Source organism: Nocardia sp. CNS-044, from assembly GCF_059570515.1.
On record NZ_JCANSX010000012.1, the window covers coordinates 340,900 to 384,836 of the forward strand.

Annotated in this window: 35 protein-coding genes, 2 tRNA genes and 1 pseudogene (1 of these 38 running past the window's edge); 17 read left to right on the forward strand and 21 right to left on the reverse strand. The window is 66.8% G+C overall.

The window, feature by feature from the left end:
* Both leuD and leuC read right to left on the reverse strand, forming a co-directional pair.
* Positions 1-259, reverse strand: the beginning of a protein-coding gene (gene leuD, locus T333_RS32075; protein ID WP_354999261.1) for a 3-isopropylmalate dehydratase small subunit. It extends 350 nt beyond the left edge of the window; the window shows 259 of its 609 coding nt (coding positions 1-259); it begins with the start codon at positions 257-259; its stop codon lies beyond the left edge, outside the window.
* 37 nt (positions 260-296) lie between these two features.
* Positions 297-1,721 carry a 3-isopropylmalate dehydratase large subunit gene (leuC, locus tag T333_RS32080; protein ID WP_354999260.1) on the reverse strand — a complete coding sequence of 475 codons (1,425 nt, stop codon included), beginning with the start codon at positions 1,719-1,721 and terminating at the stop codon, positions 297-299.
* 191 nt (positions 1,722-1,912) lie between these two features.
* On the opposite strand from leuC, the gene T333_RS32085 reads away from it, so the two are divergent.
* From T333_RS32085 to T333_RS32100, 4 genes and pseudogenes are all read left to right on the forward strand, one after another.
* Positions 1,913-2,614 (forward strand): IclR family transcriptional regulator, encoded by a 702-nt coding sequence (locus T333_RS32085; RefSeq protein WP_067781941.1) that lies wholly within the window; start codon positions 1,913-1,915, stop codon positions 2,612-2,614.
* A 32-nt stretch (positions 2,615-2,646) separates the two neighbouring features.
* The gene (locus T333_RS32090; protein ID WP_496426818.1) at positions 2,647-3,147 is read left to right on the forward strand and encodes a pyridoxamine 5'-phosphate oxidase family protein; all 501 of its coding nucleotides are present in this window, start codon (positions 2,647-2,649) and stop codon (positions 3,145-3,147) included.
* 207 nt (positions 3,148-3,354) lie between these two features.
* Complete coding sequence (locus T333_RS32095; protein WP_354999258.1) at positions 3,355-3,537, forward strand: DUF5302 domain-containing protein; 183 nt, start codon at positions 3,355-3,357, stop codon at positions 3,535-3,537.
* Positions 3,538-4,321: 784 nt separating this feature from the next.
* A pseudogene (locus T333_RS32100) lies at positions 4,322-4,430 on the forward strand (4-hydroxy-tetrahydrodipicolinate reductase); the annotation flags it as partial.
* 326 nt (positions 4,431-4,756) lie between these two features.
* Here the strand turns inward: T333_RS32100 and T333_RS32105 are convergent.
* The 4 genes from T333_RS32105 to T333_RS32120 form a co-directional block, all read right to left on the reverse strand.
* Positions 4,757-4,829, reverse strand: a tRNA-Glu gene (locus T333_RS32105).
* Between the two features lie 148 nt (positions 4,830-4,977).
* Positions 4,978-5,049 (reverse strand) — tRNA-Gln (locus tag T333_RS32110).
* Between the two features lie 253 nt (positions 5,050-5,302).
* A complete protein-coding gene (gene gltX / locus T333_RS32115) occupies positions 5,303-6,778 on the reverse strand; it encodes a glutamate--tRNA ligase (RefSeq protein ID WP_496426819.1) in 1,476 nt (491 codons plus the stop codon).
* Positions 6,779-6,791: 13 nt separating this feature from the next.
* Positions 6,792-7,565: a fumarylacetoacetate hydrolase family protein gene (locus T333_RS32120; protein WP_357253825.1), complete on the reverse strand. Its 774-nt coding sequence runs from the start codon at positions 7,563-7,565 to the stop codon at positions 6,792-6,794.
* 185 nt (positions 7,566-7,750) lie between these two features.
* Between T333_RS32120 and T333_RS32125 the strand changes: the two genes are divergently transcribed.
* Positions 7,751-8,932, forward strand: a complete 1,182-nt coding sequence (locus T333_RS32125; protein ID WP_496426820.1) for an MFS transporter — start codon at positions 7,751-7,753, stop codon at positions 8,930-8,932.
* A gap of 356 nt (positions 8,933-9,288) precedes the next feature.
* Here T333_RS32125 and T333_RS32130 read toward each other — a convergent pair whose 3' ends face one another.
* The 3 genes from T333_RS32130 to serA all read right to left on the reverse strand — a co-directional run bounded on the left by T333_RS32130 (position 9,289) and on the right by serA (position 12,789).
* Entirely contained in the window at positions 9,289-9,885 is a 597-nt protein-coding gene (locus tag T333_RS32130; protein WP_496426821.1) for a Uma2 family endonuclease, read from the reverse strand.
* Between the two features lie 96 nt (positions 9,886-9,981).
* A complete protein-coding gene (locus T333_RS32135) occupies positions 9,982-10,989 on the reverse strand; it encodes a 3-isopropylmalate dehydrogenase (RefSeq protein WP_496426822.1) in 1,008 nt (335 codons plus the stop codon).
* A 201-nt stretch (positions 10,990-11,190) separates the two neighbouring features.
* Complete coding sequence (serA, locus tag T333_RS32140; protein WP_354999252.1) at positions 11,191-12,789, reverse strand: phosphoglycerate dehydrogenase; 1,599 nt, start codon at positions 12,787-12,789, stop codon at positions 11,191-11,193.
* Positions 12,790-13,580: 791 nt separating this feature from the next.
* Here serA and T333_RS32145 point away from each other — a divergent pair.
* Complete coding sequence (locus T333_RS32145) at positions 13,581-13,871, forward strand: hypothetical protein (RefSeq protein WP_496426823.1); 291 nt, start codon at positions 13,581-13,583, stop codon at positions 13,869-13,871.
* 365 nt (positions 13,872-14,236) lie between these two features.
* Positions 14,237-15,046 carry a nucleotidyltransferase domain-containing protein gene (locus T333_RS32150; RefSeq protein ID WP_496426824.1) on the forward strand — a complete coding sequence of 270 codons (810 nt, stop codon included), beginning with the start codon at positions 14,237-14,239 and terminating at the stop codon, positions 15,044-15,046.
* Between the two features lie 27 nt (positions 15,047-15,073).
* On the opposite strand, the gene T333_RS32155 is transcribed toward T333_RS32150, so the two are convergent.
* The 10 genes from T333_RS32155 to T333_RS32200 all read right to left on the reverse strand — a co-directional run bounded on the left by T333_RS32155 (position 15,074) and on the right by T333_RS32200 (position 24,176).
* Positions 15,074-15,280, reverse strand: coding sequence for a cold-shock protein (locus T333_RS32155; RefSeq protein WP_354999250.1), 207 nt, complete (start codon positions 15,278-15,280; stop codon positions 15,074-15,076).
* Positions 15,281-15,435: 155 nt separating this feature from the next.
* Entirely contained in the window at positions 15,436-15,642 is a 207-nt protein-coding gene (locus tag T333_RS32160; protein WP_011210759.1) for a cold-shock protein, read from the reverse strand.
* Positions 15,643-15,864: 222 nt separating this feature from the next.
* Entirely contained in the window at positions 15,865-17,709 is a 1,845-nt protein-coding gene (gene iolD / locus T333_RS32165; RefSeq protein ID WP_496426825.1) for a 3D-(3,5/4)-trihydroxycyclohexane-1,2-dione acylhydrolase (decyclizing), read from the reverse strand.
* Positions 17,700-18,587, reverse strand: coding sequence for a 5-deoxy-glucuronate isomerase (gene iolB / locus T333_RS32170; RefSeq protein WP_357253468.1), 888 nt, complete (start codon positions 18,585-18,587; stop codon positions 17,700-17,702). The genes iolD and iolB overlap by 10 nt, the downstream gene beginning before the upstream one ends.
* On the reverse strand, positions 18,584-19,483 hold the full coding sequence (locus T333_RS32175) for a Cgl0159 family (beta/alpha)8-fold protein (RefSeq protein WP_357253491.1): 900 nt from the start codon (positions 19,481-19,483) through the stop codon (positions 18,584-18,586). The genes iolB and T333_RS32175 overlap by 4 nt, the downstream gene beginning before the upstream one ends.
* On the reverse strand, positions 19,480-20,436 hold the full coding sequence (iolC, locus tag T333_RS32180; RefSeq protein WP_496426826.1) for a 5-dehydro-2-deoxygluconokinase: 957 nt from the start codon (positions 20,434-20,436) through the stop codon (positions 19,480-19,482). Before iolC ends, T333_RS32175 begins: the two co-directional genes overlap by 4 nt.
* Positions 20,433-21,212 carry an ATP-binding cassette domain-containing protein gene (locus tag T333_RS32185; protein ID WP_496426827.1) on the reverse strand — a complete coding sequence of 260 codons (780 nt, stop codon included), beginning with the start codon at positions 21,210-21,212 and terminating at the stop codon, positions 20,433-20,435. Before T333_RS32185 ends, iolC begins: the two co-directional genes overlap by 4 nt.
* Complete coding sequence (locus T333_RS32190) at positions 21,209-22,255, reverse strand: ABC transporter permease (RefSeq protein WP_496426828.1); 1,047 nt, start codon at positions 22,253-22,255, stop codon at positions 21,209-21,211. Before T333_RS32190 ends, T333_RS32185 begins: the two co-directional genes overlap by 4 nt.
* An 11-nt stretch (positions 22,256-22,266) precedes the next feature.
* A complete protein-coding gene (locus T333_RS32195; RefSeq protein WP_496426829.1) occupies positions 22,267-23,226 on the reverse strand; it encodes a sugar ABC transporter substrate-binding protein in 960 nt (319 codons plus the stop codon).
* Positions 23,227-23,276: 50 nt separating this feature from the next.
* The gene (locus T333_RS32200; RefSeq protein ID WP_496426830.1) at positions 23,277-24,176 is read right to left on the reverse strand and encodes a TIM barrel protein; all 900 of its coding nucleotides are present in this window, start codon (positions 24,174-24,176) and stop codon (positions 23,277-23,279) included.
* Between the two features lie 277 nt (positions 24,177-24,453).
* Here T333_RS32200 and T333_RS32205 point away from each other — a divergent pair, with 277 nt between their 5' ends.
* From T333_RS32205 to T333_RS32245, 9 genes are all read left to right on the forward strand, one after another.
* Positions 24,454-25,455 carry a LacI family DNA-binding transcriptional regulator gene (locus T333_RS32205; RefSeq protein WP_496426831.1) on the forward strand — a complete coding sequence of 334 codons (1,002 nt, stop codon included), beginning with the start codon at positions 24,454-24,456 and terminating at the stop codon, positions 25,453-25,455.
* Between the two features lie 40 nt (positions 25,456-25,495).
* Entirely contained in the window at positions 25,496-26,509 is a 1,014-nt protein-coding gene (locus T333_RS32210; protein ID WP_496426832.1) for a Gfo/Idh/MocA family protein, read from the forward strand.
* A 145-nt stretch (positions 26,510-26,654) separates the two neighbouring features.
* Positions 26,655-26,945, forward strand: a complete 291-nt coding sequence (locus tag T333_RS32215; protein WP_357253453.1) for a hypothetical protein — start codon at positions 26,655-26,657, stop codon at positions 26,943-26,945.
* 311 nt (positions 26,946-27,256) lie between these two features.
* Complete coding sequence (locus tag T333_RS32220; protein ID WP_496426833.1) at positions 27,257-27,562, forward strand: hypothetical protein; 306 nt, start codon at positions 27,257-27,259, stop codon at positions 27,560-27,562.
* An 82-nt stretch (positions 27,563-27,644) separates the two neighbouring features.
* Positions 27,645-32,435, forward strand: coding sequence for a DEAD/DEAH box helicase (locus T333_RS32225; RefSeq protein ID WP_496426834.1), 4,791 nt, complete (start codon positions 27,645-27,647; stop codon positions 32,433-32,435).
* Positions 32,436-32,440: 5 nt separating this feature from the next.
* The gene (locus T333_RS32230) at positions 32,441-34,381 is read left to right on the forward strand and encodes a UvrD-helicase domain-containing protein (RefSeq protein WP_496426835.1); all 1,941 of its coding nucleotides are present in this window, start codon (positions 32,441-32,443) and stop codon (positions 34,379-34,381) included.
* The gene (locus T333_RS32235) at positions 34,378-37,617 is read left to right on the forward strand and encodes a helicase-related protein (protein ID WP_496426836.1); all 3,240 of its coding nucleotides are present in this window, start codon (positions 34,378-34,380) and stop codon (positions 37,615-37,617) included. Before T333_RS32230 ends, T333_RS32235 begins: the two co-directional genes overlap by 4 nt.
* Positions 37,614-39,452, forward strand: a complete 1,839-nt coding sequence (gene drmB / locus T333_RS32240; protein WP_496426837.1) for a DrmB family protein — start codon at positions 37,614-37,616, stop codon at positions 39,450-39,452. The genes T333_RS32235 and drmB overlap by 4 nt, the downstream gene beginning before the upstream one ends.
* A 180-nt stretch (positions 39,453-39,632) precedes the next feature.
* Positions 39,633-40,744, forward strand: a protein-coding gene (locus T333_RS32245) for an IS3 family transposase (RefSeq protein ID WP_496426856.1) whose coding sequence is annotated in 2 segments (ribosomal slippage) — positions 39,633-39,900 and positions 39,900-40,744 — 1,113 coding nt in all. Because the reading frame shifts where the segments join, the coding sequence is not laid out codon by codon here.
* Positions 40,745-40,872: 128 nt separating this feature from the next.
* Here the strand turns inward: T333_RS32245 and T333_RS32250 are convergent.
* On the reverse strand, positions 40,873-42,042 hold the full coding sequence (locus tag T333_RS32250) for a DNA cytosine methyltransferase (protein WP_496426838.1): 1,170 nt from the start codon (positions 42,040-42,042) through the stop codon (positions 40,873-40,875).
* A gap of 65 nt (positions 42,043-42,107) precedes the next feature.
* Positions 42,108-43,610 carry a Z1 domain-containing protein gene (locus tag T333_RS32255; protein WP_496426839.1) on the reverse strand — a complete coding sequence of 501 codons (1,503 nt, stop codon included), beginning with the start codon at positions 43,608-43,610 and terminating at the stop codon, positions 42,108-42,110.
* A gap of 62 nt (positions 43,611-43,672) precedes the next feature.
* Here T333_RS32255 and T333_RS32260 point away from each other — a divergent pair.
* Positions 43,673-43,937 (forward strand): transposase (locus tag T333_RS32260; RefSeq protein WP_496423326.1); only part of this gene is annotated, 265 nt, incomplete at its 3' end.

Consider the following 43,937-nt stretch of genomic DNA (forward strand, 5'->3'; position numbering starts at 1 on the left):
AGTCCGACAGCGCCCATACGGCATGCTCGCGTGAGGAACCGGTACCGAAATCCGGGCCCGCAACCAGCACACTACCCCGGTTGTACGGCTCGGTGTTCAAAATGAAGTCGGGCTCTGTTCGCCAGCCCGCGAACAGGCCGTCCTCGAATCCGGTTCGAGTGACCCGCTTCAGATAGACCGCCGGGATGATCTGGTCAGTGTCGACGTTGGAGCGGCGCAGCGGCACGCCGATCCCCTTGTGCACGGTGAAGGCTTCCATCAGATTCTCCTGGATACGTAGGGGGTGTCGCGCGGCGTCAGTTCAGATCCGCGGGCGAGGACAGAGTTCCGCGGACCGCCGTCGCGGCGGCCACCAGCGGGGAAACCAGATGGGTACGCCCGCCTTTGCCCTGCCTGCCTTCGAAGTTGCGGTTCGAGGTGGAGGCGCAGCGCTGGCCCGGCGAAAGCTGATCCGGGTTCATTCCCAGGCACATCGAACAACCGGCCTGCCGCCATTCGGCGCCCGCCGCGGTGAAAATCTCGCCCAATCCTTCTTTTTCCGCCTGCGCGCGAACCCGCATCGAGCCCGGTACAACCAGCATTCGCACGCCGTCGGCGACGCGCCGTCCCTTCAAAATCCCGGCCACAGCGCGCAAATCCTCGATGCGTCCGTTGGTGCACGATCCGACGAATACGGTGTCGATCGGGATCTCCCGAAGCGGAGTTCCCGGCTCCAAATCCATGTACCGCAGCGCTTTCTCCGCGGCCTCGCGCACCGTCTCGTCGGCAATCTCGGCGGGGTTGGGCACGGTCTCGCCCAGCGGCAGACCCTGACCCGGGTTGGTGCCCCAGGTGACGAACGGCGTCAGCTTGCTCGCGTCGATGTGCACCTCGGCGTCGAAAACGGCGCCCTCGTCCGTCTTCAGCGCGTCCCAGGCAGCCACCGCGGCATCCCAGTCGGCGCCCTCGGGCGCGTGCGGGCGGCCCTTCAGGAACTCGTAGGTGACCTCGTCCGGCGCGATCATGCCGGCGCGGGCGCCCGCCTCGATGGACATGTTGCACATCGTCATCCGCGCCTCCATGGACATGGCGCGCACGGCCTCGCCGCGGTACTCCAGGACATAGCCCTGGCCGCCGCCGGTGCCGATCTGGGCGATGACCGCGAGGATCACGTCCTTGCTGGTGACCCCGTGCGGCAGCTGACCGTCGATGTTGATCGCCATCGTCTTGAACGGGCGCAGCGACAAAGTCTGTGTCGCCAGCACGTGTTCGACCTCGCTGGTGCCGATGCCCATCGCCAGCGCGCCGAACGCGCCGTGCGTGGAGGTGTGGCTGTCGCCGCACACCACGGTCGTGCCGGGCTGGGTCAGGCCGAGCTGCGGACCGACCACGTGCACGATGCCCTGATCCAGATCGCCCATCGGGTGCAGCCGGACACCGAATTCCGCGCAGTTGCGCCGCAGCGTCTCGACCTGGGTGCGGGAAATGGGGTCGGCGATCGGCTTATCGATATCGATGGTGGGGACGTTGTGGTCCTCGGTCGCGATGGTCAGGTCGGGGCGGCGCACCGGCCTGCCCGCGGCCCGCAGTCCGTCGAAGGCCTGCGGACTCGTCACTTCGTGCACCAGGTGCAGATCGATGTAGATCAGATCGGGCTCGCGCGAGGCGCCTTCACCCTCGCCGCGGGCTACGACGTGCTGATCCCACACCTTCTCGGCCAGGGTGCGTGGGCGGTCGGCCATTCTCGATCACCTTTCGGACGAGCAGCGGGGCCGCGCGATTCGGGCTGAGTGCGCGGCGCCTGCTGCACAGAGTTGTGGATTCGGGTCGGCGGACATCTCGACCGTGCCGCCCCGCCCTGGCCGCTCGCCTCGGCGGCGGCTTTCTCGGCGGAGTTTGACTATCTCAATATCCGAGACGCTAATATCGTTCTATGAGACAGCATAGCGGTATCGGCGTCCTCGACAAAGCAGTGGCAGTCCTCTATGCCGTCGCGGAGCACCCCTGCGGTCTCAACGAGCTGTGCACCCGTACCGGCCTGCCGAGGGCCACCGCGCACCGGTTGGCCGTCGGGCTCGAGGTGCACCGTCTGCTCGCTCGCGACAACAACGGGACCTGGCGACCGGGTCCGGCCCTCGCCGAGCTCGCGGCGGGCGCCACCGATCCGCTCCAGGAGGCCGCGGCGGCCATTCTGCCCCGGCTGCGCGAGATCACCGGCGAGAGCGTCCAGCTGTATTGCCGCGACGGCGGCGCCAGGGTCTGCATCGCCGCCATGGAACCGCCCGTCGGCCTGCGCGACACCGTGCCGATCGGCGCGCGGCTACCGCTGACCGCGGGCTCGGCCGCCAAGGTGTTGCTCGCCTGGGCGGATCCGGAGTTGCAGCGCACCATTCTCGCCGACGCGGTGTTCGGTGAGCGCGCACTCGCCGAGGTGCGCAAGCGCGGCTGGGCGCAGAGCGCGGCCGAGCGAGCCGCGGGCGTGGCCAGCGTCTCGGCGCCGGTGCGCGATACGGCGGGCAACGTGATCGCCGCGGTCTCGGTCTCCGGCCCGATCGACCGAATGGGCCGCAGGCCCGGCGCGCGCTGGGCAGCCGATCTCGTCGCCGCCGCGGACGCGCTGCACAAGCGCCTGTAACACGTTTCAGATTCGTTCTCTAGAGTTGGCCCATGGGAGTCAACCAACGGGCGCAGATCGTCATGTCGGACGCCGAGATCGCCGAGTTCCTGGAGCGCAGCCGCATCGCGACGCTGGCCACCCTCGGTCCGCAGGGCAGGCCGCACCTGACCGCCATGTGGTACGCGCTGATCGACGGCGAGATCTGGTTCGAGACCAAGGCCAAATCGCAGAAAGCGGTGAACCTGCGTCGCGATCCGCGCGTCACTTGCATGATCGAGGCCGGGCAGACCTACGACCAGCTGCGCGGGGTGTCCATCGAGGGCCGCGCCGAGATCATCGACGACCCGGAGCGGCTGTTCGCGGTCGGCGTGAGCGTCTGGGAGCGCTACACCGGCCCCTACAGCGAAGAGGTTCGGCCGCTGGTGGAGAACATGCTCAACAAGCGGGTCGCGGTGCGCGTGGTGCCCGAGCGGGTACGCAGCTGGGATCACCGCAAGCTCGGCCTGCCCGCGCTGCCGCTCGGCGGCACCACCGCCAACGCCTTGGACTAGGGCATACCTCCGCGTTCGCTCCGGCCACGCGCGGGCTACCGGCGGCGTTCGTCCGGCTGTGTCGCCCGGATCGCGCGCGGCGCATCGAAAATCGAGCTGACATCGGCGCTGTCGCGCGTTAGCGTCGAGTCGTTCGACACGATTCGGCCGGGCAGCGCCGCCCAGCGGGTGGCACTGCGCCGCGGCCGCGACGACGAGGAGCAGGCGATGACGGAATCGGGTAGTTCCAACGGCAGTGCCGAAGATGTGAAGCGCAAGTTCCGCGAGGCGCTGGAGAAGAAGAACGCCCAGCACGCCAAGTCGACCGACCACTTGGACGGCCACTCGAAGGCGACCGCCGCGCACGGCAACGCCAGCCACAAGCGGGAGTTCCGCCGCAAGAGCGGATAACCACCCATCCGGAACGGGGCGCCAGGGATCGCGAACGGCACATCATCCGCGACCCCCTCGAAGGCGCCCCGTCCTTTATTTCCTCGCTCCGAATCGTCTTCGAATACATCGCACGTAGTTCGGCGCGCCGACGAGTTACAGCGCCCACCCGCACCGCCGACTTCCCCCCACCGAGCTGATCGCCCAGCTCCGCGAATCGTCACCCTCCGCCCGCCGCGCCCCAGGCGCTGGCCCCTCGACCCACTGGTCGACATCATCGTGCACGGCCAAGACATCGCCCTGCCGCCTGAGGCACACCCCCACCGACCGCGTGACGACCTCCTTGGACCACGTCCTCCCGGCCGCTTCTACGACGCCCAGAAACGCCTCCGTGACGCACGCCTGCCCGCGACGGACACCGTTTGGACCCCCAAGCGAGGGCAAAGGGAAGTCGAGCCCACAGCGATCGGCCTACTGCTCCTCGCCACAGCCCGCCAAGCTGCGCGCACCTAATGCCGCGTCCAGAATGATCGGCACGGCAACCGACTGAAGGCCCTTTCCATCCGGCCAGACCGACTGCCTGTGACCTTCATCCACCCGACCTGCGCGCCCGGTGATCCGACCGGGGATGGCAGGTGGCCGACTGGGGTGGTAGGTGGGCCGACTGGGGTGGCAGGTGGGCCGACTGGCGGTGGCTAACGATCGAATCGCGTGGCCAACCTTCGTGACGGGACACCAGCAGCCCCCGCCTAGCCCGTGAACACACCGCAGGCTGCGAACGCCACCCAGGGGCCGCCCCATGCGCCGGCACGACTCGATCGACCGCTCCTCCTTCGCCCCGGGCGTGCTGCTCGGTGTCCGGGAGATCGGCGGTCGGCCCGGGCCTGACCGTCGGGCTCGATCCGTTCTTGGACACGCCGCGAACCGAGAAAGCCCCACGAACACACCAACCACTCGCCACAGACGACTCGCCGGGCCGCTTCCCACACCGCAGAGAGGACCGGCGAACGCCGAACAACCGAATCCGGCCACCCTCACCCAAAAGCCGCCCAAGCACAGAACACGTCCGAGAACCCAAGCAAAGACTCGAAGCGACGACCCACACCAAACGGGACCACCCACCAAGGGGGGTCCGGGGGGCAAAGCCCCTCCGGGCGGGGCGTGGGGGTCGCACCCCCACAAAACACCTGCGAAGCAAGAAAGGCCCATGCTCTCCATGAGCATGGGCCTTCCACTTGCGTAGCCCCGACGGGATTCGAACCCGCGCTACCGCCTTGAGAGGGCGGCGTCCTAGGCCGCTAGACGACGGGGCCAGGACTGATCATTCACTTTCGTGATGATCTCCGTTGATCTTTCGATCTTTGGAAGCTCGGTTAGCTTAGCTGACCGAAGCTCGGCGACCAAATCGCCGGATGCTGAACCACTTTCGGTCGCGAACCGAGAGACGAACAACATTCTCCGCTGGGGTACCAGGACTCGAACCTAGAATGGCTGAACCAGAATCAGCTGTGTTGCCAATTACACCATACCCCAGTGACCAGTCTTTCGACCCCGCCGTCTGGCTGACTTCGGGGCCGCGTTCCGGCCGAGAAAGAGATTACCAAACCCCTACCGGTAAACTACAAATCGGCTGGTCAGAGCCATGTTTTCGGCCGAAATCGCGGTCCGGGGGCCAGCCCGCGCACGTCGAGCGAACCGGTCCCGGCGACCCGCTCGGACCCGGGCGCACCGCCGGACGGTCATCCGTCCACGGCACGCCCGGGTCCGAGCGGGCGTGAGGTAGATCTCAGTCGGCGGGAGCGGTCCACTCCCGCGCGGCAGCCAGCCGAGCCATCGTCGTCTCGCGGCCGAGCAGTTCCAGCGACTCGTACAGCGGCGGGCTGATGTGCGATCCGGTCACCGCGACCCGCACCGGCGCGAAAGCCTTGCGCGGTTTGAGCCCCAAATCGTCGATCAGCGCGGTTTTCAGCGCCTCTTCGATAGCCGGGGTGGTCCAGGACGCCAAAGGCTCCAGCGCGGCGAGCGCGGCGTCGAGTACCGGCACGGCGTCCGCGCCCAGATTCTTCGCGCCCGCCGCGGGATCGATGGCGAACTCTTCGGCAGGCGCGAACAGGAATCGCAAGAGTTCCCAGGCGTCGGCCAGAACCACGATTCTGGTTTGCACCAATTCCGCCGCCGCGGCGAACACCTTCTCGTCCACCTCGGCGCCGATGTGGTTGTGTTCGGTGAGGAACTCGCGCAGCCTGCCGGCGAAATCACCGGGTTCCAGCAATCGGATGTGCTCGGCGTTCAGCGCGTCGGCCTTCTTCTGATCGAAACGCGCCGGATTCGAATTCACTTTCGATATGTCGAAGGCGGCAACCATCTCGGCCATCGAGAACACGTCGTGATCGTCGGCGATGCCCCAACCGAGTAATGCCAGGTAATTCAGCAAACCCTCGGGGATGAATCCGCGGTCGCGGTGGGCGAACAGATTCGACTCTGGATCACGCTTGGACAACTTCTTGTTGCCCTGCCCCATGACGAACGGCAGGTGGCCGAACTCCGGGGTGAACTCCGCCACCCCGATCCGGCGCAGCGCGGCGTACAGCGCCAGCTGGCGGGGCGTGGAGGAGAGCAGATCCTCGCCGCGCAGCACGTGGGTGATCCTCATCAGCGCGTCGTCGACCGGGTTGACCAGCGTGTAGAGCGGGTCGCCGTTGCCGCGGGTGAGCGCGAAGTCGGGCACGGAGCCCGCCTTGAAGGTGGTCTCGCCGCGTACCAGGTCGTGCCAGGTGAGGTCCTCGTCGGGCATACGAAGCCGGATCACGGGGGCCCTGCCGTCGGCGCGGAAGGCGGCGACGGCCTCGGCGCTCAGGTCCCGGTCGAAGTTGTCGTAGCCGAGCTTGGGATCCCGGCCCGCGGCGAGATGGCGCGCCTCGACTTCGTCTGGCGTGGAATAGGATTCGTAGGCCTCGCCCGCCTCGAGCAGCTTGCGAACAACGTCGAGGTGCAGTTCGCGGCGCTGCGACTGGCGGTAAGGGCCGTAGGGCCCGCCGACCTCGGGACCCTCGTCCCAGGTCAGGCCGAGCCAGCGCAGCGCGTCGAGGATGGCGCGGTAGGACTCCTCGGAATCGCGTGCCGCGTCGGTGTCCTCGATGCGGAAGACGAAGGTGCCGCCGGTGTGGCGGGCGTACGCCCAGTTGAACAGCGCCGTCCGGATCAGGCCGACGTGCGGTGTACCGGTGGGTGACGGGCAGAAACGGACCCGTACTTCAGTCATGGCTCTCTTTCGATCAGCGTTTGGCGGCAACGGGATTGGTGAGGGTTCCGAGACCCTCGACGGTGACGGACACCTGCTGCCCGTTCTGGACGGGGCCGACGCCCTCCGGTGTTCCGGTCAGGATCACGTCGCCGGGAAGCAGCGTCATGACCGTGCTCACCCATTCGACCAGCTTCGGAATGTCGTGCAGCAGTAGCGAAGTGCGGCTGCGCTGGCGGACCTCGCCGTCGAGCTCGGTGACGATCTCCAGATCCGAAGGGTCAAGCGACGTTTCGATCCACGGGCCGAGCGGGCAGAAGGTGTCATAGCCTTTGGCGCGTGTCCACTGGCCGTCCTGGCGCTGCTGATCGCGGGCGGTGACGTCGTTGGCGACGGTGTAGCCGAGGATCACGTCCTTGGCACGGGCGGCGGGCACGTCCTTGCACGGGCGGCCGATAACGACGGCGAGTTCACCCTCGTAGTCGACCTGAGAGGAGCTGGGCGGCAAGATGATCGGGGCGTTGGGCCCGACGATCGCGGTGCTCGGCTTCATGAAGATCACCGGCTCCTCCGGCGCGGGACCGCCCATCTCCGCGGCGTGCGCGGCGTAGTTCTTGCCGACGCACACCACCTTGCTGGCCAGGATCGGCGCGAGCAGGCGCACGTCGGCCAGCGGCCAGCTCCGTCCGGTGAACGTCGGCGTACCGAACGGGTGTTCCGCGATCTCTTTGGCGATGCTGTCGCTGTCCTCCCCCTCGATGCTGACGAACGCGACCCCATCGGGACTGGCAACTCGACCTAGACGCATGCCCCGAAGTCTATCGACCGGCATCGACCTGCCCGAACGCACCCGACCGAGCGGTCCGATCGGCGCGGCGGCGGGCCCCGGAATGCCGTCCGGCGAGAAATCGGGTCGCGCACGGGTGTAGCGTAAGCATCGGTGTTCACTCAGTGAGATATGAGTTCCATATTATGAGATTCGAGGTGTGGCCGATGGCGACCGTGACAGAAGTACGCGCGGGACGACGGTGGTCCATGCTCGGTCTCGGCGTCTTCGCGCAGGCCGCCAGCGCGGTGTTCGTGCACGGCACCCCGTTCCTGCTGCCCGCGCTCACCGCGCGCGGAATGTCTTTGCCCGCCGCGGGTCTGCTGGTGGCGATGCCCACCGTCGGGTTGGTCTGCACGCTGATCGCGTGGGGTTACGTGGTGGACCGGATCGGTGAGCGGAAAGTGTTGGTCGGCGGGCCGCTGGTGATGTTCGCCGCGGGCGCCGCGGCGGCGGTCACCACCAACGACATCGCGCTCGGTGCGCTGCTGTTCCTCGGCGGAGCGGGTGCGGCCAGCACCAACGGCGCCAGCGGTCGCGTCATCGTCGGCTGGTTCCCGCCGGAGCGGCGGGGGCTGGCGATGGGCATCCGGCAGACCGCGCAACCCCTGGGTGTCGGCGTCGGCGCGCTCGCCGTGCCCGCGGTCGCTGCGGCGCAAGGCATTTCGACCGCGATCCTGGTGCCGGCGATCATGGCGGGCCTCGCCGCGGCGGGCTGCTACCTGGGCATCGTGGATCCGCCGCGGCCGGAGGGCAAGGGCGTCGACCGGGCCAATCCGTATCGCGGCGACACCACCCTGTGGCGCATCCACGCCGTGTCCGTGCTGCTGTGTGTGCCGCAGGGCGTGGTGTGGACCTTCGCGCTGCTGTGGCTGCACCGCGACATCGGCTGGTCGCTGCCCGCCGCGGGGGCGCTGGTGACCGTGACCCAAATCCTTGGTGCGTTCGGCCGAATCGGCGCGGGCGCGTGGTCGGACCGGGTCGGCAGTCGGCTCGGTCCGCTGCGGACGGTGGCCATCGCCGCCGTGTTGTCCATGGCCGCACTGGGTCTGAGCGCGTGGACGCAGTGGTGGTGGGCCGCCATCCCGCTGCTGATCGCCGCCTCGGTGATCACGGTGTCCGACAACGGCCTCGCCTTCACGGCCGTCGCCGAGATCGCGGGACCATACTGGAGCGGGCGCGGACTCGGCATCCAGAACACCGGCCAGAACCTCGCGATCGCCGCCATCCCACCGGTTTTCGGCGCTCTGATCACCGTCGGCGGTTTCCCCGCCGCCTACTTGGCCGCCGCAGCCCTGGCCACCGCCGCCATCCCGCTGGTCCCCACCGACAGCCGCACCCCGCGCTGATCGGCTGCTTCCGGGGGCGTCCCCGTCGGCAACGACCGGGACGCCCTCCGCGCCGCGCCGTGGCCCTCGACTGACAGGGTCACGCGGACACATAACGAATCCCGCTGCGGCGCACCGACCTCGCGCACACGCGGTAGCCGATCATCGATGCCAACCATGGCCCTCTTCGCGAGACTGTCCCGCCCGCGCTCTGCAGGGCGCGGCCTCCCCTGCGAACGGCCGACCGAAATCCGCCGCGCCGAAGCACATCGCACGCCTCGACGGCATTCTCCGTACCTATGACGGGCTCGATTGGAGTGCGCGCCGGGTCGGACCGAAGAACGGCTCGAGCGTAAACCGCTGCGGGCGAACGCTACTCACACCTCGAGCAACGCCGCCGGGTCCACCTCGACGCGAAAGTGGTTGTGGTTGCCGATGTTCGCACGCAGTGTCGAACCGGGGCCGACGGGTGGCTCGGCGCGGTAGATATCGCCGTCGAGGACGAGTGGGTGGATGCGCACGTGCGGATGGTGTTCGACGATCCAGTACTGCCGGATGCCGACGGCCGCGTATTCCCTGACCTTTCGCACCCGGTCGGTGCGCTCGCTGCCCGTCCCCGGCGCGATCACCTCCACGGCCAGCTGCACCTCGGAGCCGGGCAGCAACCGCGGCGGGTCGGCGACGATGGCGGAGCGCACCACTTCGCGTGGCACCACGACGATGTCGGGTTTCCGGATACCGCCCGGCGTGCTCACTTCCCAACCGCCGCCGAGGCAGACGTGCACCTCGACGTCGGCGGCGACGTCGAGGAAACGCGCCAGCCGCTGCGCCACGTGATTGTGTCGAGCGCCGCGGTCGACCTCGACGAGCCAGCCGTCCTCCAGCTCGAAACTCTTGCCATTCGGCAGCGCGTGCAGGTCCCGAATCGTGTAGGGACCCGGCTCCGGCTTACGGCTCGTCCGTCGCTTGGCCACCTGGTCTCCCTGTTCCGCACTCGACCCGAGGGTAACCGGTTCGAGCGCGACGAATCCCCGCGCCACGGGCGGGCGCGGGGATCCGCGGTCGATCGCTCAGACCGAAGCGGCGATGCGGTCGCCGACCTCGACGGTGGACGACGCGCCGGACCGCGCGGCCAGGTCCTTGGCGACGGCGGCCTCGATGCGGGCGGCGGCCTCGGCGTTGCCGAGGTGCTCGAGCAGCAGCGCGACCGACAGAATCGCGGCGGTCGGGTCGGCCTTCGACTGGCCCGCGATGTCGGGGGCGCTGCCGTGCACCGGCTCGAACATGCTCGGGTTGGTGCCCGAGGCGTCGATGTTGCCGCTGGCCGCCAGGCCGATACCGCCGCTGACCGCGGCCGCGAGATCGGTGATGATGTCGCCGAACAGGTTGTCGGTGACGATCACGTCGAAGCGGCCGGGATCGTTGACCATGTGGATGGTCGCCGCGTCGATGTGCTGGTAGGCGGTGGTGACCTCGGGGAACTCCGCGGCGACCTCGTCGACGGTGCGCTGCCACAGCGACCCGGCGAAGGTCAGCACATTGTTCTTGTGCACAAGGGTGAGGTGCTTGCGGCGCGCCTGCGCCTTGGCGAAGGCGTAGCGGACGACGCGCTCGATGCCGAAACGGGTGTTGGTGCTCACCTCGGTGGCGACCTCGTGCGGCGTCTCGACGCGGATCGCGCCGCCGGTGCCGGTGTACGGCCCCTCGGTGCCTTCGCGCACCACGACGAAGTCGATGTCGGGGTTGCCCGCCAGCGGGCTGGTGACGCCGGGGAACAGCTTCGAGGGGCGCAGGTTCACGTGGTGGTCCAGCGCGAATCGGGTGCGCAGCAGCAGGCCGCGCTCGAGCACGCCGCTGGGCACCGACGGGTCGCCGATGGCGCCGAGCAGAATGGCGTCGTGCTGCTTCAGCTCGGGCAGCACCGACTCGGGCAGGATCTCGCCGGTCGCGTGGTAGCGCTTCGCGCCGAGGTCGTACTCGGTCTTCTCGACGCCGGGCACGACGACGTCCAGCACCTTGAGCGCCTCGGCGATAACCTCGGCCCCGATACCGTCACCGGGGATGACAGCAAGCTTCATGACAACTCCGTTCATTTTCGACCGGACCTGGCCGGACGCTCGGCGAGCAACGCCACGGTACTAGGCGACTCGCCGCGTCCGGCCACCCGGGCGGGACGCTCGCGACCTCCCGGCACACCGCCGGGAACATGCCGCGCGCCGCCACCCTGCGGTGACGGCGCGCGGCACGGTTCTCGTCCGGCGCTCGGCGCGCCGAGCGGATCAGAACAGGTCGACCAGCGCGATCTTGGCGGCGCCGACCGACTCGGCGATCGCGGCCTGCACGTCGGCGGGCACTTCCTTGTTCACGCGGAGGACGACGGTCGCGCCTTCCTTGTCCACGTCCTGGCTCAGCTGCGCGGCCAGGATGTCGATGTCGGCCTCGCCGAGCTTGGTGCCGATCTTGCCCAGCGCGCCCGGCCGGTCCTCGTAGTTGAGGATCGCCAGGTTCAGGCCCTCGGCCCGCATGTCGTAGTTGCGGCCGTTGATGTTGACGATCTTCTGCACCTGCTGCGGCTCGGTCAGCGTGCCCGCGACGTTCAGCGTGCGGCCGTCGCCGAACACGGCGCGCAGGTCGACGACGCTGCGGTGGCTCGGGCTCTCCGGCGCGGTGGTGACCTGCGCGGTGATGCCACGCTCCTTGGCCAGCGCGGGCGCGTTGACGAAGGTGACCTGGTCCTCGACCAGCGCCGAGAAGATGCCGCGCAGCGCCGAGAGCTCCAGCACGGCGACGTCCTCGGAGGCGAGCTCGCCGCGCACCTGCACCTCGATGCTGACGGGCAGCTCGTCGGACAGCTTGCCGACCAGGGCGCCCTGCTTGCGCACGATCTCCAGCCACGGGGCGACCTCTTCGCCGACCGCGCCGCCGGTGACGTTCACGGCGCCAGGCACGAACTCACCCGCCAGGGCCAGCAGCACCGACTTCGCGACATCGGTGCCCGCGCGGTCCTGCGCCTCGGAGGTGGACGCGCCCAGGTGCGGGGTGACGACGACCTGCGGCAGCTCGAACAGCGGGCTGTCGGTGCACGGCTCGGTCTCGAACACGTCCAGACCGGCGGCGCGCACGTGGCCCGACTTGATGGCGTCGGCCAGCGCGGCCTCGTCGATCAGGCCGCCGCGCGCGGCGTTGACGATGATGACGCCCGGCTTGGTGAGGGCGAGCTTCTCCTTGCTCAGCAGGCCCTTGGTCTCCGGGGTCTTGGGCAGGTGCACCGAGATCAGGTCGGCGCGCTGCAGCAGCTCGTCCAGGGTGACCAGCTCGATGCCGAGCTGGGCGGCGCGCGCCGGGGAGACGTAGGGGTCGTAGGCGATGAGCTTGGTCTCGAACGCGGCGAGGCGCGCGGCGAACAGCTGGCCGATGCGGCCGAGGCCGACGACGCCGACGGTCTTGCCGAAGATCTCGACACCGTTGAACTTGCTGCGCTTCCAGGTGCGCTCGCGCAGGGTCGCGTCGGCGGCGGGGACCTGGCGGGCGGCGGCGAGCAGCAGGGTGACCGCGTGCTCGGCGGCGGTGTGGATGTTGGAGGTCGGCGCGTTGACGACCATGACGCCGCGCTCGGTGGCCGCGGGCACGTCGACGTTGTCGAGGCCGACGCCGGCGCGGGCGACGATCTTCAGGTTCTTGCCTGCCTCGAGCACCTCGGCGTCGACGGTGGTGGCGGAACGCACGAGCAGCGCGTCGGCCTCCGGAACCGCGGCGAGCAGGGCCGGGCGGTCGGGGCCGTCGACCCAGCGAACCTCGACACCGTCACCGAGCGCGTCGACGGTCGACTGGGCGAGCTTGTCGGCGATCAGAACAACAGGACGGCCTGCTTGGCTCACTGTGGGGTACTCCTGGGGAAATGGGGGTCGGCAGTTACCGCCGACAAGCTTAGTGGTCGGCATTTCGTCCGGCTGTACCACCCGGTAGGCGGCTGCCGTCAGTGTGTGAGGTGGGCGGACGACCGAAAGCGAATGGCGTTCTGCCGTAAGGCCACCGGGTCCACGTCGATGTCAGCGGCGGTCCGGCGCATGCGCGCTGCCCGCAAGCAGCGGTCGTGTCCGAAACGCTCGGAGAAGACTGGAAGACCCCGCACCGAGGGGGTGCGGGGTCTTCCACGGTCGTGCCGATCGGACGGCACGGACCCGATCGAGTCGCTCGATCGCGGAGTCGAATCAGCGGCCGCCGAAGGATCCCGTCCACAGGGTGTTCAGCACACCGTTCAGCGCGGCGCCGAGGGTGTCGAACAGGCCGTTGATGGCGGCGCTACCGGTGTCGATGATAACGGGGATCATAAGAATTCCTCTTCCTCGAAATTATCCAGTCGAACTGGCTGACACACGGCACATCGGCGGCGGCGCGAATGCGGTTACGAAATTCTGGAAAATTGTGACGCGCACTACATTCAAATCTTCAATGCGGTGCAGATCACCGAACATCCCATGAATCCGCCTTCAAAAACCCGCCTTTACCTGCATGTTTACAGCGTTCGAATGCTGGTCGGCCGTCCAGATCATTCGCGTGCGCAGCATCTGCCGATTCATGAGAGGACTCTAAGGAATCGCCGGAGAAACTCTGAGAACGACAACTTCCGCGCGCTTGCCGAATTAGCCGGGCGGGACACGCTGCGAACATGAACTCGCGCTCGAAACCAGGGCATCCCAATGCCGGTATTTTTCTGGGCGCAGCCAGTTTGGTTATTAACAGGCAATTCGTCGTATATCTCGCAGTGGCAGCCGAGAACACCGTTTCGCGGTCGACACCGAGCGCCACAGCAACCTGCGCGCCCGGGTCGCCGCCGTCAGCGCGACCGCTACTCGCCGCGGGGCTCGGCCGGTTCGACCGCGTGCGGTGTTGCCCGCACCGCGTGGTGCTGCTGCTCGGCAACCTGAGCGTCGCGCTGGCGCCGAACTGCGCGCGCTGATCGCCCGGCACATATCGGTCGGCGTCGGAGTGGGCGCGGGTGCGGGCGATCACCGCCGGGGTCGCGACGCGCCTGGCACCCGCCCGTGCGGCCGCTCGGGCCACCTCGGTGGTGCTCAGCGGTGTGGCGGTGGCCTCGACAGTGGTGTGGCGGTGGCCTCGACAGTGCGGCCATGGCGCTGGCGGTCGCCGCACTGCGGACCGTCGCGACCGGATCGGGACGTGTCGACGTCGAGGCCGCGTGTGGGGACGTGGCGACACACCCGCGCTTGCGTCGGTGTCCGGATCGACAGTTGATGGCACGCACCACGTTTCGGCCCGAAAAATGAGCTGAAGCGCCGACACCCTCGCACATACGATCGAGGCATGTCGTTGCGCGCTGTTCCGGAGTCGATGGATCCGACCGTGGTCGGGTTTGTCGACGCCGAGCTGGACCGGATCGAGCGCGAGCATCGCGTACGGGTGCCGCTGGCCATCGAAAGCGGCAGCCGCGCTTGGGGTTTCCCGTCGCCGGACTCCGACTACGACTGCCGCTTCGTGTACGTGGCGCCGTTGGACACCTATCTGTCGCCGTGGCGGACGCGCGATGTGATCGAGACGCCGCTCGTGGGCTTGCTCGATGTCAACGGCTGGGAGCTGGGTAAAGCGTTGCGGTTGCTGGTCAAAGGCAACGCGGTGCTGATCGAGTGGCTGATGTCGCCGATCGTGTATCGCGGCGACGCGGGATTCCGCGCCGAGCTGCGGGCGCTGGCCGAGCAGGTCGCCGCCCGCGATCAAGTGGCGCGGCACTACCTGCACCTCGGCGCTCGGCAGTGGGAACTGTTCGACCGCAACCGATCACTGAAGAAGGTCTTCTACGCGCTGCGTCCCGCGATGGCGCTGCGGTGGCTGCGCGAGCATCCCGAAGCGGCGGTGGCGCCGATGCATCTGCCGACGCTGCTCGCGCAGTGCGAGCTGCCCGCCGACCTGGTCACGGCCGTGGCCGAGCTGACCGAACTCAAGTCGCGGACAAGGGAAATGGGCAGCGGAGCCGTGCCCGCGCCGATCGCCGACTTCATCGTGGGCGAATTCGGCAGTGCCACGGACGCTTTCCCACGCTCCGGCGAACGGGACCTGGGACGGGCACGGGACCTCACCGCGGAGTTCTTCCGCGCGCAGGCGCTGTCCGCCCGGTAGCGACTGCCGGGCGGTGCGGGGATACACCTACTCGACGACTCGCACGCCGATCGCCTCCGGCCCCGACTTGCTTTGGCGCAGCTCGAACTCCACCCGCTGCCCGGCCGTCAAGGATCGGAACCCGGAACCCTGGAGATCCAGGTAGTCCACGAACACGTCCTTGCCACCACCGTCTTGGGCGATGAAACCGAAACCCTTTTCGGTGTCGAACCACATCACTGTGCCCTGAGCCATACGCCGCACCTTCTCCGAACGCGCAGAACCGGGGAAGGGTACAACGCCGGGTGCCGCTCGGTCCATCGTGCGACGGTTCGGGCGGGTCTCCCCCAGCCCGAAACGACGAGAGGCCCCGCACCGTGATGGTGCGGAGCCTCGAAGTGCGTGTCGAATCAGGCGACGACGCGGACGTCCTGAGCCTGCGGACCCTTCTGTCCCTGGCCGATCTCGAACTCCACGCGCTGCCCCTCATCGAGGGACCGGAAACCCGAACCGCTCACAGCCGAGTAGTGCACGAAGACGTCGGGACCGCCGCCGTCCTGGGCAATGAAGCCGAAGCCCTTCTCGCTGTTGAACCACTTAACAATGCCTTGAGCCATTTCATACTTTCTGTTGACGAGCCAGGGACTTGCATAGACACCCCGGTCTCGTAGATCCACAATGCCATCATCCGACGAATTTCTCCACATTCGGCCCCATCCACTGTGAGCTATTCAACGCTCACGGGGGTCTGTGTCTCTCACCTCGCATCCGGGACCGGGTGTCGACCGCCCAGCGAACAGGCCTGTACACCGACGTACACGACCGACCTTACGTGCGAGTCATCGCCCTCGCACGTAGCGCAGCTGCGCGGGCTTGTTCGCATCGTAGTCGCCGCGGCCGGAAAGGTATTGCGGCACACCGACTTCCCACCATGCATCGGCCTCGGTCCAGTCGGCGGCCCGAGTCTTCACCACGACGACCGCGGGACGGGATGTCGCGACGGCGGTAGCCCGCGCTTGTCGATAGACATTTCGAAACTGGTCGGTATCTGTCGCAGTGAACACCGAGCAACCCAGCGCGGAGGCGTGCGACACGAAATCCACTCGCGGCGGGTCGACGAGGGTGGTGCGGCAGTCCGCGTACTGATTGTTGAACGCCGCACCGCCCTGCCCCTCCTGCAAGCGCGCGATCACCGCGTAGCCGTCGTTGTCGCACATCACGGCGACGAACGGGTGCCCGGCGAAGGCCGCCGAGAACAGTTCCGAATTCAGCATCAGATAGGAGCCGTCGCCGAGCAAGGTGGTGACCAGACCGTGCTCGCGCGCCATGGCCGCACCCCACGCCCCCGCGAGTTCGTAACCCATACAGGAGAATCCGTACTCCACGTCCATGCTCGGCGTCCCTCCGGCGGCCCGCCAGCCGCCGATCAGCTCGCCGGGCAGCCCGCCCGACGCCGTCATGACGTAGTCCTCCGGCGTCGAGAGCTCGTTGACGATGCCGACCACCTGGGCGTAGCTGGGCATGCCTGGTGTCGGGGCGCGCAGCTTGTCGATCCGGGCATCCCAGGTCTCCCGCAGCGGCGCGGCGCGGCCGGTCCAGTCCGCAGGGGCGATCCATCCGGACAGGTGTTCGGCCAGTTCAGAGAGGGTGGCTGCCGCATCGCCGACGACCGGCAGCGCGCCGTGCTTGACGGCGTCGAAGCGGGCCGCGTTGACGGTGACCAGGCGAACGTCGGGCGCGAAGACCGTCCACGAGGCCGTCGTGAAGTCCTGCAGTCGGGTGCCGACGGCGAGCACCAGGTCCGCGTCCGCGGCGAGCGCGTTCGCCGACGCCGAGCCGGTGATGCCGAGCGGGCCCGCGTGCAGCGGGTGATCGTGGGGCACCAGCGTGCGGCCCGCGGTGGTCTCGGTGATCGGAATGCCGTGCCGCTCCGCGAATTCCACCGCGATCGGGCCTGCGCCCGAGTAGCGCACGCCGCCGCCGAGCACCAGTAGCGGTCGCCGCGCGGCGCGGATGGCCGCGGCGGCCTCGGTCAGCGCCCGCAGGTCGGGGCGAGGCCGCGGCACGCGGTGCAGCACCGGAGTGAACAGCGCGTCCGGGAAGTCGAAGGTCTCGGCCTGCACGTCCTGGGGCAGTGCCAGGGTGACCGGTCCGGCGTCGGCTGGATCGGTCAGCACGCGGGCCACCTGCGGCAGCGTCGCGATGAGCTGTTCGGGTTCGGTGATCCGGTCGAAGTAGCGGCTCACCGCCCGGAACGCGTCGTTCACCGTCGCGGTCGCGTCCCCGAAGTGTTCGACCTGTTGCAGCACCGGATCGGGGGCGCGTCCGGTGAAGGTGTCGCCGGGAAGCAGCAGCAGCGGCAGCCGGTTGGCGTGCGCGACGCCCGCCGCGGTCACCATGTTCAGCGCGCCGGGCCCGATGGAGGACGTGGCGACGCCGACTTGGCGCCGGTGTGTTGCCTTGGCGTAGCCGACGGCCGCCAGTGCCATCCCCTGCTCGGTGTGCCCGCGCCAGACGGGCAGCTCGTCGCGGCGTTCGTGCAACGCCGTGCCGAGGCCGAGCACGTTCCCGTGCCCGAAGATCGCGAAGACGGCTGGGAACAGCGGCACGTCCGCGCCGTCCAGCGTCTCGGAGCGCTGCGCGACCAACCAGGACACCAGGGCCTGCGCGGTGGTCAGTTCCATGACAACCGTCCTTCCGGGCCGGTGACCGGGCAGCGCGGGTCGGCCTGCTCCCCCGCCCAGCCGTCCCGCACCCAGGCGTGCGCCGGATCGTCGCAGAAGGCCATCGACCGTTCGGGCGCCGGACCGGCCAGCACGTTGAGGTAGTACATCGGGTAGCCGGGCGCGGCGACACACGGACCGTGGTAACCGCGCGGCACCAGGAAGACGTCGCCGTCGCGGACCGCCACGTTCTCGTCCACCTCGGCGGTATAAGTGCGGTGCAGGCCGAAGCCCTCGCGGGACGGGGTGACGCCGTCGCGGCCCGCGATGCGGAAGTAGTAGATCTCCTCGTTGACCACCTCGCACGCGCTCGCCTCGTCGTGCTTGTGCGGCGGGTACGACGACCAGTTGCCGTCCGGCGTGATCAGCTCGCAGGCGTTGAGCTTGTCCGCGTGCGCCCAGACGCCGGGCACGCCGAAGTTGTTGACCTGCCGCGTCGCCCGGCCCGCGCCCCGCACCTCGACCGGAACCTCCTCGGCGGGACCGTATTTCGGCGACAGCCGCCGCGCGCATCTGGCCATCGGCATGGCGAGCACCGCGCCGTCGGCGCTGGACAACGCAACGTCGGCGTCGCGCGGTACGTACGCGAAATCGGTCACCCGGGTGAAAACCGAGTCGCGCCCGCGTAATTCGAGGACGTGCGCGTCGGCCCGGACGACGCAGGAGCCGGACAGCGGCAGCACGAACGCCTCGTACTCGCCGGTGGCCAGGGTTCTGGTCTCGCCCGGCGCGAGTTCGACTACGCGCAGGCCGGTGTAGCGCCATCCGGCGTCCTCGGCGGTGAGCCGGACCGGGTCTCGGCCGTCGGCCAGTGTCCCGGCCGGACGATGCAGTGTCATCGGGACTCCTTCAGCATCCGCGCCGCCGCGTCGACGGCGGCGGCGACATCGCCGTCCGGTGGGTAGAGCAGGGTGCGCCCCACCACCAGGCCGCGCACCACGTCGTGGTGCAGCGCGCCGCCCCACGCGGCCAGGTCCGCGGCCGGGTCACCCGAGGGCACTCCGCCGAGCACGACTACCGGCAGCGTCGTCGCGTCCAGCACCGAACTATCCTCGGGGGCAGGAATTTTCAGCCAGGTGTAGGCCGAGGTGACCCCGAGGCCGGAGGCGACGGTGATGGCACGCGCGAGCGCGGGCGCGTCCTTGCTCATCACCAGCGCGCCGGACGCGTCGCGGTGGTATGGAAGCGGTTCCACCATCGCCATCAGACCGTGCGCGGCGAGTTCGGACACCGCCTGCGCGCAAGCGTGCAGGGTGGGCACCGTGCCCGGATCCGAATCGACGAGCCGGAGAAGCATTTTGCCGCCGTCGAGGCGGTAGCGGACCAGTGCGTCGGCGTCGTAGCCGGTGAACCGGTCGTCGATCTCCCACTCGGCGCCCGCCAGGCCGCCGCGGTTCATCGAGCCGATCACCACCTTGTCGTCCAGCGCGTCGAGCAACAGCAGCTCCTCGACCACGTCCGGCGATCCCAGCACACCGTCCACCGCCGGATCGGCCAGCGCGATCAGCAACCGTTCCAGCAGAGTGCGCCGGTCGGCCATCGCGGTGCGGTCCGATCCGACGCCGAGCGCGCCGCGCGCGGGATGGTCGGCGGCCACCAGGAAAAGCGTCTCGCGCTCCGACAGCAGGGCGGATCGTCGAATTCTCTTGGCGTAGGCCCGTTCTACGGCCGCCGGGTCCGTCGCGCGAATTCGCAGCAGATCGGCCCAGCGGTCGTCGGTCAGGTACGGGTTCATCGGCACAGCAGCTCCTCGATCTCCGCGGCCGTCGGCATGGCGTCCGCGCAGGCCAGCCGGGACGCGACCAGCGCGCCCGCCGCGTTGGCGTAGACGCCGATGCGGTGCGGGTCCCAGTCGTCGAGCAGCCCGTGGATCAGCGCGCCGCCGAAGCCGTCGCCCGCGCCGAGCCCGCACACCACCGCCACCCGGCACGGCGGCACGGTCCAGCGCTCGTCGGCGGTGGCCACGAGGACGCCCTCGGCGCCGCGCTTGATCACCGCGAGCCGGATGCCGCGCGCCAGCAGCCGATCGGCCGCCGCATCGGGATCGGTCGTGCCGATCGCGATGCCGACCTCGGTGCGGTTGCCCACGACGACGTTCACGTGGTCGAGCATCCAGCCGATCTCGGCGCGCGCGGTCGCCTCGTCCGACCAGAACATCGGCCGATAGTCCAGGTCGAGGACCGTGTGCCCGCGCCGGGCGCGCCGCTCCAGGATCGCGCGCTGGGTGCCGCGCGCGGGTTCGGCGCTGACGCCGGTGCCGGTGACCCACAGCAGCGGCACGGCGTCGACGAGATCCCACGGCACGTCCTCGGGTGTGAGGGTGAGGTCCGGGGCGATCGGTGCGCGGTAGAAGAGCAGCGGCGGATCGGCGGGCGGGTTCAGCTCGCAGAAGACCACGGGCGTCAGCAGATTCGGCGCGGTGCCGACGTAGTCCGCCGCGACACCGAACTCGGTGAGCGCCGCGCGCACGTACGCGCCGAAGCCGTCCGGGCCGACTTTGGTGAGCACCGCCGAGCGACGGCCGAGGCGCGCGGCGGCCACCGCGACGTTGGTCGCCGTGCCGCCCAACGATTTCGCGAAGGACCGCACCTCGGCGAGCGGGACGCCGCCCTGCTCCGGATACAGGTCGACGCCGACGCGGCCGATGGTCAGCGCCTCGATCGTGCCCGCCCCCGCGGACCCGGTCACGAGCCGATCACCCGCGTCAATTCATGTTGTAGCGCGTCCAATTCGGCTCCGCCCGCCATCTGCCTGGTCAGCTCGGGCAGGTCGATCTCGGACTTCTCGTAGGCGCCGAGCACCGCGCCGCGCTCGAGCAGCAGGAAGCGGTCGCCGACGGGGTAGGCGTGGTGCGGATTGTGCGTGATGAGGACGACGCCGAGGCCGCGTTCGCGCGCCTGTACCACGTACTTCAGCACCACCCCAGCCTGTTTCACGCCCAACGCGGCGGTCGGCTCGTCGAGGATCAGCACCTTGGCACCGCGATGCACCGCCCTGGCGATCGCGACACACTGCCGCTGTCCGCCGGACAGGGTGCCGACCGGCTGCTCCATGTCCTCGATCTCGATACCCATGTCGGCCAGTGCCTTCCGGGCGATCTCGCGCCCGGCCTTCCGATCGAGCAGCCGGAAGGGCCCGGTCGTGGGCTCGAATCCGAGCACGAAGTTGCGCCAGACACTCATCAACGGCACCACCGCGAGATCCTGGTACACGGTCGCGATGCCGCGATCCAATGCCGCACGCGGCGAATCGAATCGGACTCGCTCGCCCTCGACGCGCAAGTCGCCTCTGTCGTGCCGGTGCACCCCGGCGAGGATCTTGATCAGCGTGGATTTGCCCGCGCCGTTGTCGCCGAGCACACAGGTGACCTCGCCCGCCCGCACCACCGTCGACACGTCACGCAGCGCGACGACGCCGCCGTAGCTCTTGCCGATGTCGATCGTCTCGATCAGGGGGGCGGTCATCGGCGCACCCTTTCCGCTCGCTTCTGGAATCGGTTGTTCACCAGCACCGCGGCCAGCAGCAGCACCCCGAGGAACAGCATGAACCAGTCGCTGTCCCAGCGTGCGAACACGATGCCCTGGCGGGCCATGCCGAAGATGAGCGCGCCGATGGCCGCGCCGATCGCCGAGCCGAAGCCGCCGGTGAGCAGGCAGCCGCCGACCACGGCAGCGATGATGTAGTGCAGCTCGAGCCCCACGCCCTGGTTGGCCTGCACGCTGGCGAATCGCAGGATGTTGCAGGAGCCGACCACCCAGCCCGCGAACGCGGTCCCCATGAACAGCAGGATCTTGGTCCGGTCCGCCGGAACACCCACCGCCCGCGCGCTGGACAGCGAGCCGCCGACCGCGAAGATCCAATTGCCGAACTTGGTGCGCACCAAAATGATCGAGGCGATCGCCGTGAGCACGATCCACCACACCACCGAGGCCTGGATGCGCGCGTCGCCGATGTTCAGCGTGGCCGCGAACACCCAGCCCGCCGACTCGTAGCCTTCCGCGGCCCGCACGCCCGACACCTGCACCGTGTCGGTGACCAAACGGGTGACGCCGAGGTTGAGACCTTGCAGCGCAAGGAAAGTGCCGAGGGTGACGATGAAACTCGGTAACCCCGTGCGCATCACGACCCAGCCGTTGAACGCGCCGACGGTCAGCGCGAACACCAGCGAGGCCAGCAGCGCGAACCAGACGTTCCACCCCGCGTGCACCGCGAGCAGTGCGGTAACGAGTGCGGTCGAGGCGGTCATCACGCCCGCCGACAGGTCGAATTCGCCGCCGATCATCAGCAGCGCCACCGCGACCGCCATGATGCCGAGCGTGGAGGCGTCGTCCAACCAGGTCGCGATCCCGAGCGGACTGAGGAAGCGATCGGTGACGAGCGAGAAGAAGACGAACACCAGCAGCGCGCCGAGGGCGGCTCCGATCTCCGGTCGAACCACGAGGCGCTGGAGCAGGCTCGGTCCTTCGGTGCTTGGCGTGACCTCGGTGCGTTCGGTCGTCGTGGTCATGTTCGTGGTCCTCACCGGGTGCCCTGGGCGACGAGCGTGGCGACGGCCTCGACGTTGTCGGCGTCCACGAAGCCGGGGCCCGTCTGCACCGGCGCGCCGCCGCCGACCGTGTTCAGATTCGCGCGGTACAGCTCGAGCAGCACGATCGGCAGGTAGCCCTGTTCGTACTGCTGCTGATCGACCGCGAACAGCAGCGCGCCCGCCCGGATGGCCTCGACCACGTCGGTGTTCAGGTCGAAGGTCGCCACCGTGGCGGCGGATCGCGATTCGCGCACCGCGTCCACGGCGCGGGCGGCGACCTGGGAGTTCAGCGTCAGCACGGCATCGATCGAGCGATCGGCCTCCAGCGCGCCTTTTATCCGGGATTGGGCGTCGGTGGGGTTGTTGATGTCCACCTGAAGTGTCGTGCCATTGCCGAAGGCGTGGGTCGCGCCGTCGCAGCGCTGGTTGGCGCCGATATTGCCCGCCTCGTGGATGACGCACAGCAGCTTCTCGCGTCCGGCGTCGGCGAGCCGCCTGCCCGCCGCCTGGCCCGCGAGGCCCTCGCTCTGCCCGACGTGCGCGAACGCGCCGTACTTCGCGCTCTCGCTTTCCCCCGAGTTGATGGTGACCACCGGGATTCCGGCCGAGACCGCGCGCTCCACCGAGGGCCGCAGCGCCTCCGGGTTGGCCATCGAGACCACCAGACCGTCCACACCCTGCGCCACCGCGTTGTCGATCAGCTTCGCCTGCTGGCCGGGATCTCCGGAGGAGTTGTATTCCACAGCGACGCCGAGTTCCTCGCCCGCGGCCTCCGCACCGTTCTTGACGACGTTCCAGAAGGCGTCGCCCGCGCTGCCGTGGGTGACCACCGCGACCGACTCCAATTCGCCTGCGGCGATGCGTGTTCGGGTGGGGCCTGCGACGTCGGCGCCCGGGCCGCTACAGGCGGCCAGTGCGGCGACGGCCGCCAGCGAAACGGCGGCGCGCAACGAGAATCCATGGGTAACAGCGACTTTTCGTCCGAACATCTGACGCGCCCCTACCGTCGCGACGCCGATGCGAGGCTCAGATCGGCAAGGTAGCGCAGACTGTGTCGCGCGTCGCGGCTCGCCGAGGTCACGGGATCGGTCGAGCGCAGCGCCGTGTCCTGCTCGATGACGTACCAACCGCGATAGCCCGCCGCGCGGACCGCGCGCACGAGTGCCGCGATATCGATGTCGCCCTCGCCGAGCGGCGCGTAGAGCCCCCGTCGCACCGCCTCGCTGTATTCGATAGCGCCGCTGCGCACTTCGGCGGCTTGTTCGGCGCGCACGTCTTTGAGGTGGACGTGTCCGATGCGGTGCGGGTACCGGCGGGCCAGGTCGACGGGGTCGGTTCCGCCGAGCAGCAGATGGCCGGTGTCGAGGCAGAGATCGAGGTCGGAGTCCGCGAGGAACCGTTCGACCTCGGCCTCGGTCTCCACGTGCGTGCCGACGTGCGGGTGCAGCGCGGTGCGCAGACCGTGCGCCGCCGCGAGGTCGCGGACGGCCGCGGCGGTGTCCAGCAGGGTTCGCCACTCGGTGGAGTCGAGTTCGGGGCGCGCGTCGTAGCCGTCCAAGCCCGTGGCGGCGGCCAGCACCAGGACCTCCGCCCCGGTGGCGGCGAACAGCGTAGCGGCCCGTCGCGCGGCGGCCAGCGCATCCTCCGGTGCACGGTGCAGCGGCAGCGCGAGGAACCCCCCGACCGCTCGGATGCCGAAGCCGTCGAGCAATGCGCGCAGCACCGCCGGGTCGTCCGGGAGGTAGCCGGGTGGGCCCAGTTCGGTCGCGGTGATGCCGAGCTGCGCCATCTCGGCCAGCACTGCCTCCGCCTCGAGCACGTGGCCCCAGCCGGGGACTTCGCACACGCCCCAGGAGATCGGCGCGGCCGCGATGCGCAGCGGGTAGAGAGGTTCGTTCATCGTCTCTCCGACCTTCGAGGTGAACAGGTGCCCTCGCTTTGGAGCGCTCCAACTATGTAACGCAGGCCACATCGTGTCAAGGGGTGCGACTCCCGCGCGTTTCCTGGCCTCGACCTCGTATTTCTTTGCCCGGCACGGCAAAAGCGCGCGGAGCGACCGCCTGGCAATGTCCGATTAGAGCGCTCTATTGCTGGCGTGGAGGAGCCCGTGTAACGTCCGATCCGGCAGCCGACGGCGAGTTCGGCGAGCCGACCCTGGAACGGCGGAGGGAGGCGAGATGGCGCGACCGACGATGGAGGACGTCGCCGCCCGGGCGGGCGTCTCTCGTGCGCTGGTCTCCCTCGTCATGCGGGATTCGCCCAAGGTCAGCGCGCACCGGCGCCGCGCCGTGCTGGAGGCCGCGCGCGAGCTGGGCTATCAGCCGCACATCATGGCCAGATCGCTGGCCAGCCGGACCTCCAATATCGTGGGCGTCCTCGTCTCGGATCTGCGCAACACCTTCTTCGCCGACGTGGTGGAGGGAATGGACGCCGCCGCGCAGCGGTCCGGGCTCGAACTGATCCTGAACACCGGCCGCCGCAGCGCCGCCCGCGAGCGCACCGCGCTGGAGAGCCTGCTGTCGTTCCGGCCCGGCGGGATCATCCTGCTCTCGCCCGTGCTGCCCGCTGCGGCGATTCGCCAAGCGGCGCAGCAGGTTCCGGTCGTGCTGGTCTCGCGCGGCTCCACGATCGCGGGCGTCGACACCGTCAACGATGACGGCGAGCTGGGTGCGGCACTGGCCGTCGATCATCTGGTCTCGTTGGGCCACAGTCGAATCGTGCACCTCGACGGCGGCGCCGCGTTCTCCGCGGCCGCCCGTCGCCGCGGCTACCGCACCGCGATGGCGCGACACGGCCTGGAACCGATGGTGATCTCCAGCGAGCACACCGACTCGGCGGGCATCGCCGGGGTGCGCAAGTTGCTGAAGATCTTCTCCCCCGGCGACTTTCCCACGGCGCTGGTGTGCGGCAACGACTTCAACGCGGTCGGCGCCATGTCGGCGCTCGAGGAAGCCGGACTGTGTGTGCCGGACGACGTCTCGGTCGTCGGCTACGACAACACCTCGCTCGCCGCGCTGCGCCACATCGCGCTCACCACCATCGACCAGCCGCGCGTCCGAATCGGGGAGCTGGCCGTGGAAGCGCTCGCCGAACGTCTGCGCGGCGAGCGCACCGACCCCGTCCGCCGCAGACTCGAACCCGAGCTCGTCGTCCGCGGCACCACCGCCGCGCTCCGCTGAAACGCCAGGCACGCAATCGTTTTCCTACCGAGGAGGATCGATGAGCAGCACCGTCACATTAGGCCTCGCGGGCGTCGGCCGCATAGGCACGGCGCACGCCGAAACCCTGCACGGACTCCCGGGTGTCGATCGCGTTGTCGTCGCCGATATCGACACCACCCGCGCGCACGCCGCCGCGGCCAAACTCGGCGTCGAGGCCGTACCCGACATCGAGACGCTCCTCGCCGCCGACCTCACCGGCCTCGTCATCGCCACCGCGACCGACTCCCATCCCGCCCTGATCGAAGCCGCCGTCGACCGGGGCATCCCGGCCTTCTGCGAAAAGCCGGTCGCCACCGACATCGACGGCACGCTAGCCGTGCTGGACCGTGTGCGCGCCAGCGCCGTTCCCGTGCAAATCGGCTTCCAACGACGCTTCGACGCAGGCTACCGCGCCGCCCGGGCAGCAGTCGCCAGCGGCGAACTCGGCTGGCTGCACACCCTGCGCGCCACCACGCTGGACCCGGCGCCGCCGCCCGCCGACTACATCCCGCGCTCCGGCGGCCTGTTTCGCGATTGCGGCGTCCACGATTTCGACATCATCCGCTGGGTCACCGGCCGCGAAGTCACCGAGGTCTATGCCCGCGGCGCGAACCGCGGCGACGAATTCATCACCGCCGCAGGCGATATCGACACCGCTGCCGCCGTGCTCACCCTCGACGACGGCGCCCTCGCGACCGTCAACCTCGGCCGCTACAACGGCGCGGGCTACGACGTCCGCCTCGAGGTGCTCGGCTCCCGAGGCAACGCCATCGTCGGCCTCGACGACCGCGCCCCGCTCCACTCCGTCGAACCCGACCACCCCGCCTCCCCCTACCCCGCCTACCCCGGCTTCATGGAGCGATTCCGCCGCGCCTACACCGAGGAACTCACCACCTTCGTCGCCGTCGCCACCGGAACCACGCCCAGCCCGTGCACAGTGGCCGACGCCCTCGAAGCCTTCTACATCGCGGAAGCCTGCGAACTCTCCCGCGCCGAGCGCCGCCCGGTCACACTCACCGAAGTACGCCGCTGAGCCCGCTGCCCATTACGAACGGAGACCTCCACCCCCAGGCACACGACCGATACGTCAGCCGAATATGTCGGACCCCACCGCCAAACTGGTGCCACCAGGACAACCGCCCGCCGCCCACCGGCGGGCCCGGAACACCGGGGGTCCCATGCTCGACGTCGCGCTCACCACCGTCTCCATCACCTGCATCGCCACCGCCCTCCTCACCCTCACCGCAGGCGGCATCACCGACTCCCTCGCCACCCGCGCCATCAAATCCTCCGAATCCTGCTTCATCGGCGACACCATGCCCACCGACAAGTTCTTCGAGAACCGCCAGAGGCATGAGCGGCTGCGCCGAATCACGGTGCGGTTGATGACGAGTGGGTTGGTGACGTTGGTTGTCGGGATCGCAGTGCTGGCGTTGGCGGCCTGGCAGTTCAAACACCCGGCGCGTTGAGATCTCCAATCTTCCAATGGGTATCGAATTCGAGAACCTCAATTTGAAATACTCGGACAGTAGCAGCCGAGCAAACGCTTGTCCGTTCCTGTAAGTGGAAGAGCAAACCGACCGAAGCTACCGCTTCCCCCTAGCTACGGGCGATTCGAATGTCATTGGTAGCGTGTACTTGTCGGTAACATGTGGGGATGTCGAGACCGACTGCGAATACTTCCATCGTGATGTAACAATCGGTATCCGGGTCACGACAAGTCGCTGGCGACTCTGATCGCAGACACGGATCAGCAAATGGTTTCGACAGTGGGCGGAAGATGGCACCAGGGTGGGCGGGCGTCGACAGCGAACTGGCGACCCACGTGCGGCTACAAACGGAACAGTGCTTGGCTGCCTACCGAGCCGAACCGAACCTCATCGAGCAAGACGCCGGGATCGAACTCTCCAATGTCACGGGTGGCTACGGCAAGAAGCAGTTGAACGAGCTCGTACAGAATGCGTCCGATGCGCTCACCGGCGGAAGTGGTCGCATCGCACTCGTCCTGACCGACGCCGCGTTGTACTTCTCCGCGGTACAAGCATCGGCCGTTCGGTCGGCCGCGGCACCTGGCTCGCCCGTATGAGCGGCCGCTGGCTACTGCAGCCGGCATCTGGGGAATCGATTCGACCGGCTGCCGCTGCGGCCACAGGAAACGAAGAGTGAGAATGACATCGACCGAACTGGATGTACCTGCCGTGGTCGATGAGCTGACCCGGCTGGCATTGCGTACCTATCAGGTCAACCCGGCTCGCATCGAAGAGGACGCCAATGGTGAGCGTCGCATTCACCAGGGTGGCTACGGCGATCGTCAGATTTTCGAACTCGTCCAGAATGCCGCGGACGAGTTGCGTGCTCCCGAGTTCTCCGGTGGACGAATCGATGTGGTGCTCACCACCGAGTACCTCTACTGCGCGAACGAGGGTTCACCCATCACCGCCGCCGGTGTCGACACGATTCTGCGGATGGGGGTGTCCAAGAAGCGCGGAGGACAGATCGGTCGGTTCGGTGTCGGGGTGAAGTCGGTCCTGTCAGTGACTCGGACGCCGCAGTTCTTCAGCACGACAGGATCGTTCGGCTTCGACGCGGACTGGGCGGCGCAGGAGATTCTCCGCGCTGTCAACGATGCTCGTCGAGCGGAAGGATTGCCACCGCTCGCAACTGTCGGTGAGACTCCGGTACTGCGCATGGCGCGCAGGCTGGACCCGAATACGGAACGTCGCCTCGACCGAGTCCTCGACGAACTGTTGTGCTGGGCGACGACTGTGGTTCGTCTGCCGCTGAAACCCGGTGCCGCGGAGAAGCTTTCTCGCGACATCCATGCCCAGCGCACCGGTGAAGTCGGTGCGTCACGAGAGTTTCCGCACCTGTTCCAGCTCTTCTCGCCGCACGTCGGGAGGCTTTCGCTCGATGACCGTACGAATATGCCCATCTCCCGCCGGGATATCACGGTCGACCACAGCGGTACTCGGCGCAGCATCCACCAGCAACGCAGCGGTGCCCACGCGACCTCGGAAAGCTTTCGTGTTTTTACAATGCCGCACCGGGTCAGTGACGAAGCGCGTCGTCAGGCGGGCGAATTGCACGATCGTGTCACAATCGATGTCTCATGGGCGGTACCTGAATACACCCGGTCGCCGGAGACAGGGTTTCTTCTCGTGCCCAACGACCGCGGTGTGTTCTGGGCGTTCTTCCCAACCAAATACCCGACCACGCTGAGCGGAGCGCTGAACTCGGCGTGGAAGACGAACGAAGATCGGCAGAATCTGCTGGACAGCAGTGAACTCAACACCGAGCTGATGCGAGTCGCCGCTCGCCTCGTCGTCGGTTCCCTCGAGGAACTGTCGCCCGCCGACGACCCGGGTGCCTACCTGCCGTTACTTCCCGGTCGCCCGAAGGAATCACCGAACTGGGCCTGCCGATACCTGACCGAACAGGTCTGGCAGCTGATGGCGACAAACCCGTCCCTCCCTGATCAGGACGGAACTTTGCGGCTGCCGTCCGAGCTTCGTATCCACCCGGAAGCGCCGGTGACCACGCTCGCGCTGCAGATGTGGGCCTCCTATCCAGGCCGACCGCGTAACTGGGTGCACCACTCGGTCGAGGGGCCGAATTCACGTCGCGGCAAGGTCTCTCACGTCATCCAGGAATCCAAACACGAAGGTCCGGCTTCGCCACGAGCGTGGGTCGAAGCGTTGGTCGAGGACCGGACCGTCGAAGCGTCTGCCGCAGCGATTCGACTGCTCGCGCACCTGCTGCGCAGTGAGTTCACCGGGCCCAAGCACGCCGAAGCGGCAGAGGAACTCCGGCGATCGAGGGTGCTGCTGAGCGAGGACGGTAGATTCGTTGCGCCGATCGTGGGCACCGTGTTTCGGCGAACGAGTGATGACGGGCTGCGCGACGACATGGTCTATGTGCATTCGGATCTGGCGAACGATCAGACCATCGCTTCCGTGCTCAACGAACTGGGTGTACGGGAAGCGGATACAGAGGGGCGATTTCACAGCGTCCTCGACCAGGGGTTCACCGGCTACAAAGACGCCGATTGGATGCGGTTCTGGGAACTGCTCAACAGCTCCGGTGGTGCGGTGCAGGCGCACGAGATTCGCAAGCGGGTCGCTGATGTTTCGAGCGTCCTCCACGCACGGAATATGGAAGGCCGGTTCGTTCCGATCAAGAGCCTCATCCTGCCCGGGATGCTCGTGCCACCTGATGGTTCGCGCGACGCCGCGCTCGCAGTGGACATGAGTTTCCACGCCAACGATCGATCGATCCTGCGCGAGTTCGGTGTACCCGATCGCCCTCATTCCGGGCACCACCCGGAATCGGACGGGTGGTTCGAGCGATATCGAGACGCGATGTATGCACGGTATTGCGAGGGGCTGCCGCCGACGGCGCCCAAGGTTCAGTCGCGAACCCTGCAATTCCACGGCGGGCCGACTGTGGGTCCACTGCACCTGTTCAAACGTCTGTCGCCGGAGGGACGAGCCGCGTTCCTGGAACACCTTTCCGAGTCGGACATCGTGGAGACCTGGACGCGCCAGGTCGGGAAACAAACGAACTCCCGAGCCCAGGTGATGTCGCCGATTCGATGGCTGCTCACCGAAGAAGGCTTTGTACGAACCTCACAAGGTTTGCTCAGGGTACGTAACGCCCTGGGCCCCGGCTTGCGGGAGTACGCCGCAGTTCTCCCTGTCGCCGAGATCAGCGAGGCGAAGGCACGGAAACTGCGGATGCCGAATACGGTCGAGGAGGTGCCGCCCGCACGGTGGGCGAAACTCCTCGAGGCCGTGCGGACCAGCGAGGATGACGCCTTCGTTGGACGCAACTATGCCTTGCTGATGCGTGTGGCGTACGACCTCGTGTCCGAGCAGACCGACGTGCGCTGTCGAGTCGCCGACGGATGGGCGAACCTCGCCGATGGCGAAATCGCCGTCGCGACAACACAGGCCGAGTATCGAGATCTGATCGACGAAGGCCATCCGGCCTTGCTGGTCGACCGCGCCGAAGACGCCGAACAGGCGGACGCGATGATCGCGGTGTGGGGCATGCGGCGGGTGTCCGACGTGATCGAACGACGGATACGGTTTGCGCCTTCCGGCGCACCCGTTGCCCTCATCGACGAATACCCGTTGCTTCGGCAGCGATTCGGAGCGCGGGTCAGGGGTGTCCAGCTGCAGCGATGTCAGGAGCTCGAGCAGGTCACCCGCGCCCCGAACGGCGCTCGGTCAGTGCCGCTCCGATCAGGTCGCGAAGACTCCACTGTGCTGGTTCCGAAGGACGTCGGCCTTCTGGAAGCGCTCGTCCTTGCCGATACCGAACTCGATCTAGGCCTCGGCCCGGACGGATGCCGTCAGGTCATCGCAGAGCAGGAGAAGCGGGCAGCTGACGAAGCCATCCGCCGAAAGCTCGAGGCGATCAAGCAGGCACCGACGATGGTGGCGAAACTTGCCTTGATGTTGACGGCCGAACAACTTCTCGCGAGCCTGCCCGTCGGCCTGGTCAGCGAGGCAGAGAAGAACGACATCGATCGGCTGGCCCAATTGGCGTTGAACACGTTCGACGACCTGGTGCTGAAGACCTACGCGAAACATGTCGCGTGGCTGCCTGGCTGTCCGGTGTCCTTCAACGGCGGTGAGCGTGCCCGGCAGTTCGTCGACGGCCTAGGGATTCCCGTGGATTTCGCCGGGTCACAGCCGCCGAAACTCGATCCGCGGGAGGAGGTCGACGGGCCGAAGGATTTCCCCGCACTGCACCCTTACCAAGAGATCATCGCCGATCGCCTGGTCCAGATGCTGTGCTCGGAATCTCCCCGTCGCGGAATGATGAGCCTCCCGACTGGTGCGGGCAAGACTCGTGTGGCGGCCGAAGGAGTGATCCGGTGGATGCGGGAGTCTGGTGTACCGCGGGGCCCGATCCTGTGGATCGCACAAACGGAGGAGCTGTGCGAGCAAGCCGTCCAGTCGTGGCGCTTCGTGTGGGAAAAGGTCGGTCCGGATCGACCCCTTGTCATTGATCGATTCTGGAGCTCGAATTCCTCTACCGCGGTCCGTGATCGGACACATCTCGTTGTTGCCACTGATGCCAAACTGGCGCTGGACCTGTTTGAGGACGAGTACTCCTGGTTGCGCAACGCGGCCTTGGTCATCGTCGACGAAGCACACGGTGCCGGATCACCCCGATACACCGACATCCTCCGGTTGATGGGCCTGACTCACACGATGACCTCACGGCACCTGCTCGGATTGTCCGCTACCCCGTTCCGCACCGACGAGGAGCGAACCAGACTATTGGCCCAACGGTTCGGCGACTTTCGGCTGGATCGTGACGTGTTCGGAGACCGCAATCCGATCGAAGCGTTGCAGAAGCTGCGCATTCTCGCCAAGGTCGAACATCGCGAACTCGCGGGTGCCGAGATCGAGCTGGATGCCGTCGAGCTCCGTGAGGTGAACCAGGTCGGTAACTTCGCCGCTGCCGGCGTTCTGCCCAAGAGCGCCGAACGTAAACTGGCCGACCACGAAGGCCGAAACGACGCCTTGGTGCGAGCGATCGCCGATCTCCCCCCGGACTGGCCGGTGCTGGTCTTCGCGACCTCGGTCGACCACGCGAAGATTCTGGCGGCACGACTGCAGGGCAAGAATATTCGCTCGGTGTCGATCGATGCGATGACGGCACCCGCCGACCGCCGAAGAAGAGTAGAGGAATTCCGTGCGGGACGCATTCGTGTGATTACCAACTACGGTGTCCTCTCCCAAGGCTTCGACGCACCAGCCACACGCGCGGTGGTGATCGCCCGCCCGGTGTACAGCGCGAACCTGTACCAGCAGATGATCGGTCGCGGCCTTCGCGGTGTCGCCAATGGTGGTGAGGCCGAGTGCATGATCCTCGATGTTCGCGACAACATCACCAACTTCGACGCGAAGCTGGCGTTCACCGAGTTCGAATACCTCTGGAGGTAGGTGCGATGATTTCGGTCTCACCCCGGCAGCGTCTCGCGCTCACCGCCGCGCAACAGGCGATTGTCGAACTGGATTGGAACGCGCGAGTCCTGGTCACGGCGGGCGCCGGCACGGGCAAGACGACCACGCTGGCCTATCGGCTGGAGCACCTGACCAGTATGGAGAGTGCGAACGGTGACGAGCCGCTCGAGGCGGCCGAGATTCTTGTGCTGAGTTTCTCACGAGCCGCGGTACGTTCGTTGCGCGATCGCATCGACCGGATCGCCGAATCGGCGAGGCGTGTCCGGGCGTTTACCTTCGACGGTTGGGCCCGCTCGATCCTGCACGAATGCGAGCCGGAACGAGATCTGACCGGTCTGTCGTTCGACGACATCATTGTCGCCGCTACCGACACGATTCGCGGCGGAATTTTCGATGACGACCCCGACGGGCCAGTTGTCGAGCCGCCGAGCCACATTGTCATCGATGAGGTCCAGGACCTTGTCGGTGTACGCAGGCTCATGGTCGAAGCGGTGCTCGAATCGACGCGGGACTGTGCCGGTTTCACGGTGGTCGGTGATGCCGCACAATCCGTCTACGGGTTCCAGATCGAGGATCTCAACGAACGCGCTGCGGAGACGAATCGGTTCTTCGGCTGGCTGCGGTCAGAGTTCGCGGACGACCTCGCCGAGGCACATCTGGACGAGAACTTCCGTGCCCGGTCCGACGAAGCCAAGGCAGCCTTGAGATACGGCCCTCTGTTGCAGTCGATTCCGGCCGAACGAGCCGCGGCCAACGACGCCGCAGACTCGATCTATCGCGATCTGCGCGCCACCCTGGATCGGCTGCCGAGCTTTGGTGCGCTGATCGGTAAGAAACGCGACGACTTCGCTTTCGCTTCCCTACGGGACGCCTCGGGATCGACTGCAATTCTGTGCGCGACGAACGGTCAGGTACTGCAGCTCTCGGAGAGTTTTTGTAGGGAAGGCATCGAACACACGATTCAACGATCGCCACGGTCACGGCCCGCGCCCCGGTGGATGGTCTCCCTTTTCCAGGCAACAGACGGCGGACCGACCATTTCCGAACAGCGATTCCAGGTCGTCGCAGGCCTGATCGATGAGCCGCACAAGGCATGGAGGTCGCTGCGAGCGATCGCGGGTGGACGAGCAGGCAGTGTGGTGGACCTCGTGCGCATGCATCGGGTGATCGTCGAGCAGCGGGTGCCCGACGATCTCGTCGAGACCGACCGACGAGGAATACTGATTTCGACGGTCCACCGTGCCAAAGGCCTCGAGTTCGACCGCGTTCTCGTGCTCGAGGAGCGGGATCAGGGCCGGCAGGACGACCAGGATATTGCGAGCAATGCTCGTCTGTTGTATGTCGCGATGACCAGAGCACGGAACGACAACTACCGGTTGGATGCATTCCGCTCGTTCGTCTACGCCGGCCGGAATCGCAAAGTGCGATTCAACCGGTGGTACAAACCGGACCGTTACGGTAAGGCGAGCGGTCTCGAATTCGGCGACCAGGACGTCGCCGCGGAACGGCCGGCGCAGACCCCGGAGGTTTCGGCAGCGCTGGTGCAGGAGTACCTGGCGTCCTCGGTGCAACGAGGTGACCTCGTGCGCTTGGTATGCGAGCCACCACTTTTCGCAGAGGACAACGTACCGCCGCGTTATGGGATCTGGCATGGTGAGGTCCGCATCGGCGAGGTCTCGGAGCGGTTTCTCGGGGATCTGGCGAAATCGCGGAGAAAGTACCCCACGCAAACGGTTCGGCGCTGGCCCGATGCCATCGAGCGAGTGCAGATCGAGTGTGTGGAAACGGTGGGTGGTTCCACCGCGGAAACGGCCCGCGCCGGCCTCAGCTCGCACGGAGTCTGGCTCGCGCCACGGCTGTGCGGTCTCGGGTCGTTCGTCTGGGAGAAGGCAAACAAGGACTTTGGCGATCAGGGGGAGGAATGACGACATCGACATTCGATGATCACTACCGGTTCCGCAGCGAGCTGAGAGACGCATTGGGCCGGGATCTGCTCGGCCCTCATGGCGGTGAGACCGAAATCCTGGAGCACGATGCGCCGGTGACCGCCTACCTGACCGGTGTGCTGTTCCCGCTCGGCGGAGCCCTGACCGAGACCGTCGACAACGACGAGTTAGCACCCGATGTCGTGAAGGGGGACAGTGTCGAGCAAGGCACCGAGTCGGGTGTGGCCTTGGCCAACACACGTCAACCGTCCTCGATCGGTTTGACATTCGCTGTCGACTCCGCTATGGCGGACACAATATTTGTGTCGGTCACCGCAGCCCGTTATCTGCCCAAGGATGCGCAAGGCGGTCCTGTTGATCCCAAACGGGGCCAGGCGCGCTCGGTCGAGCAGCAGGACGAGCGCTGGCGCCGTGAACAGCTCGTTTGTGCCGACGTACCGATAGATATCCGCGACCCCGGCATACTCGCGCGGGTGCCGCTCGCCGACGGACTCGAACTACGGACCAGAGTCAGAAGACCAGGTATCGACGGATCGGTGAGCGTCACAACCACACTCGTCAACTCGCACCGCATCGGCGAGTACGACCTCAAAGACGCATTCTGCTTCTTCCAGCCGACGATCCGGGTGCATGGGCCGGAGGGCACCCGGCCATTCGTGGAGCGGACTCCCAACCGTGAATCCCACGACCCGGAGCTACAACTGAGTCGGCTGTTGCACCGGCACGCTCCTTCCTTCGCGGTCGGCCACGGCTGTTCTGCCGTCTGGGACTGGACCCCGCCCCCGATTCGGAGCGAGGAACCTCGCGAGCGGGCGGCAGTGGCCGAGGTACGCACCGACTTCATGCCGAGTCACGAAGTTCTGCTCACCGATTCGAATCCAGAGATCGACGACCGAGCCCTCGGCATGCTGGGTCTGGCCACTCGCGAACGGGGGCAGGTCGTCGCCGATCTGCTGGCCGTGCTCGACGGCTACGAACAGTGGATCGAGGATCGGTATCGCGAACTCGCCGCGGTGGCGGACGGCGACTTGCGGGCTACCGGTTCCAACCAGCTTCGTCTCTGCGCTGCAGCGCTGGCCCGCATGCGGGACGGGGTAGCAGTGCTGGAAGAACCCGGTAACGATCCGGTCTTCAAAGCATTCCGCGCCGCCAACCGTGCCATGGCGATGCAGCGCGCCCGCACGGTGTGGGTGAAGAACGGTCGCAAGGGTGACATCGATCTGACGGCAGGCAAATGGCGTCCGTTCCAGATCGCTTTCATGCTGCTGAGCCTGCGCGGCATCGTCGATCCCGACCACGCCGACCGTGAAATCGCGGATCTGCTGTGGTTCCCGACCGGCGGTGGCAAGACCGAGGCCTACCTCGGTCTCATCGCCTTTACCACCTTCCTGCGCCGACTTCGTCTCGGTGACGCGGGTGCCGGTGTCACCGTGATCATGCGTTACACACTGCGGTTGCTCACCCTGCAGCAGTTCGAACGCGCGACCACTCTGATCTGTGCCATGGAATTGCTTCGCACGCAGGACACCGCGCTTGGCACCGAGCCGATCTCCATCGGCATGTGGGTAGGCCAGTCGGCAACCCCCAACGTGCTGAAGATCGCCGCCCATAAGCTGCAACAGCTGCAGGACAGTCCGGGCACATCGCTCAAGAAGAACAATCCGGTGCAGTTGCGCTCCTGTCCGTGGTGCGGCGAGCCACTGGACGCAGGCGACTACGTGGTCGATGAAGGCGCCGTGCGCATGGAGGTCCGATGCCCGTCGGCGCTGTGTGACTTCCACGGTGGATCCGGACTGCCAGTGCATCTCATCGATGAGGCCGTCTACGATGCCCATCCCACATTGATCATTTCGACGGTCGACAAGTTCGCGTCACTGCCGTGGAATCCGAGTACGCTCAATCTGTTCAATCGGGACCTGCAGCCGGCACTACCGCCGGAACTCATCGTTCAGGACGAGCTGCATCTCATCTCGGGACCGCTGGGTACGCTCACCGGCCTCTACGAGACCGCCATCGACATCCTGGCCGCCAAACCGAAGGTCATCGCCTCGACGGCGACGATCCGCCGAGCCTCCGAGCAGGTCGGCGCATTGTTCAATCGACGGGTCGCGCAGTTCCCGCCCGCAGGGCTGGACTCCCGCGACTCGTGGTTCGCCGTGGAGTCGCCGCGCGAGGTGAAAGCCAGCCGACAGTATGTGGGATTGTTCTCGGCGCACGCGAGCCAGGCGACGCTGCTGGTCCGTACATACGCCGCGATGCTGTTCCGTGCTTTCCAGGCTCGTGGTGTCATTGATGACAGGACACTCGACGCGTACTGGACTCTGGTCGGCTATTTCAATAGCCTGCGGCTGCTGTCGGCAGCCGAGCTGCAGGTCTACGGTGACGTCGCCGAGCGCATCAAGGCCCTCGCCGACGGCGCCGGAGCGTCGAGCGATCGAGCAGTCGGGCCCGAGGTGCGCGAACTGAGCAGTCGGGCCGACGCTACGAAGATCAGCGAGTATCTGAAGGCGCTGGAGCGCGAATTGCCGAACGACACCGTCGTCGACGTCTTGCTTGCGACGAACATGATTTCGGTCGGCGTCGACATCGATCGGCTCGGACTCATGGCGGTCATGGGTCAGCCGCAGACGACGGCCGAATACATCCAGGCGACCAGCCGTGTCGGGCGTAGGTACCCGGGGCTGGTGGCGATCGTGCTGAACTCCGCCCGTTCCCGGGACCGGTCACACTACGAGTCGTTCCAGACCTTCCATTCCGCGCTCTACCGCGAGGTCGAATCCACCAGCGTGACACCTTTCTCGGCTCGTGCGCGTGACCGCGCGCTCCACGCGGTGATTGTCGCCCTCACGCGGTTGATGGTGCCCGGAGCCCGCGACGACAGCTCCGCAGCAGATGTGGCGAACTTCGTCGACGCCATCAAGCGGACCGTCATCCCCGAGATCATCGACCGAGTCGAAGTCGTCGCGCCAGAAGAAGCCCCGGCCACCCAACGGGCGTGCGACGACTTCCTCGACTGGTGGTGCGACCAGGCCGAGGACCATCCGGAGTTGCGATACAGGGCCAAGAAGGGCAGCCCGGCCCTGTTAGCAGGCTTCGGCGACGAGATCGACGGCGACGAGTACGGCGACGAACAAGGCTGGCCGACGCCGTGGAGTCTGCGTGATGTCGATGCCGACTCCACACTGTTCCTGAAGGCGGGAGGCACCTGGCGATGACTCCACCGACACGACGCAAGAGGACCGGTGGCGCCACGGGTGGGGCGCTGAGAAAGCTGGGTCAGGCGCGACGTTCCCAACTCGTAACCACCTACGGAGTCGGGGCGATGATCGCCGTCGAGAACGAGTCGTTCATCGTTGCCGGTCACGATTCATGGGGTGCCCACGACGCGCCGAAGATCTTCGAGCGCAGGCTCGCTCAGCTCCTCGGCGTCGATCACTTCCGACTGCCGCCCGCGAAAGACCCCGATGAGGCATACGACGGAGTCAGGGTCCATCGATTTCCGGACTACTACAACTGCCCGAAATGCGAGCAGCTCCTGCGCTTTCGTGCCTTCAATTCCCCCAGAGAGGAAGCCGTCTGCATCGATTGCGGCATGGAGAAGCTGGTCCCCTCGCGATTCGTCGTGGTCTGCGACGATGGGCACATAGACGACTTTCCGTACTGGGAATGGGTGCACCGCGGCGCCGATCGCGAAGGCAGCACCGGCAGATGTGCGTTGAGCATGCGCACGGTGGGTGCGAGCGCATCGCTACGCGCAATCCGTGTCAGGTGCAGCTGTGGTGTCCCCGAGGTATCGATGGAGGGCGCTTTCAGCAAACGCGCTCTCCAGGAGATCGGCTACGAGTGCACCGGTCGGCGACCGTGGTTGGCAGGCGGTAGTTCCGAAAAGTGCGACGAGGAACCGAAAACCATGCAGCGTGGTTCGTCCTCAGTGTGGCACCCGATCGTCCAGAGCGCCTTGTCCATCCCGCCGTGGGGGGAAGGTATCCACGCGCTCGTCGAAAAGCACCGCCTGCTCGGAAAGGACGAGCGATACGTTCGCACCTATCTGGGGGATCGTCCCGGTGTGTTGGAGCATGTGGGAGCGACTGTCGAGGACGTTCTAGAGGTGATCGCGGCCGCAGACGAGGCCGACTCGGCTGTGAGCGAGGAACTCCCCGTCGTCCAGCGCACCAGTGCGCTGCGCAGGCAAGAGTACGAACGGCTGGTCCGGGGCAATCCCGAGCGGCATTCGGCGAACTGGCAGCCGTTCGTCTGTGAGCGCCCACTGGGCGACGAGTCCACCCTCGCTCCTCTGTACATCCAGCGACCGATGCTGGTGAAACGTCTCCGTGAAGTCCGGGCGCTGTCGGCGTTCGTTCGCGGCGAATTGCCCACCGAAGCCGATCCAGACAGCCGTCGCTGTGAACTCCGAGAACAGTCCACCGAGTGGTTGCCTGCGATTGAAGTCATCGGCGAAGGGGTGTTTGTCCGACTCTCCGAGTCGCGACTGCAGCAGTGGGAGAACGAAACCACTGTTCTCCACCGTGCCGAGCGGGTTCGTCGACACCATCGAGAGGTGCTGCAGGCTCGGGCACGGAGGAAGTCGCGGTCCGGAGCGGTGCCGGAATCGCACGTAACGCCACGACAGTTGTTGCTGCATACGCTCGCCCACGCGCTGATCATCGAATGGAGTCTCGACTGCGGATACTCCGCGTCCGCGCTGCGCGAACGGATCTATTCGGATCGTGACATGGCGGGCATTCTGATCTACACCGCCACCACCGATTCTGCGGGCAGCCTCGGTGGGCTGGTGGCGCAGGGCGAACCCGAGAAGCTCGAACTGTCCGTACGATCGGCGTTGTCGCGGGCGCATTGGTGCTCGAACGACCCGCTGTGTATGGAGTCGGATGCTAGTGGTGCCGAGAGCCTGAACTTGGCGGCGTGTCACGCGTGCGTGCTGCTGCCCGAGACCAGCTGCGAATCGATGAACTGTTTTCTCGATCGAGGTTTGTTGGTGGGAGAGTCGGACTCCGGGTTGCCCGGGTACTTCGATCTGTCTCATCCATGATCCGGGAGCGGCGGCTGCTGCACGATCGGGTGACAGGTCAGGGTGTCACCTATCCGTGCAGCAGTCCCCATCGCCTGCGTTCCGTCCTGTACATGGCGGGCTTGACCTGACCCCATGATTTCGGTCCGGGTGATGTGAGAGCCTTGCGGCCCATGTAGTGGGCAGGAAGGCTCGATGACCATGGCGACACGCAAGAGGCACACCCCTGAGCGGGTGGTGCGCAAGCTGGGCGAGGCCGATCGGCTGCTGGGCGAGGGCAAGGAGATCGCCGATGTGTGCCGGACGCTGCAGATCACCGAGGCCACCTACTACCGGTGGCGCAACCAGTTCGGTGGGCTCAAGGCCGACGATGCCAAACGGTTGAAAGACCTCGAACGCGAAAACTCCACTCTGAAAAGACTTCTCGCGGAGGCGGAGCTGGAGAAGGCGGCGTTGAAGGAGATCGCCAAGGGAAACTTCTAGACCCGGAACGCCGGCGGGCGGCCGTGGCGCATCTGATGCGCGTGCTCGCGGTGAGCGAGCGGTTCGCCTGCCGGGTCACCGGGCAGCACCGAAGTACTCAGCGCTGCCCTCCGGCCGCGCAGACGACCGCTGATCCCGATGCGGCACTGCGTGATTGGCTGCGAAGTTGGGCACGGAACCATCCCCGGCAGGGGTTCCGCCGCGCCTACCACGTCGCCCGCGGCGAGGGCTGGTGGGTCAACCACAAGAAGATCCAACGGCTCTGGCGCGAGGAAGGTCTGCGGGTGCCGCAGCGGCGCCGCCGCAAGCGCCTGGGCGCCTCCACCGTCGACGCCGTGACCGCGGACGCACCGAATCGGGTGTGGGCGGTGGATTTCCAGTTCGATGCCACCGACGACGGCCGCCCGGTCAAGATCGTGTCGATCGTGGACGAGCACACCCGTGAGTGTCTCGGTGGCCTGGTGGAGCGGTCGATCACCGCCGATCGGCTCATCGACGAACTCGACCGCATCGCCATCGATCGCGGCTATCCGGCGGTGCTGCGCTGCGACAACGGCCCCGAGCTGGCGGCCGCGGTGATGGCCGAGTGGGCTGGCGAGCGGGTCGGTCTGGCGTTCATCCCGCCTGGTCAGCCCTGGCGCAACGGCTACATCGAATCGTTCAACGGCCGAATGCGCGACGAATGCCTCAACATCAACAGCTTCTGGTCGCTCACCCACGCTCGCGTCGTGATCAGCGACTGGAAGGACGAATACAACCACCGCCGAAGACATTCCGCGCTGGGCTATCAGGCCCCGGCCCGATACGCTGCAACCTGCATCCACCGATAACCGGCTCTCACATCCGGTGGACCGAAGCACGGGGTCCCGTCAGGCTCACGCGCACCCGAACGGCTGGCGCTGCTGTGGACTGGTGCTCGGTCACCGCTGCTACCCGATTTCAATGAGCGAGCGAAGAGCTAAACGGGCACGACCGAATTCACGTCGAACAATACTGGCTCACTTCGAATCTCGCTGTCCCCCAAAGCGGTAACGTTCCGCGTGGACGGCAACAGTCTGTTTCGGCCAGGATCCGCGTACGCCCAGGTGTCGTTGACCGCGGCGGTGAGCGCATCGGCATCCGGCGGGCAACCGAAGACCGCTTCGCACAAGATGTGCGCTGACAGCCGCGGCGGAATCGCGTTGCCGATCTGTTGGGCGATGTCCTTACCTGACCATGGGTAGTCATGCGGGAAGGTTTGCAGACGACCCATCTCGGAGTAGGTCAAACGATGGATGTCGGCGCCATCCAGATTTTCGACACGGTTGCGAGATATCTTGCCTGTCACGGTGAATCCAGGCTGGTCGGAAGTCCGCCTACCGCGCGCCTTCGGGTCCCCACCTGTCCCGTAATTCGACACGACTACAAAAGGATAGGGGCGGTCCAAGGCATCACCCATGGTGCGGCAGTTCAACCGATCCCGTTCATGTGCACCGTTCCGCGTTCCCTTGCGAAAACGATGATGTGTCGCTTCCGGTCGTCGAGGAACACGATCGAGATGTGCGATCAGGATGGCTCGTCTCCGGGTCTGCGGTACGCCGTACTCTTCAGCATGAAGAATGTCGACCACGACCTTGTACCCCCGCGACCGAAGAGCTTGGCCGACCTCCTGCCACACCGGACGTACGGTAGGCACCTGCTCCAAGACGATGGTCTCGAACGGCTTGTCTCGTAGTTCGATGGCGTCGATTGCCCAGCGTAGCGGCTCGAGAACGAGGCGAGTTCGTGGATCCTCCAGCTGGGCGAGGTCCTGCCAAACATCCTTGTCTCCGGCGTTCATTCGTCGGGCGAACGTTACGACCTGATCCAGTGCGCGCCTGCCCGCACCTGCTCCCGCAACGGAGAAGGTCTGGCACGGCGGCCCGGCGGTCAGAATCCTCGCGTTCGGAAACCTTTCGACACTGCATTCGCTGACATCGCCTTGCAGAGTACCGAGTTCGGCGGCCGTTCTCGTGGCACATGCGTTGTCATCCAGCTCGATGCCGACCGAAGGTATGCCGAGCCACTTGGCCGCGACGTCGAGCCCACCGGGGCCTGCGAAGAGGTCGACCATCTCGGCACACGCGAGATCTACGGCACCGGTCGACATGTCAATGATCCTAGCCGGCCGGGTGGAAGACAGGCCGAGATGCTGCGAATCCCTGAAGAACATCATCAAGCATCGATGATTGCCCCCTTCTGCGATGAGTCGATCGTGACGAATCGGATCACCCGGTCACCGCCGTAGTGCGCCGACGATGGCGCGACGAACGCAAACGCGATCACCACGCGGCCCGGATCCAGCACACCGGTGGTCATCACTTCCTCTCGGTGGCCGGGCTCGACGATCGGATAGACGACCAGAGCCCCTCGCTTACCCTCGACCAACTTCTCGGTGTTGTGGTCGCGCGAGTCGGCCAGCGCCCCGGCAATTCGAAGTGCGACCGCACGATGCTTCGGGTCGCTGATCGCGCCGAACAGCGGATCGCGTCGCCGGTCACGAGCGAACCACGAGTATTCGCGTTCGCCGGAGCCGAACGCGAGCCGCGGACCAGTTTTGAGGTGTTGCGGTGCCAGGACTGCCCAGTCGCGAATGTGCGGGTTGCCCGCCTTGGTGATCTGCTGCAGGTATTCGAAATGGGGAGCGAATTGGGAAGGCGCCCGCCAGCGCAGCGACTCGACCAGACTCAGCACTTCCGCTGCGTCCCGGATGCCGATGAAAGCTGGGAAGGCATGCGGCTTCTTCCCGTCGTCGAAGTTGTAGGAAAGTGTGACAGGTTCCTTCGACAGTCCATCGAGTATCGGCAACCACAGTCGCGTGTTGTGCCGCAGATCTGCCACAGACGACGGGTAGGCCGTCGGCTCCTCCCACCGGCCTGCGGATTGGATCTCGACTAGCCGCGAGTTGTACATCTTGTTGGGGCTCGTCGGCTTGAGCCATGGCAGATGTTGTGATACCAGCGGCGGCACCTGCGCCGGTGTCACCTGGGGTTCGCCATCCACAAGTACCGCGTACTGCGAAAGCTCTCGACGAAAGCTGTCCTCATCCAAGCAGATCGCCTCGAACGCCTTATAGAGGTCGACCCCCTTCTTCGCAGCTCCACTCTCATCCCGTCCGATGTACAGACGAACCAGGTCACGGTAGCCCTGACGAAACCCGAACCAGCGTCCCATCTGCATCAATGCGGACATGTTCGTAGCGCGCCTGCGGAAATACGTCACGGTCAGACCCTCGACCGTGAATCCACGTGACAGCTTCTGACCACCGATCAAAATCTTCCAGATGGACCGCTTGTCGAAGTCGGCTTCGCCCGTCTCCAGGTCCTTGTCACCATTGACCACGATGATCGGCTTCTGGTCTCCGCTGATACGGAAAGTCGCAGGTCCGACGTATGGTCTGAGCTCGTCATATGTCGGCGGGACTGCGTGTTCCTCGGCTCGGGCAGCGGAAACGGCCGCCACATCTTCCTCGAATAGTCGACGGAGCCGTCCATCTCCGGCTGCGCCGGAATAGCCTCCGTTCCACCAGAGGTCGGTGACCAGCCCCAGAAGTTCACGATGATCGTTGAGCCAACTCGACTCATGGATGAGCATCGTGTGGTGCTCGAAGTAGCCCTCGGGCAGTCCATGGTCCTCGCGGTACAGCTTCATTGCGGCGCTCAGGACGAACATGTCCATAGAGCTCCTAACAGGTTCGGCCGGGTGGCGTTGACTCATGTTGCAGTGCAGTATGTTTCGTCGTGGCGGCACCGTGGGTCGTGGATGACGAGTTGTGGGCAGTGATCGAACCGCTACTGCCGGTCCGGGCGCCGGGTACGCCGGGGCCGGCGCGGATGGACGACCGGCTGGTGTTGCAGGGGATCTTGTTCGTGCTGTTCACCGGGATCGGGTGGGAAGACCTGCCCCAGGAGCTGGGCTTCGGGTCCGGCATGACCTGCTGGCGGCGGGTGCGGGACTGGCAAGCGGCCGGGGTGTTCGAGGCGATACACCAGGCGATGCTCGCCC

Excerpts from the sequence above, each read along its gene's own strand:
- leuC (WP_354999260.1), bottom strand. The coding sequence starts at position 1,721 with ATGGCCGACCGCCCACGCACCCTGGCCGAGAAGGTGTGGGATCAGCAC.
- T333_RS32085 (WP_067781941.1), top strand. The coding sequence starts at position 1,913 with ATGAGACAGCATAGCGGTATCGGCGTCCTCGACAAAGCAGTGGCAGTC.
- T333_RS32090 (WP_496426818.1), top strand. The coding sequence starts at position 2,647 with ATGGGAGTCAACCAACGGGCGCAGATCGTCATGTCGGACGCCGAGATC.
- T333_RS32095 (WP_354999258.1), top strand. The coding sequence starts at position 3,355 with ATGACGGAATCGGGTAGTTCCAACGGCAGTGCCGAAGATGTGAAGCGC.
- gltX (WP_496426819.1), bottom strand. The coding sequence starts at position 6,778 with ATGACTGAAGTACGGGTCCGTTTCTGCCCGTCACCCACCGGTACACCG.
- T333_RS32120 (WP_357253825.1), bottom strand. The coding sequence starts at position 7,565 with ATGCGTCTAGGTCGAGTTGCCAGTCCCGATGGGGTCGCGTTCGTCAGC.
- T333_RS32125 (WP_496426820.1), top strand. The coding sequence starts at position 7,751 with ATGGCGACCGTGACAGAAGTACGCGCGGGACGACGGTGGTCCATGCTC.
- T333_RS32135 (WP_496426822.1), bottom strand. The coding sequence starts at position 10,989 with ATGAAGCTTGCTGTCATCCCCGGTGACGGTATCGGGGCCGAGGTTATC.
- T333_RS32145 (WP_496426823.1), top strand. The coding sequence starts at position 13,581 with ATGAACTCGCGCTCGAAACCAGGGCATCCCAATGCCGGTATTTTTCTG.
- T333_RS32150 (WP_496426824.1), top strand. The coding sequence starts at position 14,237 with ATGTCGTTGCGCGCTGTTCCGGAGTCGATGGATCCGACCGTGGTCGGG.
- T333_RS32155 (WP_354999250.1), bottom strand. The coding sequence starts at position 15,280 with ATGGCTCAGGGCACAGTGATGTGGTTCGACACCGAAAAGGGTTTCGGT.
- T333_RS32160 (WP_011210759.1), bottom strand. The coding sequence starts at position 15,642 with ATGGCTCAAGGCATTGTTAAGTGGTTCAACAGCGAGAAGGGCTTCGGC.
- iolD (WP_496426825.1), bottom strand. The coding sequence starts at position 17,709 with ATGGAACTGACCACCGCGCAGGCCCTGGTGTCCTGGTTGGTCGCGCAG.
- iolB (WP_357253468.1), bottom strand. The coding sequence starts at position 18,587 with ATGACACTGCATCGTCCGGCCGGGACACTGGCCGACGGCCGAGACCCG.
- T333_RS32175 (WP_357253491.1), bottom strand. The coding sequence starts at position 19,483 with ATGAACCCGTACCTGACCGACGACCGCTGGGCCGATCTGCTGCGAATT.
- T333_RS32185 (WP_496426827.1), bottom strand. The coding sequence starts at position 21,212 with ATGACCGCCCCCCTGATCGAGACGATCGACATCGGCAAGAGCTACGGC.
- T333_RS32190 (WP_496426828.1), bottom strand. The coding sequence starts at position 22,255 with ATGACCACGACGACCGAACGCACCGAGGTCACGCCAAGCACCGAAGGA.
- T333_RS32200 (WP_496426830.1), bottom strand. The coding sequence starts at position 24,176 with ATGAACGAACCTCTCTACCCGCTGCGCATCGCGGCCGCGCCGATCTCC.
- T333_RS32205 (WP_496426831.1), top strand. The coding sequence starts at position 24,454 with ATGGCGCGACCGACGATGGAGGACGTCGCCGCCCGGGCGGGCGTCTCT.
- T333_RS32210 (WP_496426832.1), top strand. The coding sequence starts at position 25,496 with ATGAGCAGCACCGTCACATTAGGCCTCGCGGGCGTCGGCCGCATAGGC.
- T333_RS32215 (WP_357253453.1), top strand. The coding sequence starts at position 26,655 with ATGCTCGACGTCGCGCTCACCACCGTCTCCATCACCTGCATCGCCACC.
- T333_RS32220 (WP_496426833.1), top strand. The coding sequence starts at position 27,257 with ATGGCACCAGGGTGGGCGGGCGTCGACAGCGAACTGGCGACCCACGTG.
- T333_RS32225 (WP_496426834.1), top strand. The coding sequence starts at position 27,645 with ATGACATCGACCGAACTGGATGTACCTGCCGTGGTCGATGAGCTGACC.
- T333_RS32230 (WP_496426835.1), top strand. The coding sequence starts at position 32,441 with ATGATTTCGGTCTCACCCCGGCAGCGTCTCGCGCTCACCGCCGCGCAA.
- T333_RS32235 (WP_496426836.1), top strand. The coding sequence starts at position 34,378 with ATGACGACATCGACATTCGATGATCACTACCGGTTCCGCAGCGAGCTG.
- drmB (WP_496426837.1), top strand. The coding sequence starts at position 37,614 with ATGACTCCACCGACACGACGCAAGAGGACCGGTGGCGCCACGGGTGGG.
- T333_RS32250 (WP_496426838.1), bottom strand. The coding sequence starts at position 42,042 with ATGTCGACCGGTGCCGTAGATCTCGCGTGTGCCGAGATGGTCGACCTC.
- T333_RS32255 (WP_496426839.1), bottom strand. The coding sequence starts at position 43,610 with ATGGACATGTTCGTCCTGAGCGCCGCAATGAAGCTGTACCGCGAGGAC.